Source organism: Mycobacterium paraffinicum, assembly GCF_025822865.1.
In the GTDB taxonomy this organism is placed as follows: Bacteria; Actinomycetota; Actinomycetes; order Mycobacteriales; family Mycobacteriaceae; genus Mycobacterium; species Mycobacterium paraffinicum.
Window position 1 is genome coordinate 1 of the sequence record NZ_JACKUR010000033.1, and the last position, 56,086, is coordinate 56,086.

The following is a 56,086-nucleotide window of genomic DNA, read 5'->3' on the forward strand; positions in this document are numbered from 1 at the left end:
CGGCCACCGACTCGGCATCCAACAACTCACGCTGATCATCAGAACGACCCTGCACCCACTGATCATCCCGAAAACCCCAGCACAACCCACCCCGCCACGCGGGATTAATTCAGCAGGCTCCTAGGCGCCCACCCCTGACAAGTTAGGCTGGCCCGCTGTGATCACCCGGATGTCCGAGCTGTTCTTGCGCACGTTGCGCGACGATCCCGCTGACGCCGAAGTGCCCAGCCACAAACTTCTGATTCGGGCCGGCTATGTCCGGCCGATCGCGCCGGGGCTGTACAGCTGGCTGCCGCTCGGCCTGCGGGTGCTGCGCAGGATCGAGGCCATCGTCCGCGAGGAGATGAATGCGATCGGCGGGCAGGAGATCCTGTTCCCCGCCCTGCTGCCGCGCGCGCCGTACGAGACGACGAACCGGTGGACCGAATACGGCGACGGCGTCTTCCGCTTGAAGGACCGCCGCGGCAACGACTACCTGCTGGGGCCGACGCACGAAGAAGTGTTCACGCTGACCGTCAAGGGCGAATACAGCTCCTACAAAGACTTTCCGGTGCTGCTCTATCAAATCCAGAACAAGTACCGCGACGAGGCGCGGCCGCGCGCGGGGATCCTGCGGGTGCGCGAGTTCCTGATGAAGGACTCCTACTCGTTCGACATCGACGACGCCGGACTCAAGGCCGCCTATCACGCGCATCGCGAGGCCTACCAGCGCATCTTCAATCGGCTCCAGGTGCGCTACGTGATCGTGTCCGCGGTCTCGGGGGCGATGGGCGGCAGCGCGTCCGAGGAGTTCCTGGCCGAAAGTCCGGTCGGCGAGGACACCTTCGTGCGCTGCCTGGAATCCGGGTATGCGGCCAACGTCGAGGCGGTCAGCACCGCCCGGCCGGAGGCCAAGCCCGTGGACGGACTGCCCGAGGCGGTGGTCCACGACACCGGCGACACCCCGACGATCGCCACCCTGGTGGACTGGGCCAACGCGGCCGGCCTGGGCCGCACGGTCACCGCCGCGGACACTTTGAAGAACGTGTTGCTCAAGGTGCGCCGGCCCGGCGGCGAGTGGGAGCTGCTGGCCATCGGCCTGCCGGGCGACCGCGAGGTCGACGACAAGAGGCTGGGCGCCGCGCTGGAACCGGCCGACTATGCATTGCTCGACGACTCCGACTTCGCCAGATACCCATTCCTGGTGAAGGGTTACATCGGCCCGAAGGCACTGCGGGACAACGGCGTTCGCTACCTCGTCGACCCACGGGTGGTGGACGGCACCAGCTGGATCACCGGGGCGGACGAGCCCGGCCGGCACGTCGTCGGCCTGGTGGCCGGCAGGGATTTCACCGCCGACGGCACCATCGAGGCCGCCGAGGTGCGCGACGGCGATCCGTCTCCCGACGGCGCCGGCCCGCTGGTGGCGGCCCGGGGCATCGAGGTCGCGCACATCTTCCAGCTCGGCCGCAAATACACCGACGCGTTCGCCGCCGACGTGCTCGGTGAGGACGGCAAGCCGGTGCGGCTGACCATGGGGTCCTACGGACTCGGGGTGTCGCGGATGGTGGCGGTGATCGCCGAGCAGCACCACGACGAGCTGGGCCTGCGCTGGCCGTCTTCGATCGCGCCGTTCGGCGTCCACCTGGTGATCGCCAACAAGGACGCGGACGCCCGCACCGGGGCCACCGCGCTGGCCGCCGACCTGGACCGGTTGGGCGTCGAGGTGCTGCTCGACGACCGTCAAGCATCACCGGGGGTCAAGTTCAAGGACGCCGAGTTGCTGGGCGTGCCATGGATCCTGGTGGTGGGTCGCGGCTGGGGCAACGGCGTGGTGGAGCTGCGCGACCGCTTCAGCGGACAGACGCGCGAGCTGGCCACCGGGCCGTCGCTGGCCACCGACGTCGTGGCGGCCCTGACCGGGTAGGGCTGAAAACTCTTGCGCCGCTAGTCGTTTCCGCCGGGGAAGCTCGTCGTGATGGGCCAGGCGCCCAGCACCCGGTTCCACCGGGCGGCCATCACCGCGCTTTGCGTCAGTGCCGTGGCGGCGAACGCGCGGTCGTCGGCCGTCTCGGCGTGCTCGATCACCACGCGCCAGGCCGACGCGCCATCGTTTTCCATCCGCGCCGCCAGCCGCGCCGCATCCGCCGCGCTGCCCACCAGGATCGGCAACTGGTAGCCGGGGGCGGCGACCGGCGCGTTGACCTTGCGGGCGGTCAGCATCGCGATCACGTCGTCTCGGCGCTGGCGGTGCTGGGACAGGGCTTCCACCACCAGGCCGTTGACGCTGGGCGGCGACAACGCCGAGACCATGCCGTAGCCGTAGATCGTCGAGTGTTCGACGGCCAGCGCGTCGCACAGCGCCGCGTTGTCCGCGTCCTTGCCGGAGCTCATATCGACGGGCCCCCGGGCACCAGGGCGACCGTGTACGACGCGGTGCAGGACGCGATGATCGAGGCGAGCAACCCCGCGCGGTAGCCGGATTCGCCCGCCACCAGTCGGCTGGCGCTGTCCGCGGAGGCGCGCAAGGCGTTGATCACGTCGGACACCGGCGGGGGAGGCGGCGGCGGCCCCGCCGGTTCGGCGGGGCTCGGGCTGGGGGTTGTCGTCTCGCTGGTCGAGGAGGCGGTGATCTTGCCGGCGGCCCGCGAGATCTCCGTGGACAGGGCGCGGGCGTGCGCGGCGCGCTGACTCGCGACCACCGTCAGCGCGGCGGCGATCTGCGGTGGGTTGCCGACGGCCGCCGCGGCGGCACCGGCCAGCGCGCTGTCCTTGCGAGCCTGGTCCAGCGGCCCCAGCAGCTCTTCGACGGACGGCTGCTTGGGCGGGGACTCGCCACAGGCGGAGGTCACCACCCCGAGCGCAGCCAGAGCCGCGCCGCCGGCGAGCACGCCCCGCCGGTTGACGACCGGAAATGCGCTAGACACAAACACATCCTGCCATCGGTGCGGGGGTGGGTACGAAGCCAGGACGCGATCCGGCCGTCAGACGCGATTCCTGGCGTATCGTTGATAGCTGCTCTCGCGGAACGGCAGCCTTCGCGTTCCGCCAGGACACTGGAGCCGCCCGCAGGGCAACGGGGCGGCGACGCCCTCCAGCTGACCGAACAACTCAAGATGAGGAGCTCGCCGTGACCACCGGGCTACCTTCGCAGACGCAGGTGATCGAGCTACTCGGTGACGAGTTCGCGCGCGCTGGATACGAGATCGAAGACGTGGTCATCGACGCCCGGACGCGCCCGCCGCGGATCATGGTCGTCGCCGACGGTGACAAAGCGCTCGACCTGGACACCATAGCGACGCTGTCGCGCTCGGCGTCGGCTTTGCTGGACGGCCTCGACGAGGTCGCGGACCGCTATGTGCTCGAGGTGAGTTCGCCGGGCGTGGACCGCCCGCTGACCAGTGCAAAGCATTTCCGTCGCGCCCGTGGCCGCAAGGTCGACGTCGTCCTCGCGGACGGTGCGCGACTGACCGGTCGCGTCGGCGAGACGCGCGGTGACACCGTCGCGCTGGTGGTCCGCGCAGGACGGGACTACCGGGTGCGCGAGCTCCCGCTCGCCGATATCGCCAAAGCCGTTGTCCAGGTGGAGTTTTCGCCCCCAGCCCAAGCGGAGTTGGACCTGGCGGGCCAGGCCGACAGGACGGAGGCCGGAGCATGAACCGCGCCGGCGACGATGCAGAGCGTAGCGATGAAGAGGAGCGGCGCTGATGAACATCGACATGGGCGCGCTGCACGCCATCGAGGTGGATCGCGGCATCTCCGTCAACGAGCTGCTCGAGACGATCAAGTCGGCGCTGCTCACCGCCTACCGGCACACCGAGGGCCACCAGAACGACGCGCGCATCGAGATCGACCGCAAGACCGGCGTCGTCAAGGTCGTCGCCCGCGAGACCGACGAGGACGGCAACGTCATCAGCGAATGGGACGACACCCCCGAGGGTTTCGGCCGCATCGCCGCCACCACCGCCCGTCAGGTCATGCTGCAGCGGTTTCGGGACGCGGAGAACGAGCGCACCTACGGTGAGTTCTCCACCCGCGAGGGTGAGATCGTCGCGGGCGTCATTCAGCGGGACAACCGCGCCAACGCCCGCGGCCTGGTCGTCGTCCGGATGGGCACCGAGACAAAGGCCTCCGAAGGCGTGATCCCGGCGGCCGAACAGGTGCCCGGCGAGAGCTACGAACACGGCAACCGGGTGCGCTGCTACGTCATCGGCGTGACCCGCGGGTCCCGGGAGCCGCTGATCACGCTGTCCCGAACGCATCCCAACCTGGTCCGCAAGCTGTTCTCCCTGGAAGTCCCCGAGATCGCCGACGGGTCGGTGGAGATCGTGGCGGTGGCCCGGGAGGCCGGCCACCGCTCCAAGATCGCGGTGAAGTCCAACGTTCCCGGGCTGAACGCGAAAGGGGCCTGCATCGGCCCGATGGGCCAGCGGGTCCGCAACGTGATGAGCGAGCTTTCCGGGGAGAAGATCGACATCATCGACTACGACGAGGACCCGTCCCGCTTCGTGGCCAACGCGCTGTCGCCGGCCAAGGTGGTCTCGGTCTCGATCATCGACCCGAACGCCCGCGCCGCGCGCGTGGTGGTTCCCGACTTCCAGCTGTCCCTGGCCATCGGCAAGGAGGGCCAGAACGCGCGGTTGGCCGCGCGCCTCACCGGGTGGCGCATCGACATCCGCGGCGATACGCCGGGGGCGTCGGAGTCGCATTCGGAGAGCCACCCCGAACACGGGGCCACCCACGGGATGGCGCACGACCGGTAGCGGATCCCGCGCGCACCGTTGGGCGGTTCTGACCATCGGATAAGTGACGCTAGACTGAGCCATGATCCAGCGTGAGCCTTCGGCCCGGGCGCACAGACGTGTGGACGGACCTGTTCGGACGTGTGTCGGGTGCCGGAAGCGAGAGCTGGCCGTCGAACTGCTTCGCGTGGTGGCGGTGTCGGACGGGAACGGTGAATATGCCGTGATCGTTGACACCAGGGCCAACCGGCCGGGGCGGGGTGCGTGGCTGCATCCCGTACCGCAGTGCGTGCAACAGGCGATTCGGCGGCGGGCTCTCACCAGAGCGCTGCGCATCGACCGTCCACCGGACACATCCGCGCTGGTCGAGCACGTGGAAGCGCTCGACCTGCACGGCAACAGAACAGGTAGCAAAGAACATGAGCACACCGTGAAGTCCCGATGACCATGCGTCATAGCTAAACCCGAGGCGCGGCCCCACGACTGTCGCCTCTTAGACAGGAGATGTAGTGGCAGGTAAGGCCCGCGTACACGAGTTGGCCAAGGAACTCGGTGTTACCAGCAAGGAAGTTCTCGCCCGGCTGAATGAACAGGGCGAATTCGTAAAATCCGCATCGTCAACGGTGGAGGCGCCGGTCGCTCGTCGACTGCGCGAATCCTTCGGGGGCGGCAAGCCGGCTCCCCAGAAAACGGCGGCCAAGGCGGCCGCCAAGGCTCCGGCCAAGGGCCCGGACAAATCGCTTGACCAGGCACTCGACAAGGCCATCGGCAATGGCGAGGCCAACGGCGAAGCCGCAGGCGGGACGGCGACCGCCGCCGCCCAAGCGGCCCCGGCCGCGCCCGCGGAAGCGCCGGCGCGCCCCGGCCCGGTGCCCGGCCGCCCCGCACCCGGACAGCCGACGGCGCCCGCCCCCGGGCAGCCGGCCGGCCAGCCCGGCCCCCAGACCGGGATGACGCCGGGCCCGCGCCCGGGTCCGGCGCCGAAGCCCGGCGTCCGCACCCCGCGCGTCGGCAACAACCCGTTCTCTTCCGCACAACCCGTCGACCGGCCGATCCCGCGCCCGGTGCCCCGCCCCGGGGCGCCCCGGCCCGGGGGCGCCCGCCCCGGCGCCTCGCCCGGCAACATGCCGCCCCGTCCCGGCGGTGCCGCAGGTCAGGGCCGCCCGGCCCGGCCCGGCGCCCCGCGACCCGGCGGTGGTCGTCCCGGCGGTCCCGGCGGCCGTGACGGCGGCGGCGGCGGCGGAAACTACCGCGGCGGCGGCGGAGTCGGCGCGCCGCCCGGGGGTGGCGGCGCGGGAGGTTTCCGCGGCCGTCCCGGTGGCGGTGGCGGCGGCGGTCGTCCCGGTCAGCGCGGCGGCGCCGCGGGTGCGTTCGGCCGTCCCGGCGGTGCGCCCCGGCGTGGTCGCAAGTCCAAGCGGGCGAAACGCGCCGAGTACGAGAACATGCAGGCGCCGGTCGTCGGTGGCGTGCGGTTGCCGCACGGCAACGGCGAGACCATCCGGCTGGCCCGCGGCGCGTCGCTGAGCGACTTCGCCGACAAGATCAACGCCAACCCGGCCTCGCTGGTGCAGGCGCTGTTCAACCTCGGCGAGATGGTGACTGCCACCCAGTCCGTCGGTGACGAGACGCTCGAGCTGCTGGGTAGCGAGATGAACTACGTCGTCCAGGTGGTCAGCCCGGAGGACGAGGACCGCGAGCTGCTGGAATCCTTCGACCTGACCTATGGCGAGGACGAGGGCACCGAGGAAGACCTGCAGACCCGGCCGCCGGTGGTGACCGTGATGGGTCACGTCGACCACGGTAAGACCCGGCTGCTGGACACCATCCGGAACGCCAGCGTGCGCGAGGCCGAGGCCGGGGGCATCACCCAGCACATCGGCGCGTACCAGGTGTCCGTCGACCTCGACGGCACCGAACGGCCGATCACCTTCATCGACACCCCGGGTCACGAGGCGTTCACCGCCATGCGTGCCCGCGGCGCGAAGGCCACCGACATAGCGATCCTGGTGGTCGCCGCCGACGACGGCGTGATGCCGCAGACGGTGGAGGCCATCAACCACGCGCAGGCGGCCGACGTGCCGATCGTGGTGGCGGTCAACAAGATCGACAAGGAGGGCGCCGACCCGGCGAAGATCCGCGGCCAGCTCACCGAATACGGCTTGGTTGCAGAGGATTTCGGCGGCGACACGATGTTCGTCGACATCTCCGCCAAGGAAGGCACCAACATCAAGGCGCTCGAAGAGGCGGTGCTGCTGACCGCCGACGCCGCCCTGGACCTGCGGGCCAACCCCGACATGGAGGCCCAGGGTGTGGCGATCGAGGCGCACCTGGACCGCGGCCGCGGCCCGGTCGCGACGGTGCTGGTGCAGCGCGGCACGCTGCGCGTCGGCGACTCGGTGGTGGCCGGCGACGCCTACGGTCGCGTCCGCCGCATGGTCGACGAGCACGGCGACGACGTCGAGGAGGCGCTGCCGTCGCGGCCGGTGCAGGTCATCGGCTTCACGTCGGTGCCCGGCGCCGGTGACAACTTCCTGGTCGTCGACGAGGACCGCATCGCCCGCCAGATCGCCGACCGGCGCAGCGCCCGCAAGCGCAACGCGCTGGCGGCCCGGTCGCGCAAGCGGATCAGCCTGGAGGACCTGGACTCGGCGCTGAAGGAAACCAGCCAGCTGAACCTGATCCTCAAGGGCGACAACGCCGGTACGGTCGAGGCGCTCGAGGAGGCCCTGATGGGCATCCAGGTCGACGACGAGGTCGAACTGCGCGTCATCGACCGCGGCGTCGGTGGCATCACCGAAACCAACGTCAACCTGGCGTCGGCGTCGGACGCGGTGATCATCGGCTTCAACGTGCGCGCCGAGGGCAAGGCGACGGAGCTGGCCAACCGCGAGGGCGTCGAGATCCGGTACTACTCGGTCATCTACCAGGCGATCGACGACATCGAGAAGGCCCTGCGCGGCATGCTCAAGCCGATCTACGAGGAGAAGGAGCTGGGTCGCGCCGAGATCCGCGCGATCTTCCGGTCCTCGAAGGTGGGCATCATCGCCGGCTGCATGATCAGCTCCGGGGTGGTGCGGCGCAACGCGAAGGCCCGCCTGTTGCGGGACAACGTCGTGGTCACCGAGAACCTCACGATCAACTCGCTGCGACGGGAGAAGGACGACGTGACCGAGGTCCGCGAGGGCTTCGAGTGCGGTATGACGCTGGGCTACTCCGACATCAAGGAGGGCGACGTCATCGAGTCCTACGAGCTCGTCGAGAAGGAGCGCGCCTGACCACCGCCGACGATGCAGAACGAAGTGATGAGGAGGAGGCGGTGAATCAAAATGCCTGACCCGGCCCGGGCGCGCCGATTGGCCAAACGCATCAACACGATCGTCGCCTCGGCGATCGAGTTCGAGATCAAGGATCCCGGCCTGGACGGGGTGACCATCGTCGACACGAAGGTCACCGCCGACCTGCACGACGCGACGGTGTTCTACACCGTGATGGGCCGCACCCTGGACGACGAGCCGGACTACGCCGCCGCGGCGGCCGCACTGGAACGGGCCAAAGGCGCGCTGCGCACCCTGGTGGGGGCGGGCACCGGCGTGCGCTTCACGCCCACGCTGACCTTCACCCGCGACACCACGTTGGACACCGTGGCGCGGATGGACGAGTTGCTGGCGCGTGCCCGCGCCGCCGACGCGGATCTGGCGCGGGTTCGTTCCGGGGCCAAGCCGGCCGGGGAGGCCGATCCCTACCGGGGGTCAAGTGACGAGGACACCGGTGACGACGACCGACGCGAAGACTGAGCTGGCCCGCGCCGCGGGAGCCGGGGGACGCGTAGACGCCCGCGGCGCGGTCGAATTGCTCTCCGGCGCCGCGACTATCGCGGTGGTCGCCCATGTCCACCCCGACGCCGACACCATCGGCGCGGGCCTGGCGCTGGCCTTGGTGCTGGACAAGTGCGGCAAACGCGTCGAGGTCGGTTTCGCCGAGCCGGCGACGCTGCCGGAGTCGCTGTCGTCGTTGCCCGGTTGTCACCTGCTGGTCGGTGCGGACGAGATGCGGCGCGACGTGGATCTGGTTGTCACCGTGGATGTTCCGAGCGTGAAGCGGCTGGGCGCGTTGAGTGATCTAACCGGTCCCGGCCGCGAGTCGCTGGTGATCGACCACCACGCCTCCAACGCGCTGTTCGGGACCGCGAACTTCGTTGACGTGTCGGCGGATTCGACCACGATGATGATTGCCGACATCCTCGACGCGTGGGACAAGCCGATCGAACCGGACGTCGCGCACTGCATCTACGCCGGGCTGACGACCGACACCGGGTCGTTCCGCTGGGCCACCCCGCGCGCGCTTCGGCTGGCGGCCCGGTTGGTGGAGACCGGCGTCGACAACGCCGCCGTCAGCCGGACGCTGATGGACAGCCATCCCTTCACCTGGCTGCCGCTGCTGTCACGCGTGCTGGGCTCGGCGCACCTGCTGCCCGAGGCGGCCGGTGGCCGTGGGCTGGTGTATGCCATTGTCGGACATCAGGATTGGGTCACTTCGCGCCCCGAGGAAGTCGAAAGCATCGTCGACATCGTGCGCACCACGCAGCAGGCCGAGGTGGCCGCGGTGTTCAAGGAGGTCGACCCGCAGCAGTGGTCGGTGTCCATGCGCGCCAAGGCCGACGTGGACCTGGCGGCGGTCGCGTCCGCGTTCGGCGGGGGCGGCCACCGGCTGGCCGCCGGCTATTCGACGAGCGGGCCGATCGACGACGCGGTCGCGTCGCTGCGTGCGGCCCTGGGCTGATTGCCCGACTTTCCCCCGCAGGCGGGTGGTACCCCCACCGCACCTCGCTGCGCGAGCTGCTGCGTCGCCGGGCGGGGCTAGAACGCCCAGCTGCCCGCCCGCTGCAGCACGAACCCGTGGTCTCCGCTGGTGGTGTCCAGGCAGGCGACGAGGTTGTCGGCTCCGACGGCGCACGTGACGTTCAGGTAGGTCAGCTTCTGACCCGCGCCCAACAACTTGCCACCCGGCGGCAGGGCGGCCGGGTTGCCGTCGCATCCGCCGTAGGACATGCGGCTCAACTGGTAGCCCGGTCCCTTGAACTCGGCGGAACCCACCAGGCAATCGCCCGGGTGCGGGCGCCCGCCGAGGACGGGAACGTCGTCGATGCCGGGCATGTCGCCCTTGCACTTGATGTCCTGTGACGGCTGCGGCGCGGGAGCCGGTCCGCCATAGAAGTCGCAGGCCAGGGTGTACGGGGTGGAGAAACTGATCCGCGGCGGGGTGGTCGGACCGCTGCTGGTGACGTAGCCGTCCGCCGGGACGGGCGTGAAACCGTCCAGGTTGGGAAATCCCGCCGGCGGCTGCGCGGCCGCGAGCGGCGCGGGACCCGCGATTAGGGCCGCCGCGGCGAGCGCCACGGCGCACGCGAGCAGCCTCCCGATGACGTCGACGACCAAACGCATCAGCTGATCGTATTGGTTGCCCTCAGTTCACCCACAAGCCAGCGGCAAAAGAAGTGACATAACGCCGATGACCAGGCCCAACGCCGGCCCTTTCCAGGCCGCCGCGGCTAGCGGACCTGCGCCCGTCCCCGCTGCAGCACCGCTTCGCGGTTCGCGGCGATGTCGTCGCCGCTGGTCCGGAACTGGCGGGCCGCCATGGCTTCCAGCCACAGCTCCGCGCTGGTCTGCGAGTCGTCGATCCGGTGATAGGACGCCAGCAGCGCGCGCACCGCGTCCTGGTTGTTGCCGACGATCGACGCCGCCACTGCGCGGGCGGCGGGCAACAGCTGGTCGTGCGGCACCACCTCGGTCACCAGCCCGGCGCGCAGCGCATCGGTGGCCGACAGGTAGTCCCCAGTCATGCTCATCCGGCGGGCCAGGCCGACGCCGACCTTCTGCGGCAGCCGCACGCTCAGCCCCCAGGTGGGCAGCAGGCCGACGCGGGCGTGAGTATCGGCGAAACGGGCGTTCTCCGAGGCGATCAGGATGTCGCAGTACAGCGCAAGCTCCAGCCCGCCGGTCACCGCGGCGCCGTTGATCGCACCGATGACCGGCTTGCTCAGCGGTGGCCACCGCGGGGAGATGTCCGGCAGCGCCGAGGAACCGCCCAACTCCTTGAGATCCAGGCCCGCGCAGAACACCGGGTCGGCGCCGGTGACGATGACGACGTCGACGGCGTCGTCGGTTTCCGCCTCGGCCAGCGCCCCGAAGAACCGATCCCGCAGCGCCGAAGACAGCGCGTTGCGGGACTGCGGCCGGTTGAGGGTCAGGGTGCGCACCCGCTCGTCGGTTTCGATCAGCAGGATGTCGTCGCTCATGGGATCACCGTAAAGGGTCGCCGGCCGCGCCTATCGTTGAGGCATGTGCCGGAACATCACCGAGTTGCGCGGGCTGCAACCGTCGGCCACCGCCGAGGAGATCGCGGCGGCGGCCCGCCAGTATGTGCGCAAGGTCAGCGGGATCACCCGACCCTCGGCCTCGAACGCAGACGCCTTCGAGGCGGCGGTTGCCGAGGTCACCGAGACGACGACGCGGTTGTTGGCGGCGCTGCCCCCGCGGCGTCAACCACCCAAGACCGTCCCGCCGTTGCGAAGGCCCGAGGTGCTCGCCCGGCTGGCCGGGGCGCAATGACGCTCACCGCGACCACGCCCGCCCTCAAGGAGTGGAGCGCCGCCGTGCATGCCCTGCTGGACGGTCGCCAGCGGGTGCTGCTGCGCAAGGGCGGCATCGGGGAGAAGCGGTTCGAGCTGGCCGCGTCCGAGTTCTTGCTGTTCCCCACGGTCGCGCACAGCCATGCGGAGCGCGTGCGGCCCGAGCATCGCGACCTGCTGGAGGCGGCCGCCGCCGACAGCACCGAGGACCGCCTGGTGATCCGGGCAGCAGCGAAAGTCGTTGCCGCCGTGGCGGTTAACCAACCCGGTCGGCTGGCGGAAATCGAGGACCTGCACATCTGGACCGCCGAGTCGATCCGCGCCGACCGGCTCGACTTCCGCCCCAGGCACAAGCTCGCCGTGCTGGTGGTGTCGGTGCATCCGTTGGCCGAGCCGGTGGAGGTCACCCGGACGCCCGACTACGGCGGCTGCAAGAGCTGGGTGGAGCTGCCGATGCGGGCGCCGCTGGCCCCGCCGGTGCACGACGAGGCGTCGCTAGCCGAGGTCGCCGCCCGCGTCCGCCGCGCCGTTGGCTGACAGGTCGAGCGGGCCGACGGGCAGCAGCAGCCGGGAGCGCCCGTAGCGGACGGTGTGGGTGGCAGGTTCGGACTGTCGGCCCGTCAGAATCGGCTCGTCGGTGCCCAGGTTGCGCGCGTAGCGGGGAAACCAGCTGCCGGCGATCAGCAGGCGGATGCGGGAGCCGGCGCGGAAGCGGTGGGCGATGCCGTCGAGTTCGACGCGGACGGTCCCCTTCGACGACTTCTTGGCGGTCCGCAACCGCCGGTAGCCGTCGCTGACGTTCTTCGACCGTCCTTTGGCGTCGACCTCGCTCACCCGCACGAAGAGGTCGACGTGCGGAGTGTCGGCGCCGTGCGCCAGCTCGACGACCGGCGTCCCGTAGACGCACAGGTCGTGGGTGAGGGTGAGGCTGGTGAAGGCCAGCACGTCGTCGCGCGACGCGAGCCGGCTGTCGTCGCGGTACCCGCCGTTCGGCGACAGCAACGGGCCGCCCGTGGTGGGTGTCGGGTCGGCGGGGTCGTAGCGGAACGACGCCGGCGCCAGCCGCGCCAGGTCCGTCGGCGCGGTCTCACCGAGGTGGCCGCCGGGCCGCAGATACAGCGCGCGCTCGGTGGTGGCGGGCGGCCAGTCGGCCACGTTGCGCCAACCCTGGCCGGTGACATACGCGTGGACCCGGCCGGGCCGTTGCGGGGCGGGCGCGCCGCCGAGGTGGGTGCCCAGCCAATCCAGCGATTCCCGGGTGCAGGTGCTCAACCCGGTGGTGAGCAGCTGGGTGTGCGTCCAGGGGCCCATGGTGAGCGCGACGTCGACGCCCCGGCCGCGCAGATGCGCGTACTGCTGCAGCGTCTGCCTGACGAAGATGTCCTGCCAACCGCCGATCAGCAGCACGGGCACGTCGACGCGGTCCAGCGCGTCGCCGCAGCGCAGGGCGTCCCAGAACGGATCGTTCGGGTCGGTGTGCTCGACCCACGACTCGAACCACGGCGCGCCCGCACCGAGCAGCGCCCGGGCCGTGTCGCCCACCGGCAGCCCGAGGGCCGCCTGTGTCACCCGGCTGCGGTTCTGCAGCTGGCGCAGCGCCGACCGGGCGCGCACCGGGTCCTCCTGGTGGGCGACCATGTCGCTCCAGCCCAGGAAGTCGTTGATCGCGAACGAGCCGGTGCCCCACACCGACGCGTTGAAATCGTGCGGCCCCACGGTGACGACCGCCGCGGCCAGTTCCGGCGGCGGATCGGTCATCAGGGCCCACTGGGTGAACCCGAGGTAGGACAGCCCGATGGTGGCGAAGCGGCCGGTGAACCAGGGCTGCCCGCGCAGCCAGGCCACCGTGTCGGCGCCGTCGGCGGCCTCGTTGGCCATCGGTTCGAAATCCCCGCCCGACCCGAACGTGCCGCGGACGCTCTGCAGCACGACGTGGTAGCCGCGGGCCGCGTACAGCGCGCCGAACACCAGGGAGAACGGGAAGGAGCGCCCGTAGGGCCCCCGCGCCAGCAGGGTGCCGGCGGGGGAGGCGGTGTCCGGCGTGTAGTGATCGGCCACCAGCTCCACCCCGTCGCGCATGGGCACCGGGACGCGCTCGACGGTGTACTCGGTGGTCGCCGGCGGCAGGCCCAGCAGCCGGCCCACGGCCTTGCCGCCGAGGTGTCGCAGTGCGTGCAGCGTGGGCTGGGCGGGTCGCGTCGAGGTGATACTCACGGTGCCCAGGTTAAGACCCGCGCGGACGTTAGAACTTGTAATAAGGCGCGAGGTCGTTGGCCCGCTGCAGGTCGGTGGACATGCAGTCGACCTCGGGATTGGAATAGACGGTCGAGTAGTAGAGCGCCTGCTGCAGCACGCCGTAACTGGTCTTGAACGCGACCATGCAGGAGTAATACCAGTAGCTGTTGTGATACGTCGGCTTGAGCACCCAGTACTGCGCGGCGCGGTGGCCGGCGATGGTGGTCTCGACGGCGTCGGGGGGCAGCGTCTCCTCGTAGGTGCGCCAGATGATGGGCTCGACGGCCACCTGGTAGTTGCCCGCGTCGAAGTGGCACCGCAGGCCGTCTTCGTGCTCGGGCGGTGTGAACGCCAGCCCGAGCCGCTGGATGACGTCGAACGGGATGTCCTCGCACGCATCGAACGGGCGCGGGTCGGTGGTCGCCACGATCGGGCTCTTCATCGTGGTTTCCATCGGCGCCGCGGTCGAGCGCAGCTCGACGCGCCCGCCCCCGGTGGGCCCCGGCGCGGCGCCCTGCCACCCGGCCGTGCCGGCGATGGCCGCGGCGACCACGGCACCGATCGCCCCGATCAGACGCACCTTGGCGAACACGACACCCCCTGACGGCTCCCTGGCCCTTGCCGGGAGTGTACAAGTCGCCTTGCGCACGGTCACCGATAAACAAGAACACGTTCCAATGCCGGCGAGCAAGGCGCGGCCCCAACCGGCCCCGCACCGCGGATCATTAGGCTGGTTAATCGTGGCTGGTCAAAATGCGGGGCACGAATCGACCAATGGGGGGCAACCGACGCTGTGGGCCGTCTCCGACCTGCACACCGGTCACCTGGGCAACAAGCCGGTCACCGAGTCGCTGCACCCGTCCTCGCCGGACGATTGGCTGATCGTCGCCGGTGACGTCGCCGAACGCACCGACGAGATCCGCTGGGCCCTCGACCTGCTGCGCCGGCGCTTCGCCAAGGTGATCTGGGTGCCCGGCAACCACGAGTTGTGGACCACGACGCGGGACCCGGTGCAGGTCTTCGGGCGGGCCCGCTACGAGTACCTGGTCCACATGTGCGACGAGATGGGCATCGTCACGCCCGAGCATCCCTTCCCGGTGTGGACCGAGCGCGGCGGCCCGGCCACGATCGTGCCGATGTTCCTGCTCTACGACTACAGCTTCTTGCCCGAGGGGGCGGCGAGCAAAGCCGAGGGCCTGACCATCGCGCGGGAGCGCAACGTGGTCGCCACCGACGAATTCCTGCTGTCGTCGGAGCCGTACCCCACCCGGGAAGCGTGGTGCCAGGAGCGGCTCGCCACCACGCGGACCCGCCTCGAGCAACTCGACTGGATGACGCCGACCGTCCTGGTGAACCATTTCCCGCTGGTCCGCGAGCCCTGCGACGCGCTGTTCTACCCGGAGTTCTCGCTGTGGTGCGGGACCACCAAGACCGCCGACTGGCACACCCGCTACAACGCGGTCTGTTCGGTCTACGGTCACCTGCACATTCCGCGCACCACCTGGTACGACGACGTGCGCTTCGAGGAAGTGTCGGTGGGATATCCGCGAGAGTGGCGGCGCCGCAAGCCGCACAGCTGGCTGCGCCAGGTGCTGCCCGACCCGCAATACGCCCCGGGCTACCTCAACGACTTCGGCGGCCACTTCGAGATCACTCCCGAGGTGCGGCAGCAGGCCGCGCAGTTCCGGGAACGGTTGCGGCAGCGGCAATCACGATGACGGACAAGCTGGTTTCCTCGGTGCTGCCCGACATGGGCGAGCTCGCTTATTCGGAGCTGTACTCCGACCCGCCCGACCTGGTTCCCCTGCCCGAGGAGGAGCCGCTGATCGCCAAGTCGGTTGCCAAGCGGCGCAACGAGTTCGTCACCGTCCGGCACTGCGCCCGGGTCGCGCTGGGCGAGCTCGGCCTGCCGCCGGTGCCGATCCTCAAGGGCGAGAAGGGCGAACCGTGCTGGCCCGACGGCGTGGTGGGCAGCCTCACCCACTGCACCGGCTATCGCGGCGCGGTCGTGGGCCGCACCGAAGCGGTGCGCTCGGTGGGCATCGACGCCGAGCCGCACGACGTGCTGCCGGACGGCGTGCTGAACGCGATCAGCCTGCCCGAGGAGCGACACGAGATGACGACGTTGCCCGCCGGCCTGCATTGGGACCGAATCCTGTTCTGCGCCAAGGAAGCAACGTACAAGGCCTGGTTCCCGTTGACCAAGCGCTGGCTGGGTTTCGAGGACGCCCACATCGTGTTCGACCTCGACCCGCCGGACGGGGAGACCACCGGGGTGTTCGTGTCCAAGATCCTGATCGACGGGCAGACCCTCGATGGCCCACCGCTGACCGCGCTGAGGGGCCGGTGGTCGGTCGAGCGGGGACTGGTGCTGACCGCCATCGTGCTATGAGCGCGGGGCCCGGTCCGGGATTGGTTGTCGTCGACAAGCCGGCCGGGATGACCAGCCACGACGTGGTGGGGCGCTGCCGCCGCATCTTCGCCACCCGCCGGGTGGGGCACGCCGGGACGCTGGATCCGATGGCCACCGGCGTGCTGGTGATCGGCGTCGACCGCGCCACCAAGATCCTCGGCCTCTTGACGGCTGCCGCCAAGTCGTACACCGCCACCATCCGGCTGGGCCAGACCACCTCCACCGAGGACGCCGAAGGGGAAGTGCTGCACAGCGTCTCGGCAGCGCACCTGACGCGCGAGGCGATCGCGGCCGCGGTCGCCGGCCTGCGCGGGGACATCCAGCAGGTGCCGTCGGCGGTCAGCGCGATCAAGGTGGACGGGCGGCGCGCCTATCGGCTGGTTCGCGAGGGCCAGACCGTCGAACTCGAGGCCCGGCCGGTACGCATCGACCGGTTCGAGGTGCTCGATGTGCGGCCCGAGGGCCAGTTCGTCGACGTGGACGTGGAGGTCGACTGCTCGTCGGGAACCTACGTTCGCGCGCTGGCCCGCGACGTCGGCGCCGCGCTCGGCGTGGGCGGGCACCTGACGGCGCTGCGGCGCACCCGGGTCGGCCGCTTCACCCTGCAGCAGGCCCGCTCGCTCGACGACCTGGCCGAGCGGCCCGGCCTGTCGTTGACCCTGGATGAGGCGTGCCTGCTGATCTTCCCGCGCCGCGACCTGACCACCGGGGAGGCCGAGGCGGCGGCGAACGGTCGAGCGCTCGCGCCTGCCGGCATCGACGGTGTTTACGCCGCCTGCGACGCCGCCGGCCGGGTGATCGCACTGCTGCGCGACGAGGACGCACGCACCAAATCGGTGGTTGTGATCAAACCCGCGACGCTGTAGCGGGCTTCGAGGGTCCCCATCGAGGGGCCGGCGGGGTTAAGTTGCACACTGGGGGCCTGGACGTTGGAAAGGGACAAAGATGTCTAACAAGGTTTACGTCGTCGGCGTCGGCATGACGAAGTTCGAGAAGCCGGGCCGCCGGGAAGGCTGGGACTATCCGGACATGGCGCGCGAGTCCGGGACGAACGCGCTGGCCGATGCGGGGATCGACTACCGCGAGGTGCAGCAGGGCTATGTCGGCTACGTCGCCGGCGATTCGACGTCCGGGCAGCGGGCGCTCTACGAGCTGGGCATGACCGGCATCCCGATCGTCAACGTCAACAACAACTGCTCGACCGGCTCGACCGCGCTGTTCCTGGCGGCCCAGGCGATCCGCGGTGGGATCGTCGACTGCGCCATCGCGCTCGGATTCGAGAAGATGCAACCCGGCCCGCTGAGCGGCGGCTTCGAGGACCGCGCATCGCCGATGGGCAAGCACGTCAAGGCGATGGCCGAGATCGACGAGTTCGCGATGCCCGTCGCGCCCTGGATGTTCGGCGCCGCCGGTCGCGAGCACATGCGCCAATACGGCAGCACCGCAGAGCATTTCGCCAAGATCGGCTACAAGAACCACAAGCACTCCGTCAACAACCCGTTCGCGCAGTTCCAGGAGTCCTACACGCTCGAGGACATCCTGGCGGCGCGGATGATCTCCGACCCCCTGACCAAGTTGCAGTGCTCGCCCACGTCCGACGGTTCCGGCGCGGCGATCCTGGCCTCGGAGGGCTTCGTCGACAGCCATGGGCTGGCCGGCCGGGCCGTGGAGATCGTCGGCCAGGCCATGACGACGGACTTCGCGTCGACGTTCGACGGGAGCGCCAAGAACCTGATCGGCTATGACATGAATGTGCAAGCGGCGCAACAGGTTTACGACCAGGCCGGGCTCGGCCCGGAGGACTTCCAGGTGATCGAGCTGCATGACTGCTTCTCGGCCAACGAGCTGCTGCTCTACGAGGCGCTCGGCCTGTGTGGCCCTGGCGAGGCGCCGAAGCTGATCGACAACGGCGACACCACCTACGGGGGACGCTGGGTGGTCAACCCGTCGGGCGGCCTGATCTCGAAGGGGCATCCGCTGGGTGCGACCGGGCTGGCGCAGTGCGCCGAGCTGACCTGGCAGCTGCGCGGCACCGCCGACAAGCGTCAGATCGACAACGTCAGCGCCGCACTGCAACACAACATCGGGCTGGGCGGCGCGGCCGTCGTCACCGCGTACCAGCGCGCCGAACGCTAGCCCTGAGCTAGCCCAATGGCGGCGACCCGCTTCGCCCGGCTTCGCCGCGCTCGCGATCGCCGCTAGCCCAATGGCGGCGACCCGCTTCGCCCGGCTTCGCCGCGCTCGCGATCGCCGCTAGCCCACCACCCAGACCGCCCGGGCCGCCGGGCTGCCCAGGTCGACCGTCGTCTCCGCGCCGTCGCCGGCCTCGATCGCCACCGAGATCATGCCGGCGAATTCCCGGCGGGTCAGCACCCGCAGTCGCGAATCGAGGTTGATGCCGACGTCGGCGAAATAGCGCAGCATCTCCGGGTCGGCGTCGGAGATCCGGGCCACCGTTCCGGTGTCGCCGTCGCCGCACGCCCACAGCTGGCGGGCCGGCGGCGTGGGCACCTGCCCGTCGGAGGCCGGAATCGGGTCCCCGTGCGGGTCGCGTTGCGGGAACCCGAGCTTGGCGTCGATGCGGGCCACCAGCCGATCCGACACCGCGTGTTCGAGCACCTCGGCCTCGTCGTGCACCTCGTCCCAGCCGTAGCCGAGCTCGTTGACCAGAAAGGTCTCCAGCAGCCGATGCCGGCGCACCATCGCCAGCGCCGCCCGCCGGCCCGCCTCGGTCAGGGTCACGGCGCCGTACTTCTCGTGATCGACCAGGCCCTGCTCGGCGAGTTTGCGGATCGACTCCGAGGCCGTGCTCGCGGAGACCCCGATCTTCTCGGCCAGCATCTTGGTGCTGACCTTCTCCCGGGACCACTCCTGGGCATTCCAGATGACCTTGAGATAGTCCTGGCCGACCGCGGTGAGACCGCCACGCTCTTCGTCAGCCCTCACACCGAGAAAGTTTAGGCAACCCAAGCCTGATCGTGTGCTCCTCGACACCCTCGCGCCGACGGATCTCCCGGCTGACCGCGGCGGGCCGTAGGCTTGCGGTCGTGCAGCGGTGGCGCGGCCAAGACGAGATTCCCACGGACTGGGGCAGATGCGTGCTCACCATCGGGGTGTTCGACGGCGTACACCGGGGCCACGCGGAGATAATCGCGCATGCCGTCAAGGCCGGGCGCGCCCGCAACGTGCCGACCGTGCTGATGACATTCGATCCGCACCCGATGGAGGTCGTCTACCCGGGCAGCCATCCCGCGCAGCTGACGACGCTGACCCGCCGCGCCGAACTCGTCGAGGAGCTGGGCATCGACGTCTTCCTGGTGATGCCGTTCACCAGCGACTTCATGAAACTCACGCCGGAGCGCTACGTCCACGAGCTGCTGGTGGAACACCTGCACGTGGTCGAGGTCGTGGTGGGGGAGAACTTCACCTTCGGCAAGAAGGCGGCCGGCAACGTCGAGACCCTGCGGCGCGCAGGTGAGCGATTCGGCTTCGCGGTCGAGTCGATGTCGCTGCTCAGCGAGCACCTGAGCAACGAGACCGTGACGTATTCGTCCACGTATATCCGGTCCTGCGTGGATGCCGGTGACGTGGTGGCGGCCATGGAGGCGCTGGGCCGTCCGCACCGCGTCGAGGGCGTCGTCGTCCGCGGCGAGGGGCGGGGCATGGAGCTGGGATTCCCGACCGCCAACGTGGCGCCGCCGATGTATTCGGCGATCCCGGCCGACGGCGTGTATGCCGCCTGGTTCACCCTGCTCGGGCACGGACCGGTGACCGGCACCGTCGTCCCGGGCGAGCGCTACCAGGCCGCGGTGTCGGTGGGCACGAACCCGACCTTCTCCGGGCGCACGCGCACGGTCGAGGCCTTCGTCCTGGACACCACCGCCGACCTCTACGGCCAGTACGTGGCGCTGGACTTCGTCGCCCGCATCCGCGGTCAGCGCAGGTTCGACTCGGTGCAGGAACTGATCGACGCGATGGGCAACGACACCGACCGGGCGCGCACGATGCTCTCGGCGCAGGACTGAATTGCCGCAGCTTCAGGAAGCAACGACGTCGTCGATCTGGTTGATCGCCGACGTGGAGCCCTCGACGACGCCCATGTCCAGCACTCGCTGAAGATCCTCGGCGGATCCGAAGGTGCACACGTAGATCGCGCGCGTGCCGCCGCCGTGCTCGGTGAAGGTGTAGGTGTTCTCCGCGACCGGCAGGTCGGGGTTCGGGTTGAAGTCCAGGTCGGCGAACCCGTCGAGAAACGAGAAGCTGTTCGGCTCGTCGACGGCGGTGATCTCCCAGTAGCTGGCGTACTTCTCGCCGTCCGGACCGGTCATGAAGTAGGTCGTGCGGCTTCCCGGCGTGAGGCTGTGGCTCACCACGGTCGCCGGATGCGACGGCGGCCCCCACACCTTCTCCAGCTGGCGCGGGTCGGCGTAGATCTGCCAGATGCGCTGCACCGGGGCGGCGAAGTCGGCGGTGATGGTCAGCGTCAGGGCCTCCGGGTCATGCTTGACGTCGGTGACGGGCATGTCAGTCCTCCTTGGTTGGGTCGGTCGAGATGAGTTCGTCGATGCGGGCGATGCGGCCCCGCCAAACCTGCTCCAGCTCGGTGAGCATGCCGGCGACCGACCGCACCGCCGCCACGTCACCGCTGGCCAACTGCTCGCGACCGTTTCGGCGTTTGGTGATCAGGCCGGCCTTCTCCAGCACGACCACGTGCTTCTGCACGGCCGCGAAGCTCATGTCGTATTTCAGGGCGAGCGAGGAAACCGAGTGTTCCCCGGCCAGCGTCCGGCGCATGATGTCGCGCCGGGTCCGGTCGGCAAGCGCGTGAAAGAGGGCGTCCACCCGGTCCTCTTCGTCAACGGTCACCCGGCAAACATACAACCAAATGGTTGTATGTTTGCCGGGTGCTGGGTGCTGACCTGCGATTTCGGTGGACATCGCAGCCGCTGATAGACTCACCCCCCATGGCGTGCGCTGCAGTCCGCGGTGGCCACGTACGAATTTTTCGCGGCACCGATCGATGGAGATGTTTTCGTGGCGCTGACAGCCGAGCAGAAAAAGGAAATCCTGGGCACCTACGGCCTGCATGACTCCGACACGGGCTCCCCGGAGGCGCAGGTCGCGCTGCTGACCAAGCGGATCGCCGACCTGACCGAACACCTGAAGATCCACAAGCACGATCACCACTCCCGGCGGGGCCTGCTCCTGCTGGTCGGGCGGCGCCGCAGGCTGCTCAAGTACGTCGCCCAGATCGACGTGGAGCGGTACCGCTCGCTGGTCGAGCGCCTGGGTCTGCGCCGCTGACCCGGGCCTGCTTTCGGGGCAAGTCCGCCCGTGTAGAGTGGGAGCGTTCTGGGCCGGTTCGGCCCGAGCGAACGGTGCGGCCACGCAGATCCGCGTGCGCCGTTCCAGCGTGTCATGACGGGAGCAGCCCAGTCTGTATCGGGCGGTCTTCGGTAGTGGCTGCCGGGCTTCTCTGGATCTGGGGCAGGTCGGCCGCTTCGATCGATGGCCGTAGCCGCATTCAGACTTTTTCCTCTCGTAGGAAGCTCTCGGGTTACTTACGCGTGACGACGCGAAATAGCTAAATACCCAGAGAGGCCGTACGGACACCTATGTCTGTCGCTGAAATTGAAGAAGGCGTGTTCGAGTCGACCGCCGTTATCGACAACGGGAGCTTCGGCACCCGCACCATCCGTTTTGAGACCGGCCGGCTGGCCCAGCAGGCCGCCGGCGCCGTCGTCGCCTACCTCGACGACGAGAACATGCTGTTGTCGGCGACCACCGCCAGCAAGAGCCCGAAGGAGCACTTCGACTTCTTCCCGTTGACCATCGACGTCGAGGAGCGGATGTATGCCGCCGGGCGGATCCCCGGCTCGTTCTTCCGCCGCGAGGGCCGGCCCTCCACCGACGCGATCCTGACCTGCCGCCTGATCGACCGGCCGCTGCGCCCGTCGTTCGTCTCCGGACTGCGCAACGAGATCCAGGTGGTCGTGACGATCCTGAGCCTGGACCCCAACGACCTGTACGACGTGGTGGCGATCAACGCCGCCTCGGCGTCCACCCAGATCTCCGGCCTGCCGTTCTCCGGTCCGGTCGGCGGCGTGCGCGTCGCCCTGATCGACGGCACCTGGGTCGCCTTCCCCACCGTCGAGCAGCTCGAGCGGGCGGTGTTCGACATGGTGGTGGCGGGCCGCAAGGTCGACGGTGACGTCGCCATCATGATGGTCGAGGCCGAGGCCACCGAGAACGTCATCGAGCTCGTCGAGGGCGGCGCCCAGGCGCCGACGGAAACCGTGGTGGCCGAAGGCCTGGAGGCGGCCAAGCCGTTCATCGCGGTGCTGTGCACCGCGCAGGAGGAGCTGGCGGGGGCGGCGGCCAAGCCGACCGGCGAGTACCCGGTCTTCCCCGAGTACGGCGAGGACGTCTACTACTCGGTTGCCTCGGTGGCCACCGACGAGCTGGCCAAGGCGCTGACCATCGGCGGCAAGGCCGAGCGCGACCAGCGCACCGACGAGCTGAAGGCCGAGGTGCTGCAGCGGCTCTCCGAGACCTACGAGGGCCGGGAGAAGGAGGTCGGCGCCGCGTTCCGCTCGCTGACCAAGAAGCTGGTCCGGCAGCGCATCCTGACCGACCACTTCCGCATCGACGGCCGGGGCATCACCGACATCCGCGCGCTGTCGGCCGAGGTCGCCGTGGTGCCGCGGGCGCACGGCAGCGCGCTGTTCGAGCGCGGCGAAACCCAGATCCTGGGCGTGACCACGCTGGACATGGTCAAGATGGCCCAGCAGATCGACTCGCTGGGACCGGAAACCTCCAAGCGCTACATGCACCACTACAACTTCCCGCCGTTCTCCACCGGCGAGACCGGCCGCGTGGGTTCGCCCAAGCGGCGCGAGATCGGGCACGGTGCGCTCGCCGAGCGGGCCCTGATCCCGGTGCTGCCCAGCGTCGAGGAGTTCCCGTACGCCATCCGCCAGGTGTCCGAAGCGCTGGGCTCCAACGGCTCGACGTCGATGGGATCCGTCTGCGCGTCCACGCTGGCGCTGCTCAACGCGGGTGTGCCGCTCAAGGCGCCGGTCGCCGGCATCGCGATGGGGCTGGTCTCCGACGACGTCGAGATCGACGGCAAGAACGAGCGTCGCTTCGTCACGCTGACCGACATCCTCGGCGCCGAGGACGCGTTCGGCGACATGGACTTCAAGTGCGCGGGCACCAAGGACTACGTCACCGCCCTGCAGCTGGACACCAAGCTGGACGGGATCCCCTCCCAGGTGCTGGCGGGCGCGCTGTCCCAGGCCAAGGATGCACGCCTGACCATCCTCGAGGTCATGGCCGAGGCCATCGACGCGCCCGACGAGATGAGCCCCTACGCGCCGCGGGTGACCACCATCAAGGTCCCGGTGGACAAGATCGGCGAGGTCATCGGGCCCAAGGGCAAGGTCATCAACGCCATCACCGAGGAGACCGGCGCGCAGATCTCCATCGAGGATGACGGCACGGTGTTCGTCGGTGCCACCGACGGGCCCTCGGCGCAGGCCGCGATCGACCGGATCAACGCCATCGCCAACCCGCAGCTGCCGACCGTGGGCGAGCGGTTCCTCGGAACCGTGGTCAAGACAACCGATTTCGGCGCGTTCGTGTCGCTGCTGCCGGGACGCGACGGCCTGGTCCACATCTCCAAGCTGGGCCGGGGCAAGCGCATCGCGAAGGTCGAGGACGTCGTGAACGTCGGCGACAAACTGCGGGTCGAGATCGCCGACATCGACAAGCGCGGCAAGATCTCCCTCGTCCTGGTCGAGGAGGACAGCGCTGCCCCAGCCGATGCTCCGGCGGCCGCCCCTGCCGATGCCGCGACCGCCAGCAACTGACGAACCCCGGCCGCGCCCGACTCGTGCGGGCGCCCTGCGCCGGGGTAAGCAGATCGCCGAGGCGGAACCGGACCGCCAATCCGCACTGCGCCGCAGCACGCTTCCGGGCGGTCTGCGGGTAGTCACCGAGTACCTGCCGTCGGTGCGTTCGGCGTCCGTCGGGGTCTGGGTCGGCGTCGGATCGCGCGACGAGGGCGCCACCGTGGCGGGGGCGGCGCACTTCCTCGAGCATCTGCTGTTCAAGTCGACCCCCACCCGGAGCGCCGTGGACATCGCGCAGGCGATGGACGCGGTCGGCGGGGAGCTGAACGCGTTCACCGCCAAGGAGCACACCTGCTACTACGCGCACGTGCTGGACAGCGACCTGGAGCTGGCCGTCGACCTGGTGGCCGATGTGGTGCTCAACGGCCGCTGCGCGACGGAAGACGTCGAGCTGGAACGCGACGTGGTGCTCGAAGAGATCGCGATGCGCGACGACGATCCCGAGGACGCGCTGGGGGACATGTTCCTGGGGGCGATGTTCGGTGACCACCCGGTTGGCCGGCCGGTGATCGGCACCGCGCAGTCGGTGTCGTCGATGACCCGGACCCAGCTGCACTCCTTTCATGTCCGGCGCTACACGCCGGACCGCATGGTGGTCGCCGTGGCCGGCAATGTCGACCACGACGAGGTGGTGGCGCTGGTGCGTGAGCACTTCGGGCCGCACCTGGTGCGCGGGCGCAGGCCCATCGCCCCGCGCAAGGGCGCCGGACGGGTGACCGGCCGGCCCGGCTTGATGTTGGGCAATCGGGACGCCGAGCAGACCCACGTCGCGCTGGGCGTGCGCGCCCCGGGACGTAGCTGGCCCCATCGCTGGGCGCTGTCGGTACTGCACACCGCGCTGGGTGGGGGGCTGAGTTCCCGCCTGTTCCAAGAGGTTCGCGAGTTGCGCGGGCTGGCCTACTCGGTCTACTCGACGGTGGACATCTTTGCTGACAGCGGCGCGCTATCGGTGTATGCCGCCTGCCAGCCCGAGCGGTTCGCCGAGGTGATGCAGGTGACCAACGAGGTCCTCGAGTCGGTGGCCCGCGACGGCATCACCGAGGCCGAGTGCCGCATCGCCAAGGGGTCGTTGCGCGGCGGCCTCGTCCTCGGCCTGGAGGATTCCAGCTCCCGGATGAGCCGGCTGGGCCGCAACGAGCTGAACTATGGCCACCACCGCAGCATCGAGCACACCTTGCGGAAGATCGACCAAGTGAGCGTCGAGGAGGTCAACGCGGTTGCCCACCGGCTGCTGAGCCAGCCCTACGGGGCCGCCGTCCTGGGTCCGTATGCCTCCAAACGGTCACTGCCCCAACAACTTCGGGCGATGGTAAATTAGCCCCGTGGTACTGGGCTTTTGGGACATCATGGTGCCCATCGTGGGTGCGCCGATGGCCGGCGGACCGGGCACGCCCGAGCTGGCGGCGGCGGTGTCCAACGCGGGCGGGCTCGGCTTCGTCCCGGGCGGCCACCGGAGTGCGGAGCGCTTCGCCGAGGACATCGCCGCCGCGCGCAAGGCCACCACCGGGCCGCTGGGCGTCAACCTGTTCGTTCCCCAACCCAGCGTCGCCGACTGGATGGCGCTGGATTACTACGCCGAAGAACTCGAGGAGATCGCGGACTACTACCAGGTCGAGGTCGGCCACCCGCACTACGGTGACGACGACGACTGGGAGCGCAAGCTCGAGGTGGTCGCCGACGTGCGGCCCGAACTGGTGTCGTTCACCTTCGGTGTCCCGCCGCCCGACGTCATCCGGCGGCTGGGGGCGTTGGGCCTGCTGGTGATGGTCACGGTGACGTCGGCGTACGAGGCCGGGATTGCCGTCGCCGCCGGCGCGGACAGCCTCATCGTCCAGGGGCCGGACGCGGGCGGGCACCGGGGCACGTTCGCGCCCGACATGGAGCCCGGTAACGAATCGCTGCACCACCTGATCGACCGCATCCGCCACGCGCACGAGGTGCCCGTCGTCGCGGCGGGCGGGCTGGGCACCGCCCGGGACGTCGCCGCCGTGCTGCACCGCGGCGCGGTGGCCGCCCAGATCGGCACCGCGCTGCTGCTCAGCGACGAAGCGGGCACCAGCACCGCGCACCGCACCGCCCTGAAGAATCCGGTCTTCGGCACCACCGTCGTCACCCGGGCCTTCTCGGGCCGGTATGCGCGCGGCCTGGAGAACAACTTCACCCGCCTGCTCGACAACGTCGCGCCGCTGGGCTACCCGGAGGTCAACCAGATGACCTCCCCGATCCGCGAGGCGGCGGCCGCCATGGAGGACCCGAACGGGATACCGCTGTGGGCCGGAACGTCGTTCAAGGAGGCCCAGCCGGGCCCGGCGGCCGACATCATCGCCAGCCTGGTGGAAGCCGACTAGGCCAGGACGCTCGCCGGATCGGTGAACGGCAGCCCCAAATCGATGGCCACCCGTTCGGACAGCAGCCCGCCGTCGTGCGTCGAAAGTCCCTTCGCCAGAGCGGGATCCGACCGGCACGCAGCCTGCCAGCCGCGGTCGGCCAGTTCCAGCACGTAGGGCATCGTCGCGTTGGTCAGCGCCACGGTCGACGTCTTGGGCACCGCGCTGGGCATGTTCGCCACGCAGTAGAACTGCGTGTCGTGCACGGCGAACGTCGGGTCATCGTGCGTGGTCGGCCGGGAATCCGCGAAGCAGCCGCCCTGGTCGATGGAGATGTCCACCAGTACCGCACCCGGCTTCATCTGCGCGACAAGCGAATTCGAGACCAGTTCCGGCGCCTTGGCGCCCGGCAGCAGCACCGCCCCGATCAGCAGGTCGGCCCGCGTGACCGTGCCCTCCAGCTCGTACGCCGACGAGTAACGCGTGCGGACCTGTCCACCGAACTCCGCGTCAAGCAGCCGCAGCTTGCTGATGTTGAGGTCGAGCACCGTCACGCTCGCGCCCATGCCGTTGGCGACCCGCGCGGCGTTGTAACCGGCCGTGCCGGCGCCGATCACCACGACGTCGGCGGGTTTGACGCCCGGGACCCCGCCCATCAGCACACCGCGCCCGCCGTGGGACCGCATCAGATGGTAGGAGCCGACCTGCGCCGAGAGCCGACCGGCGACCTCGCTCATCGGGGCCAGCAACGGCAGGCTGCCGTCGGCGGCCTGCACGGTCTCATAGGCGATCGACGTTGTGCGGGAAGCCAATAACGCATCGGTGCAGGAGCGGGAGGCGGCCAAGTGCAGATAGGTGAACAGCACCTGATGCTGCCGCAGCAGGCCGTATTCGGCCGGAATCGGTTCCTTGACCTTGAGCAGCAGGGCGGCGTCGGCCCACACCTGTTCGGCCGAATCGGCCAGTTGGGCCCCCGCCGCCTTGAACTCCTCGTCGGGAATCGACGAGCCCTCCCCGGCGCCGGCCTGGACGAGCACGTCGTGGCCGCGACGGGTCAGTTCGGCGACGCCCGCGGGGGTGATGGCCACCCTGAACTCGTTGGCCTTGGTCTCGGTCGGTACGCCGACTCGCATGGTTGCCCCTTGCTTTGGGAGGTTCGCCCTTCAGTGTGGAGAAAGTTCGGATGGGCCGCAATCGAGGTGAAACCGCGGGAGCGCTGGCTATGATCGGCCCATGACTGACCCCTGCGTGTCGGACACCGTGCAGGTCGACGCCCACCCGGACGTGGTGTACCGGCTGATCACCGACCTGCCCACGCTGGCCTCGTTCGCAGAGGAGGCGGTGGCGATGGAGTGGCGCAAGGGCGATTCGGCGCGCCCCGGGGCGGTGTTCACGGGTCACAACGAAAGCAGCAAACGGCGCTGGAGCACCAAGTGCACGGTCACCGACGCGGAACCGGGCCGCCTGTTCGCGTTCGATGTGCGGCACTCCGCGCTTCCGATCGCGCGCTGGCAATACGACATCGTCGCGGCCGATGGTGGCTGCCGGGTCACCGAAAGCACCTGGGATCGCAGGCCCGGCTGGTTTCGCAAGATCGCCGGCAAGGCCACCGGTGTCCCAGACCGCTTGGCCGCCAACGCCGAACACATCCGGCTCACCTTGCAGCGCCTCAAGCAGCGCGCCGAGTCCGAGTAGCCGGCGACCATGCGACGCGATCCCGCCGTAGCCGTCGTCGGAGCCGGCATGTCGGGCATGTGCATCGCAATCGCGTTGCTGCGCAGTGGGATAACCGACGTGACTCTCTACGAGAAGGCCGACGAGGTCGGCGGGACCTGGCGCGAGAACACCTACCCCGGTCTGGTCTGTGACATCCCTTCGCGGGTCTACCAGTACACGTTCGCCCGAAACCCCAACTGGTCGCACCTGTTCTCGCCCGGCCGCGAAATCCAGGCGTATTTCCGCGACGTCGCGGACCGCTTCGGGTTGCACGACCGCATCCGGTTCAGCACCGAGATCTCCGATGCGCGCTTCGAGGGCGGCCGCTGGCGGCTGCGCACGGATGCCGGGGAGGAATCGAGCGTCGACTTCCTGATCTGTGCGACCGGCGTGCTCCATCACCCCCGCCTACCGTCGATTCCCGGTCTGCAGGACTTCGGCGGGCGGGTGTTTCATTCGGCGCGGTGGGATCATTCCGTCGAATTGCGCGGTCGCCGGATCGCGATCATCGGCAACGGGTCGACGGGCGTGCAGCTCGTCTGCGGCCTGACCGGCGTGGCCGGCCGGGTCATGCTGTTCCAGCGCACCGCGCAGTGGGTGCTTCGGCTGCCCAACCCCCGCTACAGCAGGTTCACCAACATCACCCACAACAGGTTCGGCTGGCTCGACCGGATGGCCTACCGCTGCTACAGCTTCGGCTTCGATCTGTTCGCCGCCGGCCTCACCAAGCCGGGCCTGCGCCGAAAGATCATGGGGGCGTTGTGCCGCGCCAGCCTGCGCGAGGTCCGCGACCCCGAGCTGCGCCGCGCCCTGACCCCCGACTACACGCCGATGTGCAAACGGCTCGTGATGTCCAATGGCTTCTACCGCGCCATCCAGCGCGACGACGTCGAACTGGTCACCGCCGCTATCGACCACGTGGAACGGCGCGGCATCGTGACCGGCGACGGCGTCCTGCACGAGGCGGACATCATCGTGCTCGCCACCGGATTCGACACCCACGCGTTCTTCCGGCCGATGCGGCTGATCGGTCGCGACGGCATCGCCGCCGACGACGTGTGGCGTGACGGTCCGCGGGCCTACCAGACCGTGGCGCTGCCGGGCTTCCCCAACTTCTTCATGATGCTGGGTCCGCACAGCCCGGTCGGCAACCTCGCGCTCACCACCGTCGCCGAATCGCAGGCCGACCACATACTGCGATGGATTCAGCGTTGGCGGCGCGGCGAATTCGACACGGTGGAGCCGACTTGGCCGGCGACCGAGAACTTCAACGCCAAGCTGCGCGCCGCGATGCCGAACACGGTGTGGACCACCGGTTGCCAGAGTTGGTACCTGAACAAGGACGGGGTGCCCGAGGTGTGGCCCTTCACGCCGGGCGAGCATCGCGCCATGCTGGCGAACACCGATCTCGGAGAGTACGACTTGCGCCGACACGTCACCGCCGGCTGAGCCGGTAGCCCAGATGGGCGACCTTGATGCCGGGCACGGGCTCCCAGTCCAGGGTGCGTCCGTCGGCGCGAAAGTCGTTCTTCTCGTAGAACGTTCGCGCTTGGGTGTTGCGTTCCGCGCACCACAGGACCACGTCAACCGACGGGCTTTCGGCCAGGGCGGTGGCGAGCAGGCGCTCGCCGACACCGCGCCGTTGGCATTCCGCCGCGATGTACAGCGAGTCGAGTTCGACCTGCTCGGGATTCGCCGGGTCCGGTCCGAAGATGGTCATTCCGATTGTCCGGGAACCTGATTCGGCGACCCACATGCTCCAGTTGCGGCGCTGCAGGATTCGCGGGTACGCCAGCACCGCCCAGCGCCGCGGCGATCCGAGGACGTCGAGGGTGGCGTCCGGCAGGATGCCGGTCCAGGACTGCCGCCAGACCGGATAGTGCATCTCGGCGACGTTCGCGAGATCGGCCGTTCCCGCCTGGCGGATCGTGATGCCGCCCGTCGTCACGGGCGGGATGGCTCCAGGTAGGCGGCCAGCGCGTTGGTCAGACCCCGCCGCGCCATGTCCAGGTCGGCGTACGACCCGAGTTGGCGCTCGGACACCAGCCCGCGCATCGCGCCGGGGATCAGGGCGGCCACCTCGCGCACCCGGTCCGGGTCGACGTCCAGACCGGCGAAGGCGTTCTGGCAGGTCTCCAGCCAGCTCTTGCCCCACGAGAACAGCTCGGCGGCGGTGCGCGGGAACAGCCGCTCGAGCTCGTCGGGGTCGCGGGGCAGCGCCGCGCGGAGGTTCTCGATCGCGCGCGAATCCGGCGACGCCAACCCGGTGTAGAGGGTGTCGATGATGGCGCCGACCCGCTCGCGCAGGGGCGCGTCCGGTGAGATCGGCGTTGACAGGGTCGAGAAGGTTGCGGCGCGTCGCTCGGCGGTGCGGTGCAGCACCGCCGCCCAGAACCCGTCGGTGTCGCCGAACTGGTACTGCACGGCGCCCCAGGTCGCGCCGATCTCCTTGGCGATGCGATTGGCCGACACCGAGCCGGGGTCGCCGGAGGCCAACGACTTGAGCGCGGCTTCGAGCATGCTCTCGCGCGTCGCGTTGCCACGCCGGTTGGGGCGCCGGTTCGCGGTTCCGGCGCCGCTCACCTGCCGAGTCATCTGCCGAGCGTATCGCACGCCCAGGGTTTCATAGAGGGTACTTTGATTTTGTGGGGGAGCGGCCTATCATTCGTTCTCAAGGAGGGATCCCGCATGGCTAAGCCGCCGTTGTCGATGCAACCAACCGGCTGGTTCCAGGTCGCCTGGTCCGACGAGATCGGGGTGGGCGACGTGCACAAGATGAAGTACTTCGGCCAGGAGATGGTCGCGTGGCGGGCCGAGTCCGGCCGGCTCACCGTGATGAACGCCTACTGCGAACACCTCGGCGCTCATCTGGGGTACGGCGGCAAAGTCGTCGGCGAGGTGCTGCAGTGCCCGTTCCACGGCTGGCAGTGGAGTCAGGAGGGCCGCAACGTCTGCATTCCCTACCAGGATCGGCCCAACCGCGGGCGGCGCATCCGCACCTACCCCGTGGTGGAACGCAACGCTTCGGTCTACATCTGGCACGACGTCGAGCGCCGCGAGCCGTACTTCGACGCGCCGGATGTATTCGGCACGTTCCGCGACGGCAGCGGCGCGGACGACTATTACCCGCAGCAGCGGTTGTACCGGCCGGCCCTGGAGCTCCATCCGCAGTACGTGCTTGAAAACGGTGTCGACTTCGCACATTTCAAGTTCGTGCACAGCACGCCGATCGTGCCGGTGTTCACCCGCCACGACTTCGCCGACCCGGTGTCGTTCGTCGACTTCACCATCACCTTCGAGGGTGACGACGGGCAGAAGATCGAGGACGTCAACAGCGGCGTCGAGGCCATCAACGGCGGTCTGGGCATTGCGGTGACCAAGAGCTGGGGGATGATCGACAATCGCACCATCTCCGCGGTCACCCCGGTAGACGAGTTCACCTCCGACGTCCGCTTCATGGTCTACATCGGCCGCACCCCGGGCAAAGACCCGGCCCGCGCGGAGCTCAGGGCGACCGAGTTCGGCCGTGAAGTGATCCGGCAGTTCGAGCAGGACATCGAGATCTGGCAGCACCAGCGCTACTCCGATCCGCCGGCGCTGGCCACCGACGAGTACGAGGGCTTCACCGCAATCCGCAAGTGGGCCAAGCAGTTCTACCCCGAGGCATTCGCAACGCAGAAAGGCTCAACGGAATGAGTACAGCACCGGTCCGCGTCTTCCAAGTGGCCACCGGAAATGTCGGCTCGGAGATGATCAAGCGGATCGCCACCCAGCCCGACCTCGAACTCGTTGGCGTGCACTGCTATTCGCCGGACAAGATCGGGCGTGATGCCGGCGAGCTCGTGGGCATTGAGCCCAACGGGGTAAAGGCCACCGGCTCCCTCGAGGAGATCATCGCCGCCAAGCCCGACGTGCTCACCTTCCACGGCGTGTTTCCCGACGAGGACCTCTATGTCAAAGTGCTTGAGGCCGGCATCAACATCGTCACCACCGCCGACTGGATCACCGGCTGGCACCGCGACAAGAACCATCCGCACCCGTCGGGCAAGCCGGTGAGCCGGCTGCTCGCCGAGGCCTGCGAAAAGGGTGGCGCGACGTTCTACGGGACCGGGATGAACCCGGGCCTGAACCAGGTACTGGGCGTGGTGTGTTCGGCCGACGTCGCCGACATCGAGAACGTCACCACCATCGAGTCCGTGGACGTGTCCTGCCACCACTCCAAGGACACCTGGATCGAGGTGGGCTACGGCCAGCCGGTGGACGATCCGGAGATCCCGTCCAAGCTGGAGAAGTACACCCGCGTCTTCGCCGACAGCGTGTTGATGATGGCCGACTGCTTCGATCTGACCCTCGACGAGGTGAAGTTCAGCTACGAGCTGGGCGCCTGCACCAAGGATGTCGACCTGGGCTGGTACACCCTGCCCAAGGGGTCGCTGGGCGGCAACTACATCAAGTACCAGGGCTTGGTGGACGGGGTTCCCCGGGTCGAGACGCACCTGGAGTGGCAGATGACGCCGCACACCGATCCGAGCTGGAACATCAAGGGCTGCTACATCACCCAGATCAAGGGCGACCCGTGCATCTACAACAAGCACATGATCTTCCCCAAGCCCGGTGTGGACCTGTCCAATCCGGACAACTTCGCCTCCATCGGGATGACCGTCACCGGCATGCCAGCGCTGGCCTCGATCAAATCGGTCGTGGCGGCCCCGCCCGGGCTCATCACCAGCGCGGACCTGCCGCTGCGCGGGTTCGCCGGTCGGTTCAAGGTGTAGGCGCCGGTCAAGGATCCGCGAGGCGTTCCGGGTGGTGATAGTCGTTGGTGCCCCGGCCGCGGCCCAATGGAGGCGGTGGTATCCATTCGGTACGCCCATTGGGTAGCTTCCTTGTGCGCCAGCCCTTTTCGATCAGCTTGTGGCGCGGGGTGCAGGCGAAGGTGAGCTTGTCGGCATCGGTCAGGCCGCCGGTGGCCCATTCGTCGAGATGGTGGACCTCGCACCAATAGCCCGGCGCGTCGCAGCCCGGGTGCGTGCAGCCGCGGTCCTTCGCATAAAGCACCACCCGCTGATCCGGTGTGGCGATTCGCCGCGTCCGGCCGAGATACAGTGGGCGGCCCGAGTGTTCGTCGAACACGGCCAAATAGTGGTAGGCGTGTCGCGCCATCCGGATCACGTCGCGCATCGGCAACACCGTTCCGCCGCCCGTGACCGCGCGCCCGGTGCCCGCCGTCAGCTCTCCCAGCTTGGTGGAGACGATGACGGTGACCGGCAATCCGTTGTGCGCCCCTAACCGTGGGTCGCCCAGCTGGCCGCGCACCAGCGCGTTGATCGCGTCATGCTGGCGCTGCGCGTGGCTGCGCGTGTCGCTGTTCGCGGAATCCTCGGCGGGTTCGCCGTCGACACAGGGCTTTTCGTCGTCCGGATTGCACATGCCGGGGGCCGCGAACCGCGCGAGCCAGGCATCGAGATTGGCCCGCAGCTCCGGCGAGGCGACCAGCTTGCCGATGCTCATCCCGTCGAGACGCTGCCCAGTCCAGGCGAAGCCGCGCTGCCGGGCGCGGTCGGTGTCGGAGAACTTCCCGTCGGGGTTGATCCGCAGGGCGCACTGATGCGCGACCTTTTGCAGCTGGTCGGGACGCAGACCCAGCGCCTGCTGGGCCAGGAAGCGCTCGGCCGCATCGATCTTCTCGGCGGGCACGGCATCCGGTAGATCGCGCACGAACGCCTGAATCACCCGCAGGTGCTGCCCGTCGAGAAGGCCGCTCCGCCACGCCACGGCGGTGGCCGGCAGCTCCGGCGGCATCTCCTGGCCGGTGAGGGTCAGGCGCGGCGAGAGCTGCTTGGCATCCCGAACTCGGCGGCAAGCGTCGGCATAGCTGATCCGCAACCAGTCGGCGATCACCTTGTGGACCGGACCGCCGACGTCGCCGGGATCCTCGTTCGCGAGGCCGGCGATCACGTCGGTGCCGACCGCGACTTGGCGCCGGTGCGAGCGCTCCATGGCTTCCAGCATTCGCAGCCGGAGTTCAGGGCGCAGCCCGTCGAAGTCCAGCCCGCGCACCGCCGCATCGGCCGCGTCCAGCGCGTCCAAGGCGGCGGCTACCTCAGGCGGCACCTCGATCGAACTCATGTTCGAACAGTATCCGGGGATTCCGGCGCCGGCCATCGCGAAAGCGGCCGCTGTGGATAAACACCCAACTGTGGATGAAGCGGCCCGGTCTAGGGTGAAGCTCATGCGGGTAGGCGTCTTGGGAGCTAAGGGCAAAGTCGGTTCGGCGATGGTGGCGGGTGTGCAGGCCGCCGAGGACTTGACGCTGTCCGCCGAGGTGGACGCCGGTGACTCGCTGAGCATGTTCACCGATTCCGGCACCGATGTGGTCATCGACTTCACCCATCCCGACGTGGTGATGGGCAATCTAGAGTTCCTGATCGGCAACGGGATTCACGCCGTCGTCGGCACCACGGGCTTCACCGCCGAACGCCTGGAGCAGGTCGAAAAGTGGTTGGCCGACAAGCCCAACACGAGCGTCCTCATCGCCCCCAACTTCGCGATCGGCGCGGTGCTGTCGATGCACTTCGCCAAGCAGGCGGCGCGCTTCTTCGAGTCGGTCGAGGTGATCGAGCTGCACCACCCGCACAAGGCCGACGCCCCGTCGGGTACGGCCGCGCGCACCGCCAAGCTGATCGCCGAAGCGCGAAAGGGCTTGCCGCCCAACCCCGATGCCACCAGCACCAGCCTGCCCGGCGCCCGCGGTGCGGACGTCGACGGCATCCCGGTGCACTCGGTGCGGCTGGCCGGGCTGGTCGCCCACCAGGAGATCTTGTTCGGCACCGAGGGTGAGACGCTCGCCATCCGCCACGACAGCTTGGACCGCACCTCGTTCGTGCCGGGCGTGCTGCTGGCGGTGCGGCGCGTCCAGGAACGGCCCGGCCTCACCGTGGGCCTCGAGCCCCTGCTCGACCTGCACTGATCCTGCAATGAACACCGCCCTGCGCACCCAGTTCCTCATCGCGTTCCTCTGCGTGGCGATGCTGGTCTACTTCGTGCTGCTGGGGCGGATGGCCGTCGCGATGATCGCCTCGGGCCGGGTGGCCGCCGTGGGCCTGGGTCTGGGGGTGCTGATCATGCCCCTGATCGGGCTGTGGGCCATGGTGGCGACCCTGCGGTCCGGGTTCGCCCACCAGAAGCTGGCCCAGTTGATCGCGGCCGACGGCATGGAGCTCGACACCAGCGCGCTGCCGCGACGGGCGTCGGGCCGCATCGAGCGGGACGCCGCCGACGCGCTGTTCGCCTCGGTGCGTACCGAAGTCGAAGACCACCCCGACGACTGGCGGCGCTGGTACCGGCTGGCCCGCGCCTACGACTACGCGGGGGACCGCAGGCGGGCGCGGGAGGCCATGAAGACGGCGCTGCAATTACAGGGCCGCCGATGAGCAAGACGCTGCTGATCGTCCACCACACGCCGTCCCCGCATTGCCACGAGATGTTCGAGGCGGTCGTCTCGGGTGCCACCGACCCCGACATCGAGGGCGTCGAGGTCCTCCGGCGCCCGGCGCTGACCGTGTCGCCGGCCGAGATGCTCGAGGCCGACGGCTACGTGTTGGGCAGCCCCGCGAACCTGGGCTACATGAGCGGGGCGCTCAAGCACGCCTTCGACTGCGCCTACTACCAGCTGCTCGACTCGACGCGCGGGCGCCCGTTCGGCTTGTACCTGCACGGCAACGAGGGCACCGAGGGCGCCGAGCGCGGCGTCATGTCGATCACCACCGGGCTCGGTTGGACGAAAGCCGCAGAGACCGTGCTGGTTTCGGGCAAGCCGGACAAGAGCGACCTACAGGCGTGCTGGGAACTCGGCGCCACGGTCGCTGCCCAGTTGATGGAATGAGCCGTCTAGGCGAAAGCCGGCTTGAATGCCTCGGCCGGCTGGGCCAGGGCCAGCGCCGAGCTGGTGCCGATCGGCCCGTGCCGGTCGAACAGGGTGGCTGCCCCGGTCGCGACGCCGGCCGTGGCGTAATGGCTTTGCGCGGCCAAGCCCAGGTATTCACCGTCGGGCAAGCGGCTCGCGGTGACGGTGTAATCGGCGTTGATGTAACGCAATCCGCCGGTGCCCCAATGGGTCAGCGAACTCGTGATGTCACCGACGAAGGCCAGGCGGGTGAACGGCGTCAGCGGGTGGCCCTGCACCATCGGGCGAAAGAGCCGCGTCCAGGCGAACTTCTGGGAATGGGACTGTTCCCACTCGCCGGCCGCGATGCCCGGGCTGCCCGCGGCGGTGGCCCCGTATCCCCAGATCAGGAACGGCATGTCGGCCGGGAAGCCCTCGGAGTCGGCCGGAAGCGGCGGCATTTCCAGGGGCGCGGACCACACCTCCCCTTCGGAATGATCCCCCCGACGCAGCAACAGCGCGGTGGCCCGCGCGACGGTGTTGCCGTTCTGCACCAGCGCCCCGTCGACGAGCTTGATCCGCCGGCCTTCCCGCTGCACCGAGGTCCGAATCTGCACCGGCTCGGGCAACGCCGGACGCAACAGGTCGACCGTGAGGCGGGCCGGCTGGAAGTCGGGTTCGATGCCGGATTGCTCTATGCCCCAACCAAGCAGGCCGCCGACGATCTGGCCGCCCATCGCCGCACCCCACGGGCCTCCGGTCAACCGGCCGGGCACGTAGCAGTCGCCGTCGACAGTGAAGAACGCCTCGGGCATGATGGCGGGATCGTCGATCGTCACCGCTATCACGATAGGACACCGGATAGTAAGGAACGGGCATGCCTGCAGTCATCGAAATTTCCCGTGAAAACAACCCGTTCCCCACGACCGGCGTGACCCGCGACGGCGACGGCGTTCCGCACTACGACGATCTACCCGCCACGCTGCTGGACATGCTGGCCGAACAGGTCGACCGGCGCCCGGACAGCGAGGCGCTGGTCGAACTCGGTGCCGGTCGGCTGACCTACCGCCAGCTGTGGGACCGCGCCGCGCGCGTCGCCGGTGGGCTGCGCGCCGCCGGGCTGCGACCCGGTGAGCGCGTCGCGGTCCGTTACCCGGCCGGCGTCGACTGGGTGCTGGCGTTCTGGGGCACCGTGATGTCCGGTGGCGTTGCGGTGGCGGTCAATACGCGCTCGGCGCAACCGGAAGTCGAGTTCGTCCTCTCCGACTCCGGGGCGACGCTGGACCTGGCGGCGGACACCCCGCTGCCCGACGGCGAGCCCTACGTGACCGAGCGACTCGGCCCCGCCGACGTGGCCGCGCTGTTCTACACCTCGGGCACTACCGGCCACCCCAAGGGGGTGCCGACCACTCACGAGGCCTTCCTGACCAACACCGAGAACGGGATCCGCTGTCTCGACCAGCCCCGGGACCTGGGCGAAGGGATGCGCACGCTCATCTCGGTGCCGCTGTTCCACGTGACCGGTTGCAACACACAGCTTTTGGCGGCGGCCCGGCTGGGCGGGGCCTCGGTGATCATGCCCGCCCTCAACCTGGACGCCTTGATCGCCACCCTGGGCGCCGAGCGCATCTCCGTGATGGTCACCGTTCCGGCGGTCTACGCATTGATGCTGCGGCAGAATGCCTTTGCCGAAGCCGACGTTTCCAGCGTCCGCTGGGTGGGTTACGGGGGCGCCCCGATCGCCCCGTCGTTGGTGCGGGCGGTGCAGGACGCCTTCCCGCAGGCCACGGTCTTCAACGGCTACGGCATGACCGAGACCTCGTCGCTGATGACGGTGCTGCCCAGCCGGGATGCCGTCGAGCATGCCGACTCGGTCGGCTACGCGGTCCCGTCCGTCGACCTCGGCCTGATTCCGTTTGGCGGCGACGAGCCGGGCGTCGGTGAGTTGGTGGTGCGCGGCGCCAACGTGACCGCCGGGTACTGGAACAGGCCGGAAGCGACCGCGGCCACCATCGTCGACGGCTGGCTGCACACCGGTGACGTGGTACGGGTCGACGACGCGGGCCGAGTGCACATCGTCGACCGGCTCAAGGACATCATCAACCGCGGCGGCGAGAACGTCTCCAGCGTCGAGGTGGAAGCCGTGCTGCTGGCGGCGCCCCAGGTGCAGGACGCGTGCGTGCTGGCGGTTCCCGACGACGTCATGGGCGAGAAGGTGGGCGCGGTGTTGTTCGGCGGTGCGGACGGGATCGACGTGCCGGCGGTGCTCGACCACTGCCGCGAGCAGCTCGCCGACTTCAAGGTGCCGCAATACGTCACCGTGGTCGACAGCGCGCTGCCGCGCAACGCGGGCGGCAAGCTGCTCAAGGGCAAACTTCGTGAACAGGTGCAGTGGGGAGAGCCGCTGCGATGAGCGCGACCGTCCTGGTGGCAAACCGCGGCGAGATCGCGCTTCGAATCATCCGCACGGCAGTCGAATTGGGCATGCGAACGGTCGCCGTCTACGCCGAAGACGGTGCCGAAAGCCCGCATGTGCATGCCGCCGACGAGGCGATCGGCCTTCCCGGCGCCGGCCCGCGGGCCTACCTGGACCAGCCCGCCATGCTGGCCGCGGCCAAGAGCTCCGGCGCGGAGCTGATCCACCCCGGGTACGGATTCCTCAGTGAGAACGCCGGATTCGCCCGCACCTGTGCCGGCGCCGGCTACGCGTTCGTGGGACCGGACGCCGACGCGCTCGAACTGGTCGGCAACAAGTCCGCCGCCCGCGGCGCCGCCGTCGCCGCCGGGCTGCCGGTGTTGCCCGCGACCGACGGGCCGAGCAGCCTCGCCGAGATCGAGGCGTTCTTCGAGGCCCGGGGCGGCGCCATCATGATCAAGGCGCTCGCCGGCGGGGGTGGGCGGGGAATGCGCACCGTGCGCAGCGCCGAACAGATCGGCAGCGCCTACCAACAGTGCGCCGCGGAGGCGCAGCTGGGCTTCGGCGACCCGGCGCTGTTCGCCGAGGCGCTGCTCGACGGCGCACGGCACATCGAGGTCCAGGTCGTCGCCGCGCCGGCGGGGCACCAAACCCGCGCGCTCGCCCTCGGCGACCGGGACTGCAGCATCCAGCGGCGTTACCAGAAGCTCGTCGAAATGGCTCCCGCCCAAGGGCTTTCCGACGCATTGCGGCGCGGCCTGCACCAGGCCGCGGTCCGGCTGTGCGCGCGGGTCGGGTTGCGGGGGCTGGCCACCGTCGAATTCCTGGTCGCCGGTGAGGAATTCGTCTTCCTCGAAGTCAACCCGAGAATCCAGGTGGAGCACACGGTCACCGAGGAGACGACCGGATTCGACCTGGTGGCCGTCCAGCTGGCGATCGCCGGGGGTGCCTCCTACTATCAGCTCGGGCTGCCGGCCGGGATCGCCTCCGACGGCAACGAAATCATCGGGGAGCCCGCGGCGCATCGCGGCATCGCCATCCAGGCCCGGGTCAACATGGAGGCGTTCGCCCCCGACCTCTCCGTTGTGCCCGCCGCCGGCACGCTCACCGCGTTCTCGCCGCCGAGCGGGCCGGGGATCCGCGTCGACACCTACGGCAGGACCGGCCTGGTCGTCAACCCGCAATACGACTCACTGCTGGCGAAGGTGGTCGCCCACGTGCACGGGTCGTCGCCGCAGGCGGCATTGCGGAAGGTCCGGACCGCGCTCGCCGAGTTCGGCATCGAGGGGGTCCGCACCAACATCGACTTCCTCGACGAGCTGTTGAACGATCCCGACGTTCAATCCGGTTGCGTGAGCACCGGTTTCGTCGACGAGAAGTTACCCGAGTTGGCTGCGGCGGCATCGTCACACCAGCACGACGTCCGCACGGCTGCGGTCGAGCTCTATCCCGGCGAGGACGTGCTGCGCGCCCAGCTGGCCGGCACGGTGGTCGAGGTGGTGCCCGAAGGCGCCGAACACCCGGCGGGCGGCCAGCTCGTCGTCCTCGAAGCGATGAAGATGCAGCATGTGCTCGTCGCGCCGGACGCGCTGCGGACCGTGCGCAATCTGGTGACGCCCGGGCAGGTCGTCGGAACTGGTGACCCGTTGCTGGTGTTCGCCCGCACCGCTGCCGATGCAAGGGGCGACTCATCGACGGCCGCAACGGATCTCGACCGGCCGCGCGCCGACCTCGACGAGGTGCGCAGGCGGCACCTGCTCACCCTCGACGAGGGCCGCGAGGCCGCGGTCGCCAAGCGGCACAAGCAGGGCCGTCGCACCGCGCGGGAGAACATCGCCGATCTGGTCGACCCCGGCAGCTTCGTCGAATACGGCGCGCTCGCCATCGCGGCGCAGCGCAGCCGGCGCTCGGAAGACGACCTCATCGCCAACACGCCGGCCGACGGCCTGGTCGCCGGCCTGGCCACCATCGGCGCGGACCGTTTCGGGCGAGCGGCGGCCGAGGCCGTCGTGGTCTCCTACGACTACACCGTGCTGGCGGGCACGCAAGGCATGCGCAACCACGCCAAGACGGACCGCGCTTTCGACCTGGCCACCCGCAACCGGCTGCCGGTGGTGCTATTCGCCGAGGGCGGCGGCGGCCGGCCGGGGGACACCGACGTCGGCGGCGTCGCCGGTCTGGACGTGCCGACCTTCCGGATGCTGGCCGCGCTGAGCGGCCGGGTGCCGCTGGTATCGATCGTCTCGGGCCGGTGCTTCGCCGGGAACGCGGCGCTGGCCGGGGTGTGCGACGTGATCATCGCGACCCCGGACGCCAACATCGGGATGGGCGGGCCAGCCATGATCGAGGGCGGCGGGCTGGGGGTTTACCCGCCGGAAGCGATCGGGCCGATCGGCGTGCAGCGGCGCAACGGCGTGGTCAGCCTGGTCGCCCGCGACGAGGCGCACGCGGTCTCGCTGGCCAAGCAGTACCTGTCGTATTTCCAGGGCCACGTGGATGATTGGGCGGCGCCCGATCCGCGGCTAGCCCGGCATGTGGTGCCGCAGAACCGGTTACGTGCCTACGACGTGCACCGGGCCATCGAGGCGATCGTCGACACAGGCTCTGTGCTGGAACTGCGCCCCGACTACGGCGTCGGCATCGTCACCGCCCTGGTCCGGGTCGAAGGGGCGGCATACGGGCTGATCGCCAACAGCACGCATCACCTCGGCGGCGCCATCGACGCGGAGGCGGCCGACAAGGCCGGCGACTTCCTCGCCCTGTGTGAATCGTTTGGGCTGCCGGTGGTTTCGCTCTGCGACACCCCGGGCTTCATGGTCGGGCCCGAGGCGGAGAAGGAGGCGGCGGTCCGGCGGTTCGGACGAATGTTCGTGCTGGGCGCGCGCATGACGGTGCCCATCGGAATGATCATCCTGCGCAAGGGCTACGGGCTCGGGGCGATGGCGATGGCCGGCGGTTCCTTCCGCGCCCCGCAGTTCACCATCGCCTGGCCGACCGGGGAGATCGGCGGGATGGGACTCGAGGGCGCCGTCCGCCTCGGGTTCAGCAAGGAGCTGGCCGCCGAAGGCGACCCGATCAGGCGCCAAGAGTTGTTCGACAAGCTGGTGGCGGCGGCCTACGAGCACGGCAAGGCGCTGCGGGCGGCCACCACATTCGAACTTGACGACGTCATCGACCCCGCGGACACCCGGGCCTGGATCGCCAGGCTCCGGGAGCCGCGAAGATCGGACTGATCAGGCGTGGCCGGAACCGCAGCCGACGCCGGGCAGGCAGCCCTGGCCGCCGGGGATTCCGCCGGGTCCGGCGTTTTGTCCGCCGGAGCCGCAGCCGACGCCCGGGACGCAGCCCTGGCCGCCGGGACCGCCGCCCGGGCCGCTGTTCTGGCCGCCCGAACCGCAGTTCCCGTTGGCGTCACAGCCCCCGCCGCTGGGATCGTCCTTGAACACCACGTGCGTGGGCGCCGCGGACTTCGCAGGTACGGAAGCCAGGGAGTCGGTTACGGCGATCGGCGCGACCGCGACTGCTGCTGCCGCAGCCCCGCCCACCACCAGTCTTTTCGTGAGGGTTAATTTCGTGGACATGCGCTTCGCATACCACGCTGACACACGTGTAAACACATCCATATAGCGAACGGTAAACCGTTGGCTTCCGCGACGGAAGGCGCAGCTTGATGACCTCACAGGATCTGACCGGCCGAACCGCGATCGTCACCGGCGCATCGCGCGGGATCGGGCTGGCGATCGCCCAACAGCTCGCGGCCGCCGGGGCCAACGTGGTGCTCACCGCCCGCAACCAGGAGGCCGCCGACGAGGCCGCGGCACAGGTAGAGGGCAACGCGCTGGGCGTCGGCGCGCACGCCGTCGACGAGGACGCCGCCCGGCGCTGCGTGGACCTCACCTGCGAGCGTTTCGGCAGCGTGGACATCCTGATCAACAACGCGGGCACCAACCCGGCGTACGGTCCGCTGATCGACCAGGACCACGCCCGCTTCACCAAGATCTTCGACGTCAACCTCTGGGCCCCGCTGCTGTGGACCTCGCTCGTCGTCAAGTCGTGGATGGGCGAGCACGGCGGTTCGATCGTCAACACCGCCTCCATCGGCGGCCTGCACCAATCGCCGGCGATGGGCATGTACAACGCCACCAAGGCCGCGCTGATCCACGTCACCAAGCAGCTGGCGCTGGAACTGTCGCCCCGGGTCCGCGTCAACGCGATCGCCCCTGGGGTGGTGCGCACCCGGTTGGCCGAGGCGCTGTGGAGGGACCACGAGGATCCGCTCGCGTCCTCGATCGCGCTCGGACGCATCGGTGAGCCCATCGACGTGGCCGCCGCCGTGGCCTTTCTGGTCTCCGACGCGGCGAGCTGGATCACCGGCGAGACGATGGTGATCGACGGCGGCCTGCTGCTCGGTGCCGCACAGGGCTTTCAGGCTCCACAGCAGGGCTAGCCATGAGCTCCGATGATCTGGCGACGGACCTGAAGGCGCGGGTGCAGGGGCTGCTGGACGAGCATGACCCGGCCACCACCGATCCGCGCGAATTCCTTGGCGCGCAGTACGACGCGGGCCTGGCCTGGGTGCACCTGCCGCACGGCTTCGGCGGGCTGGACCTGCCGCGAAAGGCCCAGGAAATCGTCGACGCCCAGCTGGCGGCCGCCGGCGCGCCGGTCGGTGGCACCGAGAAGAACTTCATCGGGATGGGTATGGCGGCGCCGACCATCGCGGCGTTCGGGACCGACGAGCAGAAGCGAAAGTTCTTGCGCCCCTTGTTCACCAGTGAGCAAGTGTATTGCCAGTTGTTCAGCGAACCCGGCGCGGGCTCGGACCTGGCCGGGTTGGCCACCCGGGCGGTCCGCGACGGCGACGACTGGATTGTCAACGGGCAGAAGGTGTGGACGTCGATGGCGCAGCACGCGCAGATGGCCATCCTGGTTGCCCGCACCGACCCGGCGGTGCCCAAACACTTTGGCCTGACGTACTTCCTGTGCGACATGACGCAGCCCGGTGTCGAGGTGCGCCCGTTGCGCCAGATAACCGGCGAGGCGGAGTTCAACGAGGTGTTCCTCACCGACGTGCGGGTGCCCGACGCGAACCGGCTCGGCCCGGTCGGCGGCGGCTGGCGGGTCGCGACCACCACGCTCAACAACGAGCGTGTCGCGATCGGTACCCGCGCCGGAACGCCGCGCGAGGGCGGGATCATCGGAAAGGTCGCCAAGGCGTGGCGGGATGACCCCGGGCTGCGCAATCCCGCGATGCACGACGAGCTGATGAAGCTGTGGGTCGACGCGGAAGTCCTTCGCCTGGCCGGCGAGCGGCTGCGGCAGCAGGCCCAGGTGGGGCAGCCCGGACCGGAAGGCGCCGGCCTGAAGGTGGCCTTCGCCAGGCTGGCGCAGTCCATTTCGGGCTTCGACATCGAGCTGCATGCCGAGGCGGGACTGCAGTACGACGACTGGACCATGCGCAGGACCGAAGTCGTGGATCTGGTCGGGCGCGAGCCCGGATACCGCTATCTGCGGGCCCGCGGCAACTCGATCGAGGGCGGCACCTCGGAGATCCTGCGCAACACCATCTCCGAGCGCATCCTCGGCCTGCCGGGGGAGCACCGCGTCGACAAAGACGTCGCCTGGAAGGACCTGGATCGGTGAGTGACCTGCTCTACTCGGACACCGAGGAGGCCCTGCGCGACAGCGTTCGGCATCTGTTCGCCGACCGCTGCCCGCCCGAATCGGTGGCCCGCGCCTATGACCCCGAACCGCGAGACTTCGCAAGCGTCTGGTGGACACTGGCCGTCGAGCTCGGGGTGGCCGGCCTGCTGGTCCCGGAGTCGCTTGGCGGGGCCGGGGCGGGCGCCCGCGAGGCCGCGGTCGTCATCGAGGAGATCGGCCGGGCCGTCGCGCCTGTGCCGTTCCTGTCCAGCGCGGTGCTGGCCACCGTTGCGCTGTTGCATGCCGGCGATACCGAGACCGTGTCCGCGCTGGCCCAGGGCGAGCTGACCGCGACGTTGGTGGTGCCGCTGTCGACCGCACCCGGGGATGCGGCCGGGGCGGTGACCGGCGGCGTGGACGGGCTCAGCGGATCGGTCACCAGCGTCGCCGGCGCCGCGCACGCCGACGTGCTGGTGGTGCCGGTTGCCGGTCCGGATGGACACGAGCTGCACACCGTCTCGCGCACCGCGGCCGGTGTGGAGGTGTCGCCTCTGCTGGCCCTCGACATGACGAGACCCCTTGCGGATGTGCGCTTTTCGGCGGTCGCCTCGTCACGCGTCGGGCCGGCCGACGGCGCGCTCACCGAGGCGCTGCGCACGGGGGCGGCCCTGCTCGCTTCCGAACAGCTCGGCATCGCCCAATGGTGTTTCCAGACCACATTGGAATATGCCAAGCAGCGCAAGCAGTTCGGCCGCGCGATCGGCTCGTACCAGGCGATCAAACACCGGTTGGCCGATCTGTGGTTCGAGGTCAGCGCCGCGACGGCGGCGGCCCGCTACGCCGCCGACACGTGTGCCCGCGGCGACGAAGACGCGGCCGTCGCGGCCGCCGTCGCCCAGGCGTATTGCAGCGGCGTCGCCGTGCATGCGGCCGAGGAGTGCGTGCAGCTGCACGGCGGCATCGGCATGACGTGGGAGTATCCCGCGCACCTTTATCTCAAGCGCGCCAAGAGCGACCAGTTGATCTTCGGCACCGCCTACCGTCACCGCGCCCGGCTGGCCGAATTGGTGGGCCTGCCGCCGAACTAGTTGGGCTCGGATTGATTTTTTCCCCGCGGCCCGCCGCGGAGGGCAAAATTCGTTATTTTGCCGCGGTATTCGCGGCGTCATGGGGATCTCCTCGCGGGTCGACGCGGGCCACGGGCCGCCCTTTCGTGCGAAGGTGTCCGTCCGCGGTGGGCGACGAGGTGGCCGACCGCACGCCGGAGGTGAAGAACGTCGGAATGCGTGTGTTGCTGTCCACCCACGATTCGCGCGGGGCGGTGGAACCGCTTGCGGCGCTCGGGGTTCAGTTGCGGGCACTGGGCGCGGAGGTTCGGGTGTGCGCGCCGCCGGACCAGGAATTCGCGGAATTGCTGGCCGGTATCGGTCTGCCGCTGGTGCCATTCGGCGATTCGTGGCGTGCGATGGCGGCCGGCCTCACGCCGTCCGAGGACGATCTCCGCCGGCACCTCGACGGGCTGGTTGCCGCGCAATTCGACCTGGTGGCCGCCGCGGCCGACGGATGTGACCTGCTGGTGGCCACCGGCTTCCCACCGGTCGCGGCGGGCGCGCGGTCGGTGGCCGAGCGCCTGGGCATTCCCTACGTCTACGTGAGCTACCAACCGACCATCCTGCCGTCGCCGCACCACCTGCCCCCGACGTATGCCGGCCAGATTCCGCCGGGGTTGATCGACAATCGGGTGCTGTGGCGGAGGGACGCCCAGCACATGAACGCGCAGTTTGGAGCGACGCTCAACGACCACCGTGCGTCACTCGGCCTGCCGCCCGTGGGCGACATCCGCGACTACGCCGTCACCGAGCGTCCATTGCTGGCGGCGGACCCCACGCTGGGCCCGTGGCCGGAGCGAAGCGGGCTCGACGTGGTCCAGACCGGGGCGTGGCTGCTGCCCGACGAACGTCCCCTCTCTGCCGACGTGGCGGAGTTCCTCGACGCCGGTCCGGCGCCGGTGTACGTGGGGTTCGGCAGCATGCCGATGCGCGCCGCGACCGACCTTTCCCGGGCGGTCGTCGAGGCCGTCCGCGCCCAGGACCGCCGGGCGATTCTCTACCGCGGCTGGTCCGGCCTGGCCCCGATAGACGACCGCGACGACTGCCTCGCCGTCGGTGAGCTCAACCACCAGGCGCTCTTCGCCCGCGTCGCCGCAGTCGTGCACCACGGCGGCGCGGGCACCACCACCACCGCCGCGCGGGCCGGCGCGCCGCAGGTGGTGCTGCCGCAGGGGGCCGATCAGCCCTATTGGGCCGGACGGGTGGCGGACCTGGGCATCGGTGTCGCGCACGGCGGTCCCGCGCCCACCGCCGAGTCGCTGGCGGCCGCGCTCGAGACGGCCCTGTCGCCGGATATCCGTGCGCGGGCGAGTGCCGTGGCCGCAAAGATCCGCACCGACGGCGCGGCGGTGGCCGCGACGCTGCTGCTGGACGGGTTAGCGCGGTAACGCGGAAGCGAAGACCTCGGTCATGGCCTGCCAGTGCCGTTCCGCCGAGGCGGGGTCGTACGGCGCGTTGTCCGGAACCGCGAACCCGTGGGCCGCCGGATACCACTCGATGGTGTGCTGCACGCCGGCTGCGGTCAGCGCCTTGTCGAGCTGCTCGGCGTGGTCGTGCGTGAAGGACGCGTCATCCTTGGCGCCGCCCACATACACCGTCGCGCGCATCCGGTCGGCCAGCAGATGCGGGCTGTCCGCCGTGTCGGTCACCAGGCCGCCGCCGTGGAAGGACGCCGCGGCGGCGACGCGCTCGGGCACCCGGCCGGCGACCACCAGGGACGTGCGGCCGCCCATGCAATAGCCACACACGCCGAAGCGCTCCCCGGACACCTCCGGCCGGGCCGACAGGTAGTCGAAGAAGGCGACGGCGTCGCCGGCCATCTTGTCCGGGGTGATGCTGCCGATCATCCCGAACAGCCGCTTGCGTTCCTTCTCGTCGGCGAACACGGTGGCCATGTCGAACGGGGCCCACTCGCCGCTGCGGTAGTACACGTCGGGAAGAAGCACGGCGTAGCCGTATCCGGCCAGTTTGGCCGCCATTTGTTCGAAGGTGTCGCGCAATCCGCCGGCGTCGGGGTACATGACCACGCCGGGCCACGGAACTTGGGATTCCGGACCATCGGGGGTGAACAGGTGGACGGTGCAGGTCCCGTCAGCGGTGGCGATGGTGTCGATGATGTTCGGCATGAAACCCGTTCTACTCCTGGCCCTGAGAGCTAGATTCTTCGGCGTCGACCCGCCGCGCCCGGCTTCGCCGCGCTCGCGATCGCCGCGGGTTTTATGGCGTCGACCCGCCGCGCCCGGCTTCGCCGCGCTCGCGATCGCCGCGGGATCTATGGCGTCGACCCGCCGCGCCCGGCTTCGCCGCGCTCGCGATCGCCGCGGGATCTATGGCGTCGACCCGCCGCGCCCGGCTTCGCCGCGCTCGCGATCGCCGCTAAGCTGGCCGCGTGCCGATCCCGACGCCCTACGAGGACCTGTTGCGCCTGGTGCTCGAGCGGGGCACGGCCAAGGCCGACCGCACCGGCACCGGGACCCGCAGCCTGTTCGGCCAGCAGTTGCGCTACGACCTGTCGGCCGGCTTCCCGCTGCTCACCACCAAGAAGGTGCATCTGAAGTCGGTCATCTACGAGTTGCTGTGGTTCCTGCGCGGCGACTCGAATGTCGCCTGGCTGCACGAGCATGGCGTCACCATCTGGGACGAATGGGCAAGCGAGACAGGCGATCTCGGGCCGATCTATGGCGTGCAGTGGCGGTCCTGGCCGACGCCGACGGGTGAGCACGTCGACCAGATCACCGCGGCGCTGGACTTGCTGCGCACCGACCCGAACTCGCGGCGCATCATCGTCTCGGCGTGGAACGTGGGGGAGATCCCGCAGATGGCGCTGCCGCCGTGTCACGCGTTCTTCCAGTTCTACGTGGCCGACGGTCGGCTCAGCTGCCAGCTGTATCAGCGCAGCGCCGACCTCTTCCTCGGTGTGCCGTTCAACATCGCCAGCTACGCGCTGCTCACCCACATGATGGCCGCCCAGGCCAACCTGTCGGTCGGTGAGTTCGTCTGGACGGGCGGCGACTGCCACATCTACGACAACCACGTCGAGCAGGTGCGCACCCAGCTCAGCCGCGACCCGCGGCCCTACCCGGAACTTGTACTGGGACACCGGGATTCGATCTTCGACTACACCTACGACGACGTCGTCGTGAAGAACTACGACCCGCACCCCGCGATCAAAGCCCCCGTCGCTGTATGACCGACCTCGGCCTGGTGTGGGCGCAGTCGACGTCGGGCATCATCGGCCGTGGTGGCGACATCCCGTGGCGAGTTCCCGAGGACCTGGCCCGCTTCAAAGAGCTGACCATCGGCCACACCGTGATCATGGGCCGGCGCACGTGGGAGTCGCTGCCTGCCAAGGTCCGGCCGCTGCCCGGTCGCAGGAATGTCGTACTCTCGCGCCGGAGGGACTTCGTGGCCGACGGCGCGGAGGTCGTCGGGTCGCTCGAGGCGGCTCTTGCCGGTTCCGAGACCGAGCCCGAGACGTGGGCGATCGGTGGCGAGCAGGTCTATCTGCTCGCGCTGCCCCACGCCACGCGGTGTGAGGTCACCGAGGTCGAAGTCGACCTGCGGCGCGACGACGACGACGCGCTGGCGCCTGTGCTCGACGACGCCTGGCTGGGTGAGACGGGGGACTGGCAGGTCAGTCGCACGGGGCTGCGGTACCGGCTGCACAGCTACCGTCGGGCATAGGCGTTGGACTCCGCGCCCGTGACATACTCGGACGCGGGGGTCGGTCTCTCCGCGTCACCATACGTTGCCAGGAGGGGGAATTGGCAGTGATAACCGAACCCACGAAAGCGTTCACTCGCATGTTCAGGGGCTACGACCCGGCCGCGGTCGATGCCCACATCGAGATGTTGACCACCAAGCAGCAGCTGTTGCTCGACGATGTCGAGAGCCTGAGGTCCCGGCTGAAGGAAGCCGGCGACCAAACGGCCGCGCTGCGCAAGGAGGTCGCCGTCCTCACCGACACCTCACCCTCACCCCACGCGGTGCAGCGCCGGATGGCGAAGATGCTGCAACGCGCGGTCGAGGAGGTTTCCGAGATGCAGGCCGAGGCGCGGAGCGAGGCGGACGCGCTGATCGCAGCGGCCGAGGCCGAGGTCGAGGCCGCGCAGCGAAAGCACGAAGAGGAGTTGGCGGCGATGGCCGAGCAGCGAAAAGCCATGGAAACCGATTACGAGGAAGCCAAGAAGCAGCTCGAAGCCGAACTGGCCGGGATGCGTGCCGAGACCGAAGCGGCGATCGACAAGGCGTGGCGCGACGCCCAGCGCGAGGCCGATCACTATCGCGAGCAGGCCCGGCGCGCGGCGGACGAGGCGATCAAGCAACGGATCAACGTCCTCGAGCAGCTGATGGGGGTGTACCGCGACCTCGAAGCGGTCCCGGCCGCTCTCGAGTCGGCCTACCAGGAGCAGAAGAACGCGCCGGAGCCGAGCGTCGCGGTGCCGCTGGACGGGAAAGTCAGCACGGGCTAGCCGCGTCGCGGCGGGGCGCTGTCGCACCCGAGCGGTATTCTCGGCGCCGTGTCGATCCGGACCCCCAGGCTGTCGGCCGCGCAAGCCCGACGGATCGCCGTTGCGGCCCAAGGCTTTAGCGAGCCACGGCCCGCCGGTCCGATCACCCGCGCCCACCTAAAGCGGCTGATATCGAGAATCCAAGTGCTGCAACTGGATTCGGTTTCGGTCGCGGTGCGTGCCCACTACGCGCCGGTGTTCAGCCGGCTTGGCCCCTACGACCGCGACGTGCTGGACCGTGCCGCCTGGGGCCCGCGCGCATCGCGGCTGCTGGCCGAATACTGGGCGCACGAGGCCGCGCTGATGGCCGTCGACGACTGGCCGCTGCTGCGCTGGCGGATGCGCCAGTACCGGCACGGTCGCTGGGGCGTCCACATCGTCAAGGCCAATCCCCAGCTCGCCGATGACATCGTCGCCGCCGTCGCCGAACTCGGCCCCAGCACCGCGGGGCAGATCGAAGCGCATCTGGCGGCCGAACCGCGCGGGCCCAGAGGAAGCTGGTGGGGCAGCCGCAGCGACACCAAGTGGGTCGCCGAGGCGCTGTTCGCGGCCGGCGTGCTCACCACGGCGACCCGGGTGGGCTTCGCGCGGCACTACGACCTGGTGGAACGGGTGCTGCCGGCGAGCGTGCTGGAGCGCGACGTCGACGACGAGGAGGCCGTCCGGGAACTCACGCTGCGGGCGGCCACCGCGCTCGGCGTGGGCACCGAGGCCGACATCCGCGACTACTTCCGGCTGTCGGCCCAGCAGGTCAAGCCGGCGGTCGCCGACCTGGTGGCCGCGGGTGAGATCGAGCGGGTCGACGTCGAAGGCTGGCCGGCGCCGGCCTATCTGCGCACCGGGCGCGCGGTGCCCCGCGCCGACCGGGGCACCGCGCTGTTGTGCCCGTTCGACCCGCTGATCTTCTTTCGGCCCCGGGTTGAGCGGCTGTTCGGATTTCACTACCGCATCGAGATCTACACCCCGGCCCACAAGCGCCAATACGGCTACTACGTGTGGCCGCTGCTGATGGACGGGCGACTGGTGGCGCGGGTCGACCTCAAGGCCGATCGGGCCGCCGACACGCTGCGCGTCGTGGGCGCGTTCGGTGAACCCGGCGTGCCGCGACCGCGCGTCGTCGAGGCGCTGGCCGGCGAATTGCAGTCGATGGCGTCGTGGCTGGAACTTGGCGGGTTCAGCGTCGCCACCCGGGGCGACCTGGCCGCCGATCTGCGGGCGGCCGGCTGATGCGGGCAACGGACAAAGAGCTCAAAGACACGCTGTGGAAAGCGGCCAACAAGCTCCGCGGCTCCCTATCGGCCGGCCAATACAAGGACGTCGTCCTCGGGCTGGTGTTCCTCAAGCATGCCTTCGAAGAGCAGTGGAAGCTGTTGGTGCACAACGCGGAATCGCCCGACATCGGCCGGCTCGTCGACGACGCGCTGGAGGCCGCGGCGCTGCCGCGGCTGTACGAAAACCACCTCGACCCGCACCGCCTGGGTGAGCTGCTACACCTGCTGGACACCGCGCGACTCGGTGAGCGTGGCCACGCCCGGGACGTGCTGGGCGAGGTGTACGAGTACTTTCTGGGCAATTTCGCGCGCGCGGAAGGGCGCCGCGGCGGCGAATTCTTCACCCCACCGAGCGTGGTCCGCGTGCTCGTCGAGGTCCTGGAACCCTCGGGCGGGCGGGTGTATGACCCGTGCTGCGGCTCGGGCGGGATGTTCGTGCAGACCGAGCGGTTCATCGCCGAACACGACGGCGACCCCGCCGGAATCACGATCTGCGGACAGGAAAGCGTCGAGCAGACCTGGCGGATGGCGAAGATGAACCTCGCCGTGCACGGCATCGACGACTCCGGGCTGGGTGCGCGGTGGGGTGACACGTTCCGCGACGACCAGCACGCCGGCGTGCAGATGGATTACGTGATGGCCAATCCGCCCTTCAACATCAAGGATTGGGCCCGCGACGAGCGTGACCCGCGGTGGCGCTTCGGTGTCCCCCCCGCGGGCAACGCCAACTACGCGTGGATTCAGCACGTCCTGTCCAAACTGGCCCCGGGTGGGAAGGCCGGCGTCGTCATGGCCAACGGTTCGATGTCGTCGAACGTGGCCGGGGAAGGGGAGATCCGCGCGCGGATCGTCGACGCGGACCTGGTGTCGTGCATGGTCGCCCTGCCCGGCCAGCTGTTCCGCAGCACGTCGATTCCGGTGTGCCTGTGGTTCTTCGACACCGACAAGGGCAAGCGGTCCGGGCAGGTGCTGTTCATCGACGCCCGCGGGCTCGGTTACCTGGTGGACCGCACCGAGCGGGCGCTGACGCACCGGGAGGTCGTCCGCATCGGCGACACGTATCACGCGTGGCGCGGATCGGAATCTGCTGCCGCGAAAGGTCTTACCTATCAAGATGTTTCGGGGTTCTGCTGCTCCGCGTCGCTCGACGACATCGCCGCGGCGGGCTACCCGCTCACGCCCGGACGCTATGTCGGGGCGCCCGCCCCCGAGGGCGACGGCGAGCCGGTCGAGCAGAAGATCGCCCGGCTGACCGGCGACCTGCTCGCGGCGCTCGACGACTCCGCACGCCTGGAAGGCGTTGTGCGCCAACAACTGGAGCGCCTACGGTGACCACCGCGCTGGGTGACCACCTGGCTTTCAGCACCGGCGCGCCGCCGCCGGCGCCGGGCGGACGCTTTCCCGTCTACGGCGCCAACGGGGCCATCGGTTACACGGCCGAACACAACGCGGCCGGCCCGCTGATCGTCCTCGGGCGCGTCGGGTCGCGGTGCGGCAGCCTGCGGTACTGCGATTCCGACGTCTGGGTCACCGAGAACGCACTGGTATGCCGGGCCAAAGACCCACGCGAGACGCGGTATTGGTACTACGCGCTGCAAACCTGCCGGCTGGGCGATCACCGCTCCGGGTCGGGGCAGCCGCTGCTCAGCCAGCGCATCCTGCGTGACGTCGCGGTGCGCAGCGTGGGCGCGCCGCAGCGCCAGGCGATCGCCGAACTGCTCGGCTCCCTCGACGACAAAGTGTCCGCCAACGAACGAGTGATCGAGACCGCCGAGAACGTGATGGTCGCCATCGCGGAGTCGGCCCGCGAACGCGTGCCGCTGTCCAGCCTGGCGGACAGGTCGACGGCGTTCCTCAACGTGGCCGAGTTCGACGACGTCGTCGCGCACTTCAGCCTTCCGGCCTTCGATGACGGGGCGCAGCCCCGTGCCGTGCGCGGCGAGTCCATCAGGAGCGGCAAGTTCCTGCTGTCGGAGCCGTGCGTGTTGTTCGCGAAGCTCAATCCCCGGATTCCGCGAATCTGGAACGTGGTCGGCCTGCCGCCGCAGATGGCCGTGGCCAGCAGCGAGTTCGTCGTCCTGAAACCCAACGGCGTCGACGCCTCGGCCCTGTGGTCGGCGGTTCGGCAACCCGACGTCTCCGAACGGCTGCAACGCCGGGTGGCCGGGACTTCGGGGAGCCATCAGCGGATCCAGCCGCGCGACCTGTTGGACGTTATGGTCCCGGACGTCCGGCGCCTGCCGACTCCGGCCCTGCAAACGATCACCGACCTGGGCGCGCTGTGCCACGCACGTCGCACCGAGAGCGCGCGGTTGTCCGCCGTCCGCGACGCGCTGCTGCCCCCGCTGATATCGGGTGAGCTCCGGGTACGGCCGCCACGTTAAGGTGAGCGCCGTGGCCGAGACCGCGCCGCTACGCGTGCAACTGATCGCCAAGACCGAGTTCCTGGCGCCGCCGGACGTGCCGTGGACCACCGACGCCGACGGTGGCGCGGCGCTGGTCGAGTTCGCCGGCCGGGCCTGCTATCAGAGCTGGTCGAAACCCAATCCCAAGACCGCGACCAACGCCGGGTACATCAAGCACATCATCGACGTCGGGCACTTTTCGGTGCTCGAACACGCCAGCGTGTCGTTCTACATCACCGGCATTTCGCGATCGCTTACGCACGAGCTGATCCGGCACCGGCATTTCTCCTACTCGCAGCTGTCGCAGCGCTACGTGCCGGAGGGCGACTCGCGAGTCGTCGTGCCCCCGGGCATGGAGGACGACCCCGAACTGCGCCGGATCCTGACCGAGGCGGCCGACGCCAGCCGGGCCACCTACGCCGAGTTGCTGGCCAAGCTCGAGGCGAAATTCGCCGACCGACCCAACGCCATCTTGCGCCGCAAGCAGGCGCGCCAGGCCGCGCGGGCGGTGCTGCCGAACGCGACCGAGACCCGCATCGTCGTCACGGGCAACTACCGCGCCTGGCGGCACTTCATCGCCATGCGCGCCAGCGAGCACGCCGACGTGGAGATCCGGCGGCTGGCCATCGAGTGCCTGCGCCAGCTCGCCGGCGCCGTGCCCGCGGTGTTCGCCGACTTCGAGATCTCGACGCTGGCCGACGGGACCGAGGTAGCCACCAGCCCGCTGGCGACCGAGGCCTGAGTTTCCAGTCACCGCCGCCCCGGCAACGCACGTCCGCGCCGTTGCCAAATAGCTTGCCGCCGCCAGGTAACCTAAGGACCGTGAGCACCGTCGGATTCGACGCCCCGGCCCGGTTGGGAACCGTGCTGACCGCGATGGTGACACCGTTCGCCCCCGACGGCTCCCTCGACGCCGGCGCCGCGGCACAGCTGGCGAACCATCTGGTGGACGCGGGGTGTGACGGCCTGGTGGTCTCCGGCACCACCGGCGAGTCGCCGACCACCACCGATGACGAGAAGCGGGAGTTGCTGCGCGTGGTGCTGGAGGCGGTGGGCGACCGCGCCCGGGTGATCGCCGGCGCGGGCACCTATGACACCGCCCACAGCGTCCGGCTGGCCAAGGCCTGCGCGGCCGAGGGCGCCCACGGATTGCTGGTGGTCACGCCCTACTACTCGAAGCCGCCGCAGAGCGGGCTCATCGCGCACTTCACCGCCGTCGCCGATGCCACCGAACTGCCGGTGCTGCTCTACGACATCCCGCCGCGCTCGGTGATCCCGATCGAGACCGAGACCATCCGCGCGCTGGCCGCCCATCCGAACATCGTGGGAATCAAGGACGCCAAAGCCGACCTGCACAGCGGCGGTCAGATCATCGCCGAGACCGGGCTGGCCTACTATTCCGGCGACGACGCGCTCAACCTGCCGTGGCTGGCGATGGGCGCCACCGGCTTCATCAGCGTGATCTCTCATGTGGCCGCGGGTCAGCTCCGAGAAATGTTGTCCGCCTTCGCTTCCGGCGACATCGCCACCGCGCGGAAGATCAACGTCTCCGTCGCCCCGCTGTGCAACGCGATGAGCCGGCTGGGCGGCGTGACGATGTCCAAGGCGGGGCTGCGCCTGCAGGGCATCGAAGTCGGCGATCCCCGGCTGCCGCAAATGCCGGCGTCGCCCGAGCAGATCGACGCGCTGGCCGCCGATATGCGCGCGGCGTCGGTGCTCCGGTGAGCCAAAGGGTGGCCCGTAAGTGGATGTAGACCTCGCCCCGCCCGGTCCCTTGGCCACTGGTGGGTTGCGGGTCACCGCGCTGGGCGGCATCAGCGAAATCGGCCGCAACATGACGGTTTTCGAGCATCTCGGCCGGTTGCTGATCATCGACTGCGGGGTGATGTTCCCCACCCATGACGAGCCCGGGGTCGACCTGATCCTCCCGGACCTGCGCCACATCTCCGACCGGCTCGACGACATCGAGGCGCTGGTGCTGACGCACGCGCACGAGGACCACATCGGCGGCATCCCGTTCCTGCTCAAGCTGCGCCCGGACATCCCGGTCGTCGGGTCGAAGTTCACCCTGGCGCTGGTCGCCGCGAAATGCCGTGAGCACCGGCTCAAGCCGGTGTTCATCGAGGTCGGCGAACGACAGCGGAGCACCCACGGCGTCTTCGAGTGCGAATACTTCGCCGTCAACCACTCGATCCCGGATGCGCTGGCGATCGCCGTGCACACCGGCGCGGGAACCGTCTTGCACACCGGCGACATCAAGCTCGACCAGCTTCCCCTCGACGGCCGGCCCACCGATCTGCCCGGCATGTCCCGGCTCGGCGACGCCGGTGTGGACCTGTTCTTGTGCGACTCGACCAACTCCGAGATCCCCGGCGTGGGGCCGTCGGAGAGCGAAGTGGGACCGACGCTGCACCGCCTGATCCGGGGGGCCGAGGGCCGGGTGATCGTGGCCTGCTTCGCCTCCAACGTCGACCGGGTGCAGCAGATCATCGATGCCGCGGTCGCGTTGGGCCGGCGGGTGTCGTTCGTCGGGCGGTCCATGGTGCGCAACATGGGCATCGCCCGGGAGCTGGGGTTCCTGCGGGTGGCCGATTCCGACGTGATCGACATCGGCGCCGCCGAGATGATGCCGCCCGAGCGGGTGGTGCTGATCACCACCGGCACCCAGGGCGAGCCGATGTCGGCACTGTCGCGGATGTCGCGCGGCGAGCATCGCAGCATCACGCTCACCGCGGGCGACCTGATCGTGCTGGCGTCGTCGCTGATCCCCGGCAACGAGGAGGCGGTCTATGGCGTGATCGATGCCCTCGCCAAGATCGGGGCCCGCGTCGTCACGAATGCCCAAGCCCGCGTGCATGTTTCGGGCCATGCGTACGCCGGCGAGCTGTTG

The 56,086-nt window shown here is 69.5% G+C and carries 56 protein-coding genes (1 of these 56 cut by a window edge); 40 read left to right on the forward strand and 16 right to left on the reverse strand.

The features are described 5' to 3' along the window. Positions 1–157 precede the first annotated feature (157 nt). The gene (locus H7J89_RS22585; RefSeq protein ID WP_264046900.1) at positions 158–1,906 is read left to right on the forward strand and encodes a proline--tRNA ligase; all 1,749 of its coding nucleotides are present in this window, start codon (positions 158–160) and stop codon (positions 1,904–1,906) included. Positions 1,907–1,926: 20 nt separating this feature from the next. On the opposite strand, the gene H7J89_RS22590 is transcribed toward H7J89_RS22585, so the two are convergent. Both H7J89_RS22590 and H7J89_RS22595 read right to left on the reverse strand, forming a co-directional pair. After that, on the reverse strand, positions 1,927–2,373 hold the full coding sequence (locus H7J89_RS22590; protein WP_264046902.1) for a ferritin-like domain-containing protein: 447 nt from the start codon (positions 2,371–2,373) through the stop codon (positions 1,927–1,929). After that, on the reverse strand, positions 2,370–2,906 hold the full coding sequence (locus H7J89_RS22595; protein ID WP_264046904.1) for a hypothetical protein: 537 nt from the start codon (positions 2,904–2,906) through the stop codon (positions 2,370–2,372). Before H7J89_RS22595 ends, H7J89_RS22590 begins: the two co-directional genes overlap by 4 nt. Positions 2,907–3,109: 203 nt before the next feature. Between H7J89_RS22595 and rimP the strand changes: the two genes are divergently transcribed. From rimP to H7J89_RS22625, 6 genes are all read left to right on the forward strand, one after another. Next, a complete protein-coding gene (gene rimP, locus H7J89_RS22600; RefSeq protein WP_264046906.1) occupies positions 3,110–3,637 on the forward strand; it encodes a ribosome maturation factor RimP in 528 nt (175 codons plus the stop codon). Positions 3,638–3,686: 49 nt separating this feature from the next. Next, positions 3,687–4,742, forward strand: a complete 1,056-nt coding sequence (gene nusA / locus H7J89_RS22605; protein ID WP_264046909.1) for a transcription termination factor NusA — start codon at positions 3,687–3,689, stop codon at positions 4,740–4,742. Positions 4,743–4,917: 175 nt separating this feature from the next. Next, positions 4,918–5,166 carry a DUF448 domain-containing protein gene (locus H7J89_RS22610; protein ID WP_308205141.1) on the forward strand — a complete coding sequence of 83 codons (249 nt, stop codon included), beginning with the start codon at positions 4,918–4,920 and terminating at the stop codon, positions 5,164–5,166. 64 nt (positions 5,167–5,230) lie between these two features. Next, positions 5,231–7,996 (forward strand): translation initiation factor IF-2, encoded by a 2,766-nt coding sequence (gene infB, locus H7J89_RS22615; RefSeq protein WP_264046912.1) that lies wholly within the window; start codon positions 5,231–5,233, stop codon positions 7,994–7,996. Positions 7,997–8,047: 51 nt separating this feature from the next. After that, positions 8,048–8,515, forward strand: a complete 468-nt coding sequence (rbfA, locus tag H7J89_RS22620) for a 30S ribosome-binding factor RbfA (protein WP_264046914.1) — start codon at positions 8,048–8,050, stop codon at positions 8,513–8,515. Further along, complete coding sequence (locus tag H7J89_RS22625) at positions 8,490–9,500, forward strand: DHH family phosphoesterase (protein WP_264046916.1); 1,011 nt, start codon at positions 8,490–8,492, stop codon at positions 9,498–9,500. Before rbfA ends, H7J89_RS22625 begins: the two co-directional genes overlap by 26 nt. Positions 9,501–9,577: 77 nt before the next feature. Here the strand turns inward: H7J89_RS22625 and H7J89_RS22630 are convergent, their stop codons facing one another. Together H7J89_RS22630 and H7J89_RS22635 are read right to left on the reverse strand one after the other, a co-directional pair. Continuing rightward, on the reverse strand, positions 9,578–10,162 hold the full coding sequence (locus H7J89_RS22630; protein ID WP_264046919.1) for a hypothetical protein: 585 nt from the start codon (positions 10,160–10,162) through the stop codon (positions 9,578–9,580). A 107-nt stretch (positions 10,163–10,269) separates the two neighbouring features. Further along, complete coding sequence (locus H7J89_RS22635) at positions 10,270–11,019, reverse strand: enoyl-CoA hydratase (protein ID WP_264046921.1); 750 nt, start codon at positions 11,017–11,019, stop codon at positions 10,270–10,272. Between the two features lie 43 nt (positions 11,020–11,062). On the opposite strand from H7J89_RS22635, the gene H7J89_RS22640 reads away from it, so the two are divergent. Further along, positions 11,063–11,332 carry a DUF2277 domain-containing protein gene (locus H7J89_RS22640; RefSeq protein ID WP_264046923.1) on the forward strand — a complete coding sequence of 90 codons (270 nt, stop codon included), beginning with the start codon at positions 11,063–11,065 and terminating at the stop codon, positions 11,330–11,332. Further along, entirely contained in the window at positions 11,329–11,889 is a 561-nt protein-coding gene (locus H7J89_RS22645; RefSeq protein WP_264046925.1) for a DUF1802 family protein, read from the forward strand. Before H7J89_RS22640 ends, H7J89_RS22645 begins: the two co-directional genes overlap by 4 nt. On the opposite strand, the gene H7J89_RS22650 is transcribed toward H7J89_RS22645, so the two are convergent. Both H7J89_RS22650 and H7J89_RS22655 read right to left on the reverse strand, forming a co-directional pair. Continuing rightward, positions 11,848–13,566 (reverse strand): CocE/NonD family hydrolase, encoded by a 1,719-nt coding sequence (locus H7J89_RS22650; RefSeq protein ID WP_264046927.1) that lies wholly within the window; start codon positions 13,564–13,566, stop codon positions 11,848–11,850. The genes H7J89_RS22645 and H7J89_RS22650 overlap by 42 nt on opposite strands. A 28-nt stretch (positions 13,567–13,594) precedes the next feature. Continuing rightward, the gene (locus tag H7J89_RS22655) at positions 13,595–14,179 is read right to left on the reverse strand and encodes a DUF3558 domain-containing protein (RefSeq protein WP_264046929.1); all 585 of its coding nucleotides are present in this window, start codon (positions 14,177–14,179) and stop codon (positions 13,595–13,597) included. A gap of 199 nt (positions 14,180–14,378) precedes the next feature. Here H7J89_RS22655 and pptH point away from each other — a divergent pair, with 199 nt between their 5' ends. From pptH to H7J89_RS22675, 4 genes are all read left to right on the forward strand, one after another. Beyond that, the gene (gene pptH, locus H7J89_RS22660) at positions 14,379–15,305 is read left to right on the forward strand and encodes an ACP phosphodiesterase PptH (RefSeq protein ID WP_276042494.1); all 927 of its coding nucleotides are present in this window, start codon (positions 14,379–14,381) and stop codon (positions 15,303–15,305) included. Next, the gene (pptT, locus tag H7J89_RS22665; protein ID WP_067199535.1) at positions 15,302–15,979 is read left to right on the forward strand and encodes a 4'-phosphopantetheinyl transferase PptT; all 678 of its coding nucleotides are present in this window, start codon (positions 15,302–15,304) and stop codon (positions 15,977–15,979) included. Before pptH ends, pptT begins: the two co-directional genes overlap by 4 nt. Further along, entirely contained in the window at positions 15,976–16,866 is an 891-nt protein-coding gene (gene truB, locus H7J89_RS22670) for a tRNA pseudouridine(55) synthase TruB (protein ID WP_264046934.1), read from the forward strand. The genes pptT and truB overlap by 4 nt, the downstream gene beginning before the upstream one ends. A gap of 79 nt (positions 16,867–16,945) precedes the next feature. After that, complete coding sequence (locus H7J89_RS22675) at positions 16,946–18,136, forward strand: lipid-transfer protein (protein WP_264046936.1); 1,191 nt, start codon at positions 16,946–16,948, stop codon at positions 18,134–18,136. Positions 18,137–18,253: 117 nt separating this feature from the next. Here the strand turns inward: H7J89_RS22675 and mntR are convergent, their stop codons facing one another. Beyond that, on the reverse strand, positions 18,254–18,946 hold the full coding sequence (gene mntR / locus H7J89_RS22680) for a manganese-binding transcriptional regulator MntR (protein ID WP_067199512.1): 693 nt from the start codon (positions 18,944–18,946) through the stop codon (positions 18,254–18,256). 101 nt (positions 18,947–19,047) lie between these two features. On the opposite strand from mntR, the gene H7J89_RS22685 reads away from it, so the two are divergent. Further along, positions 19,048–20,025: a bifunctional riboflavin kinase/FAD synthetase gene (locus H7J89_RS22685; RefSeq protein ID WP_264046939.1), complete on the forward strand. Its 978-nt coding sequence runs from the start codon at positions 19,048–19,050 to the stop codon at positions 20,023–20,025. A gap of 12 nt (positions 20,026–20,037) precedes the next feature. Here the strand turns inward: H7J89_RS22685 and H7J89_RS22690 are convergent, their stop codons facing one another. Further along, positions 20,038–20,523 (reverse strand): SRPBCC family protein, encoded by a 486-nt coding sequence (locus H7J89_RS22690; protein ID WP_264046942.1) that lies wholly within the window; start codon positions 20,521–20,523, stop codon positions 20,038–20,040. 1 nt (position 20,524) lies between these two features. Continuing rightward, positions 20,525–20,866: an ArsR/SmtB family transcription factor gene (locus H7J89_RS22695; RefSeq protein WP_264046944.1), complete on the reverse strand. Its 342-nt coding sequence runs from the start codon at positions 20,864–20,866 to the stop codon at positions 20,525–20,527. 168 nt (positions 20,867–21,034) lie between these two features. On the opposite strand from H7J89_RS22695, the gene rpsO reads away from it, so the two are divergent. The 4 genes from rpsO (at position 21,035) to H7J89_RS22715 (ending at position 26,261) form a co-directional block, all read left to right on the forward strand. After that, positions 21,035–21,304, forward strand: coding sequence for a 30S ribosomal protein S15 (gene rpsO / locus H7J89_RS22700; protein WP_264046946.1), 270 nt, complete (start codon positions 21,035–21,037; stop codon positions 21,302–21,304). 311 nt (positions 21,305–21,615) lie between these two features. After that, the gene (locus H7J89_RS22705) at positions 21,616–23,871 is read left to right on the forward strand and encodes a polyribonucleotide nucleotidyltransferase (RefSeq protein WP_264046950.1); all 2,256 of its coding nucleotides are present in this window, start codon (positions 21,616–21,618) and stop codon (positions 23,869–23,871) included. Then, complete coding sequence (locus tag H7J89_RS22710; protein WP_264046952.1) at positions 23,849–25,231, forward strand: M16 family metallopeptidase; 1,383 nt, start codon at positions 23,849–23,851, stop codon at positions 25,229–25,231. The genes H7J89_RS22705 and H7J89_RS22710 overlap by 23 nt, the downstream gene beginning before the upstream one ends. Before the next feature lie 4 nt (positions 25,232–25,235). Beyond that, positions 25,236–26,261 carry a nitronate monooxygenase gene (locus H7J89_RS22715; protein ID WP_264046954.1) on the forward strand — a complete coding sequence of 342 codons (1,026 nt, stop codon included), beginning with the start codon at positions 25,236–25,238 and terminating at the stop codon, positions 26,259–26,261. Here H7J89_RS22715 and ald read toward each other — a convergent pair. Then, positions 26,258–27,373: an alanine dehydrogenase gene (gene ald, locus H7J89_RS22720; RefSeq protein ID WP_264046956.1), complete on the reverse strand. Its 1,116-nt coding sequence runs from the start codon at positions 27,371–27,373 to the stop codon at positions 26,258–26,260. The genes H7J89_RS22715 and ald overlap by 4 nt on opposite strands. Positions 27,374–27,473: 100 nt before the next feature. On the opposite strand from ald, the gene H7J89_RS22725 reads away from it, so the two are divergent. Both H7J89_RS22725 and H7J89_RS22730 read left to right on the forward strand, forming a co-directional pair. Next, on the forward strand, positions 27,474–27,935 hold the full coding sequence (locus H7J89_RS22725; protein ID WP_264046958.1) for an SRPBCC family protein: 462 nt from the start codon (positions 27,474–27,476) through the stop codon (positions 27,933–27,935). A gap of 9 nt (positions 27,936–27,944) precedes the next feature. Next, positions 27,945–29,405: a flavin-containing monooxygenase gene (locus tag H7J89_RS22730; RefSeq protein WP_264046959.1), complete on the forward strand. Its 1,461-nt coding sequence runs from the start codon at positions 27,945–27,947 to the stop codon at positions 29,403–29,405. Here the strand turns inward: H7J89_RS22730 and H7J89_RS22735 are convergent. Next, entirely contained in the window at positions 29,392–29,904 is a 513-nt protein-coding gene (locus tag H7J89_RS22735) for a GNAT family N-acetyltransferase (RefSeq protein WP_264046961.1), read from the reverse strand. The genes H7J89_RS22730 and H7J89_RS22735 overlap by 14 nt on opposite strands. After that, positions 29,901–30,476, reverse strand: a complete 576-nt coding sequence (locus H7J89_RS22740) for a TetR/AcrR family transcriptional regulator (RefSeq protein WP_372513825.1) — start codon at positions 30,474–30,476, stop codon at positions 29,901–29,903. The genes H7J89_RS22735 and H7J89_RS22740 overlap by 4 nt, the downstream gene beginning before the upstream one ends. A 168-nt stretch (positions 30,477–30,644) precedes the next feature. On the opposite strand from H7J89_RS22740, the gene H7J89_RS22745 reads away from it, so the two are divergent. Then, on the forward strand, positions 30,645–31,652 hold the full coding sequence (locus H7J89_RS22745; RefSeq protein ID WP_264046966.1) for an aromatic ring-hydroxylating dioxygenase subunit alpha: 1,008 nt from the start codon (positions 30,645–30,647) through the stop codon (positions 31,650–31,652). Next, the gene (locus tag H7J89_RS22750) at positions 31,649–32,731 is read left to right on the forward strand and encodes an NAD(P)H-dependent amine dehydrogenase family protein (RefSeq protein WP_264046968.1); all 1,083 of its coding nucleotides are present in this window, start codon (positions 31,649–31,651) and stop codon (positions 32,729–32,731) included. Before H7J89_RS22745 ends, H7J89_RS22750 begins: the two co-directional genes overlap by 4 nt. Before the next feature lie 7 nt (positions 32,732–32,738). On the opposite strand, the gene H7J89_RS22755 is transcribed toward H7J89_RS22750, so the two are convergent. Next, complete coding sequence (locus H7J89_RS22755; protein WP_264046970.1) at positions 32,739–34,085, reverse strand: HNH endonuclease signature motif containing protein; 1,347 nt, start codon at positions 34,083–34,085, stop codon at positions 32,739–32,741. A gap of 103 nt (positions 34,086–34,188) precedes the next feature. Here H7J89_RS22755 and dapB point away from each other — a divergent pair, with 103 nt between their 5' ends. From dapB to H7J89_RS22770, 3 genes are read left to right on the forward strand one after another with little or no spacing between them, the layout of a single operon-like run. After that, positions 34,189–34,926 carry a 4-hydroxy-tetrahydrodipicolinate reductase gene (dapB, locus tag H7J89_RS22760; RefSeq protein ID WP_264046973.1) on the forward strand — a complete coding sequence of 246 codons (738 nt, stop codon included), beginning with the start codon at positions 34,189–34,191 and terminating at the stop codon, positions 34,924–34,926. 7 nt (positions 34,927–34,933) lie between these two features. Continuing rightward, positions 34,934–35,389 (forward strand): tetratricopeptide repeat protein, encoded by a 456-nt coding sequence (locus tag H7J89_RS22765; protein ID WP_264046975.1) that lies wholly within the window; start codon positions 34,934–34,936, stop codon positions 35,387–35,389. Continuing rightward, the gene (locus H7J89_RS22770) at positions 35,386–35,841 is read left to right on the forward strand and encodes a flavodoxin family protein (protein WP_264046977.1); all 456 of its coding nucleotides are present in this window, start codon (positions 35,386–35,388) and stop codon (positions 35,839–35,841) included. The genes H7J89_RS22765 and H7J89_RS22770 overlap by 4 nt, the downstream gene beginning before the upstream one ends. 5 nt (positions 35,842–35,846) lie before the next feature. Here H7J89_RS22770 and H7J89_RS22775 read toward each other — a convergent pair whose 3' ends face one another. Next, positions 35,847–36,680, reverse strand: coding sequence for an acyl-CoA thioesterase domain-containing protein (locus H7J89_RS22775; protein ID WP_264046979.1), 834 nt, complete (start codon positions 36,678–36,680; stop codon positions 35,847–35,849). A gap of 38 nt (positions 36,681–36,718) precedes the next feature. Here H7J89_RS22775 and H7J89_RS22780 point away from each other — a divergent pair, with 38 nt between their 5' ends. Beyond that, positions 36,719–38,254: a class I adenylate-forming enzyme family protein gene (locus H7J89_RS22780; protein WP_264046982.1), complete on the forward strand. Its 1,536-nt coding sequence runs from the start codon at positions 36,719–36,721 to the stop codon at positions 38,252–38,254. After that, positions 38,251–41,490, forward strand: coding sequence for an acetyl-CoA carboxylase family protein (locus H7J89_RS22785; RefSeq protein ID WP_264046984.1), 3,240 nt, complete (start codon positions 38,251–38,253; stop codon positions 41,488–41,490). Before H7J89_RS22780 ends, H7J89_RS22785 begins: the two co-directional genes overlap by 4 nt. Here the strand turns inward: H7J89_RS22785 and H7J89_RS22790 are convergent, their stop codons facing one another. Beyond that, positions 41,491–41,838 carry a PE-PGRS family protein gene (locus tag H7J89_RS22790; RefSeq protein ID WP_264046986.1) on the reverse strand — a complete coding sequence of 116 codons (348 nt, stop codon included), beginning with the start codon at positions 41,836–41,838 and terminating at the stop codon, positions 41,491–41,493. An 89-nt stretch (positions 41,839–41,927) separates the two neighbouring features. Between H7J89_RS22790 and H7J89_RS22795 the strand changes: the two genes are divergently transcribed. The 4 genes from H7J89_RS22795 to H7J89_RS22810 all read left to right on the forward strand — a co-directional run bounded on the left by H7J89_RS22795 (position 41,928) and on the right by H7J89_RS22810 (position 46,397). After that, a complete protein-coding gene (locus H7J89_RS22795; RefSeq protein WP_264046988.1) occupies positions 41,928–42,704 on the forward strand; it encodes an SDR family oxidoreductase in 777 nt (258 codons plus the stop codon). 2 nt (positions 42,705–42,706) lie between these two features. Beyond that, positions 42,707–43,900 (forward strand): acyl-CoA dehydrogenase family protein, encoded by a 1,194-nt coding sequence (locus H7J89_RS22800; protein ID WP_264046991.1) that lies wholly within the window; start codon positions 42,707–42,709, stop codon positions 43,898–43,900. Continuing rightward, on the forward strand, positions 43,897–44,988 hold the full coding sequence (locus H7J89_RS22805; RefSeq protein WP_264046994.1) for an acyl-CoA dehydrogenase family protein: 1,092 nt from the start codon (positions 43,897–43,899) through the stop codon (positions 44,986–44,988). The genes H7J89_RS22800 and H7J89_RS22805 overlap by 4 nt, the downstream gene beginning before the upstream one ends. 194 nt (positions 44,989–45,182) lie before the next feature. Further along, positions 45,183–46,397 carry a glycosyltransferase gene (locus H7J89_RS22810; RefSeq protein ID WP_264047131.1) on the forward strand — a complete coding sequence of 405 codons (1,215 nt, stop codon included), beginning with the start codon at positions 45,183–45,185 and terminating at the stop codon, positions 46,395–46,397. Here H7J89_RS22810 and H7J89_RS22815 read toward each other — a convergent pair. Next, positions 46,386–47,135, reverse strand: coding sequence for a dienelactone hydrolase family protein (locus H7J89_RS22815; protein ID WP_264046996.1), 750 nt, complete (start codon positions 47,133–47,135; stop codon positions 46,386–46,388). The two genes, H7J89_RS22810 and H7J89_RS22815, sit on opposite strands and share 12 nt — an antisense overlap. A gap of 263 nt (positions 47,136–47,398) precedes the next feature. Between H7J89_RS22815 and H7J89_RS22820 the strand changes: the two genes are divergently transcribed. The 9 genes from H7J89_RS22820 to H7J89_RS22860 all read left to right on the forward strand — a co-directional run. After that, positions 47,399–48,199 carry a thymidylate synthase gene (locus tag H7J89_RS22820; RefSeq protein ID WP_264046998.1) on the forward strand — a complete coding sequence of 267 codons (801 nt, stop codon included), beginning with the start codon at positions 47,399–47,401 and terminating at the stop codon, positions 48,197–48,199. Next, positions 48,196–48,693 (forward strand): dihydrofolate reductase, encoded by a 498-nt coding sequence (locus H7J89_RS22825; RefSeq protein ID WP_264047001.1) that lies wholly within the window; start codon positions 48,196–48,198, stop codon positions 48,691–48,693. The genes H7J89_RS22820 and H7J89_RS22825 overlap by 4 nt, the downstream gene beginning before the upstream one ends. 86 nt (positions 48,694–48,779) lie before the next feature. Next, entirely contained in the window at positions 48,780–49,481 is a 702-nt protein-coding gene (locus H7J89_RS22830) for a cell division protein DivIVA (protein ID WP_264047132.1), read from the forward strand. Positions 49,482–49,499: 18 nt separating this feature from the next. Continuing rightward, the gene (locus H7J89_RS22835) at positions 49,500–50,747 is read left to right on the forward strand and encodes a winged helix-turn-helix domain-containing protein (protein WP_264047133.1); all 1,248 of its coding nucleotides are present in this window, start codon (positions 49,500–49,502) and stop codon (positions 50,745–50,747) included. Further along, entirely contained in the window at positions 50,747–52,123 is a 1,377-nt protein-coding gene (locus H7J89_RS22840) for a class I SAM-dependent DNA methyltransferase (protein ID WP_264047003.1), read from the forward strand. Before H7J89_RS22835 ends, H7J89_RS22840 begins: the two co-directional genes overlap by 1 nt. Next, on the forward strand, positions 52,120–53,175 hold the full coding sequence (locus H7J89_RS22845; RefSeq protein WP_264047005.1) for a restriction endonuclease subunit S: 1,056 nt from the start codon (positions 52,120–52,122) through the stop codon (positions 53,173–53,175). The genes H7J89_RS22840 and H7J89_RS22845 overlap by 4 nt, the downstream gene beginning before the upstream one ends. Before the next feature lie 10 nt (positions 53,176–53,185). Continuing rightward, the gene (thyX, locus tag H7J89_RS22850) at positions 53,186–53,938 is read left to right on the forward strand and encodes an FAD-dependent thymidylate synthase (protein ID WP_264047007.1); all 753 of its coding nucleotides are present in this window, start codon (positions 53,186–53,188) and stop codon (positions 53,936–53,938) included. A gap of 80 nt (positions 53,939–54,018) precedes the next feature. After that, positions 54,019–54,921: a 4-hydroxy-tetrahydrodipicolinate synthase gene (gene dapA, locus H7J89_RS22855; RefSeq protein WP_264047009.1), complete on the forward strand. Its 903-nt coding sequence runs from the start codon at positions 54,019–54,021 to the stop codon at positions 54,919–54,921. Positions 54,922–54,940: 19 nt separating this feature from the next. Then, positions 54,941–56,086, forward strand: the 5' portion of a protein-coding gene (locus H7J89_RS22860; RefSeq protein WP_264047011.1) for a ribonuclease J. 531 nt of this gene lie beyond the right edge of the window; only the first 1,146 of its 1,677 coding nucleotides appear in the window; the start codon lies at positions 54,941–54,943; the stop codon falls past the right edge of the window.

Excerpts from the sequence above, each read along its gene's own strand:
- H7J89_RS22590 (WP_264046902.1), bottom strand. The coding sequence starts at position 2,373 with ATGAGCTCCGGCAAGGACGCGGACAACGCGGCGCTGTGCGACGCGCTG.
- nusA (WP_264046909.1), top strand. The coding sequence starts at position 3,687 with ATGAACATCGACATGGGCGCGCTGCACGCCATCGAGGTGGATCGCGGC.
- rbfA (WP_264046914.1), top strand. The coding sequence starts at position 8,048 with ATGCCTGACCCGGCCCGGGCGCGCCGATTGGCCAAACGCATCAACACG.
- H7J89_RS22630 (WP_264046919.1), bottom strand. The coding sequence starts at position 10,162 with ATGCGTTTGGTCGTCGACGTCATCGGGAGGCTGCTCGCGTGCGCCGTG.
- H7J89_RS22635 (WP_264046921.1), bottom strand. The coding sequence starts at position 11,019 with ATGAGCGACGACATCCTGCTGATCGAAACCGACGAGCGGGTGCGCACC.
- H7J89_RS22640 (WP_264046923.1), top strand. The coding sequence starts at position 11,063 with ATGTGCCGGAACATCACCGAGTTGCGCGGGCTGCAACCGTCGGCCACC.
- H7J89_RS22645 (WP_264046925.1), top strand. The coding sequence starts at position 11,329 with ATGACGCTCACCGCGACCACGCCCGCCCTCAAGGAGTGGAGCGCCGCC.
- pptT (WP_067199535.1), top strand. The coding sequence starts at position 15,302 with ATGACGGACAAGCTGGTTTCCTCGGTGCTGCCCGACATGGGCGAGCTC.
- truB (WP_264046934.1), top strand. The coding sequence starts at position 15,976 with ATGAGCGCGGGGCCCGGTCCGGGATTGGTTGTCGTCGACAAGCCGGCC.
- H7J89_RS22675 (WP_264046936.1), top strand. The coding sequence starts at position 16,946 with ATGTCTAACAAGGTTTACGTCGTCGGCGTCGGCATGACGAAGTTCGAG.
- H7J89_RS22690 (WP_264046942.1), bottom strand. The coding sequence starts at position 20,523 with ATGCCCGTCACCGACGTCAAGCATGACCCGGAGGCCCTGACGCTGACC.
- H7J89_RS22705 (WP_264046950.1), top strand. The coding sequence starts at position 21,616 with ATGTCTGTCGCTGAAATTGAAGAAGGCGTGTTCGAGTCGACCGCCGTT.
- H7J89_RS22710 (WP_264046952.1), top strand. The coding sequence starts at position 23,849 with ATGCCGCGACCGCCAGCAACTGACGAACCCCGGCCGCGCCCGACTCGT.
- ald (WP_264046956.1), bottom strand. The coding sequence starts at position 27,373 with ATGCGAGTCGGCGTACCGACCGAGACCAAGGCCAACGAGTTCAGGGTG.
- H7J89_RS22725 (WP_264046958.1), top strand. The coding sequence starts at position 27,474 with ATGACTGACCCCTGCGTGTCGGACACCGTGCAGGTCGACGCCCACCCG.
- H7J89_RS22730 (WP_264046959.1), top strand. The coding sequence starts at position 27,945 with ATGCGACGCGATCCCGCCGTAGCCGTCGTCGGAGCCGGCATGTCGGGC.
- H7J89_RS22740 (WP_372513825.1), bottom strand. The coding sequence starts at position 30,476 with ATGCTCGAAGCCGCGCTCAAGTCGTTGGCCTCCGGCGACCCCGGCTCG.
- H7J89_RS22745 (WP_264046966.1), top strand. The coding sequence starts at position 30,645 with ATGGCTAAGCCGCCGTTGTCGATGCAACCAACCGGCTGGTTCCAGGTC.
- H7J89_RS22750 (WP_264046968.1), top strand. The coding sequence starts at position 31,649 with ATGAGTACAGCACCGGTCCGCGTCTTCCAAGTGGCCACCGGAAATGTC.
- H7J89_RS22755 (WP_264046970.1), bottom strand. The coding sequence starts at position 34,085 with ATGAGTTCGATCGAGGTGCCGCCTGAGGTAGCCGCCGCCTTGGACGCG.
- dapB (WP_264046973.1), top strand. The coding sequence starts at position 34,189 with ATGCGGGTAGGCGTCTTGGGAGCTAAGGGCAAAGTCGGTTCGGCGATG.
- H7J89_RS22765 (WP_264046975.1), top strand. The coding sequence starts at position 34,934 with ATGAACACCGCCCTGCGCACCCAGTTCCTCATCGCGTTCCTCTGCGTG.
- H7J89_RS22770 (WP_264046977.1), top strand. The coding sequence starts at position 35,386 with ATGAGCAAGACGCTGCTGATCGTCCACCACACGCCGTCCCCGCATTGC.
- H7J89_RS22780 (WP_264046982.1), top strand. The coding sequence starts at position 36,719 with ATGCCTGCAGTCATCGAAATTTCCCGTGAAAACAACCCGTTCCCCACG.
- H7J89_RS22785 (WP_264046984.1), top strand. The coding sequence starts at position 38,251 with ATGAGCGCGACCGTCCTGGTGGCAAACCGCGGCGAGATCGCGCTTCGA.
- H7J89_RS22790 (WP_264046986.1), bottom strand. The coding sequence starts at position 41,838 with ATGTCCACGAAATTAACCCTCACGAAAAGACTGGTGGTGGGCGGGGCT.
- H7J89_RS22795 (WP_264046988.1), top strand. The coding sequence starts at position 41,928 with ATGACCTCACAGGATCTGACCGGCCGAACCGCGATCGTCACCGGCGCA.
- H7J89_RS22800 (WP_264046991.1), top strand. The coding sequence starts at position 42,707 with ATGAGCTCCGATGATCTGGCGACGGACCTGAAGGCGCGGGTGCAGGGG.
- H7J89_RS22810 (WP_264047131.1), top strand. The coding sequence starts at position 45,183 with ATGCGTGTGTTGCTGTCCACCCACGATTCGCGCGGGGCGGTGGAACCG.
- H7J89_RS22815 (WP_264046996.1), bottom strand. The coding sequence starts at position 47,135 with ATGCCGAACATCATCGACACCATCGCCACCGCTGACGGGACCTGCACC.
- H7J89_RS22825 (WP_264047001.1), top strand. The coding sequence starts at position 48,196 with ATGACCGACCTCGGCCTGGTGTGGGCGCAGTCGACGTCGGGCATCATC.
- H7J89_RS22840 (WP_264047003.1), top strand. The coding sequence starts at position 50,747 with ATGCGGGCAACGGACAAAGAGCTCAAAGACACGCTGTGGAAAGCGGCC.